Origin of the sequence: Bradyrhizobium sp. LA6.1 (assembly GCF_040547805.1) — a bacterium.
Classification (GTDB): domain Bacteria; phylum Pseudomonadota; class Alphaproteobacteria; order Rhizobiales; family Xanthobacteraceae; genus Bradyrhizobium; species Bradyrhizobium barranii.
In genome coordinates this window covers 111347-168776 of the sequence record NZ_JBEPQK010000020.1, presented here as the reverse complement: position 1 = coordinate 168776, position 57430 = coordinate 111347, and the positions used below count along the sequence as shown (strand labels likewise).

50 protein-coding genes (2 of these 50 cut by a window edge) are annotated in these 57430 nt (G+C 65.0%); 21 read left to right on the top strand and 29 right to left on the bottom strand.

All coding sequences use genetic code 11. The features are described 5' to 3' along the window. On the top strand, window positions 1-42 hold the 3' portion of the coding sequence (locus tag ABIB99_RS36240) for an MBOAT family O-acyltransferase (RefSeq protein WP_354180312.1). It extends 1395 nt beyond the left edge of the window; the window shows 42 of its 1437 coding nt (coding positions 1396-1437); its start codon lies off the left edge, out of view; it ends in the stop codon at window positions 40-42. Continuing rightward, window positions 42-1145 (top strand): hypothetical protein, encoded by a 1104-nt coding sequence (locus tag ABIB99_RS36235; RefSeq protein WP_354180310.1) that lies wholly within the window; start codon window positions 42-44, stop codon window positions 1143-1145. Before ABIB99_RS36240 ends, ABIB99_RS36235 begins: the two co-directional genes overlap by 1 nt. A gap of 218 nt (window positions 1146-1363) precedes the next feature. Here ABIB99_RS36235 and ABIB99_RS36230 read toward each other — a convergent pair whose 3' ends face one another. The 3 genes from ABIB99_RS36230 to ABIB99_RS36220 all read right to left on the bottom strand — a co-directional run bounded on the left by ABIB99_RS36230 (window position 1364) and on the right by ABIB99_RS36220 (window position 5429). Further along, window positions 1364-2551 carry a pyridoxal-phosphate-dependent aminotransferase family protein gene (locus tag ABIB99_RS36230; protein ID WP_063980480.1) on the bottom strand — a complete coding sequence of 396 codons (1188 nt, stop codon included), beginning with the start codon at window positions 2549-2551 and terminating at the stop codon, window positions 1364-1366. A 164-nt stretch (window positions 2552-2715) separates the two neighbouring features. Further along, window positions 2716-3441 (bottom strand): thermonuclease family protein, encoded by a 726-nt coding sequence (locus tag ABIB99_RS36225; RefSeq protein WP_071908582.1) that lies wholly within the window; start codon window positions 3439-3441, stop codon window positions 2716-2718. 260 nt (window positions 3442-3701) lie between these two features. Then, window positions 3702-5429: a hypothetical protein gene (locus ABIB99_RS36220; protein ID WP_354180307.1), complete on the bottom strand. Its 1728-nt coding sequence runs from the start codon at window positions 5427-5429 to the stop codon at window positions 3702-3704. A gap of 421 nt (window positions 5430-5850) precedes the next feature. On the opposite strand from ABIB99_RS36220, the gene ABIB99_RS36215 reads away from it, so the two are divergent. Then, window positions 5851-6702 carry a caspase family protein gene (locus ABIB99_RS36215; RefSeq protein WP_071916992.1) on the top strand — a complete coding sequence of 284 codons (852 nt, stop codon included), beginning with the start codon at window positions 5851-5853 and terminating at the stop codon, window positions 6700-6702. A gap of 259 nt (window positions 6703-6961) precedes the next feature. Here the strand turns inward: ABIB99_RS36215 and ABIB99_RS36210 are convergent, their stop codons facing one another. From ABIB99_RS36210 to ABIB99_RS36195, 4 genes are all read right to left on the bottom strand, one after another. Continuing rightward, window positions 6962-7849 carry an efflux RND transporter periplasmic adaptor subunit gene (locus ABIB99_RS36210; RefSeq protein ID WP_028149312.1) on the bottom strand — a complete coding sequence of 296 codons (888 nt, stop codon included), beginning with the start codon at window positions 7847-7849 and terminating at the stop codon, window positions 6962-6964. A 275-nt stretch (window positions 7850-8124) separates the two neighbouring features. Further along, window positions 8125-9240 (bottom strand): lactonase family protein, encoded by a 1116-nt coding sequence (locus ABIB99_RS36205; protein ID WP_354180304.1) that lies wholly within the window; start codon window positions 9238-9240, stop codon window positions 8125-8127. Between the two features lie 123 nt (window positions 9241-9363). Further along, on the bottom strand, window positions 9364-9501 hold the full coding sequence (locus tag ABIB99_RS36200; protein WP_175627410.1) for a hypothetical protein: 138 nt from the start codon (window positions 9499-9501) through the stop codon (window positions 9364-9366). Between the two features lie 83 nt (window positions 9502-9584). After that, a complete protein-coding gene (locus tag ABIB99_RS36195) occupies window positions 9585-9845 on the bottom strand; it encodes a hypothetical protein (RefSeq protein WP_354180302.1) in 261 nt (86 codons plus the stop codon). A 62-nt stretch (window positions 9846-9907) separates the two neighbouring features. Between ABIB99_RS36195 and ABIB99_RS36190 the strand changes: the two genes are divergently transcribed. Then, window positions 9908-10030 carry a hypothetical protein gene (locus ABIB99_RS36190; protein ID WP_354180300.1) on the top strand — a complete coding sequence of 41 codons (123 nt, stop codon included), beginning with the start codon at window positions 9908-9910 and terminating at the stop codon, window positions 10028-10030. 30 nt (window positions 10031-10060) lie between these two features. Here ABIB99_RS36190 and ABIB99_RS36185 read toward each other — a convergent pair whose 3' ends face one another. Further along, window positions 10061-10357 (bottom strand): transcriptional regulator, encoded by a 297-nt coding sequence (locus tag ABIB99_RS36185; protein ID WP_354180298.1) that lies wholly within the window; start codon window positions 10355-10357, stop codon window positions 10061-10063. Between the two features lie 472 nt (window positions 10358-10829). Between ABIB99_RS36185 and rpsU the strand changes: the two genes are divergently transcribed. After that, window positions 10830-11111 (top strand): 30S ribosomal protein S21, encoded by a 282-nt coding sequence (gene rpsU, locus ABIB99_RS36180; RefSeq protein ID WP_063980487.1) that lies wholly within the window; start codon window positions 10830-10832, stop codon window positions 11109-11111. On the opposite strand, the gene ABIB99_RS36175 is transcribed toward rpsU, so the two are convergent. The 3 genes from ABIB99_RS36175 to ABIB99_RS36165 all read right to left on the bottom strand — a co-directional run bounded on the left by ABIB99_RS36175 (window position 11101) and on the right by ABIB99_RS36165 (window position 12052). Further along, window positions 11101-11379: a DUF1488 family protein gene (locus ABIB99_RS36175; protein WP_028149308.1), complete on the bottom strand. Its 279-nt coding sequence runs from the start codon at window positions 11377-11379 to the stop codon at window positions 11101-11103. The genes rpsU and ABIB99_RS36175 overlap by 11 nt on opposite strands. A gap of 117 nt (window positions 11380-11496) precedes the next feature. Beyond that, window positions 11497-11793, bottom strand: a complete 297-nt coding sequence (locus ABIB99_RS36170; RefSeq protein WP_028149307.1) for a hypothetical protein — start codon at window positions 11791-11793, stop codon at window positions 11497-11499. Further along, a complete protein-coding gene (locus ABIB99_RS36165; RefSeq protein WP_166346517.1) occupies window positions 11786-12052 on the bottom strand; it encodes a hypothetical protein in 267 nt (88 codons plus the stop codon). Before ABIB99_RS36165 ends, ABIB99_RS36170 begins: the two co-directional genes overlap by 8 nt. Before the next feature lie 370 nt (window positions 12053-12422). Here ABIB99_RS36165 and ABIB99_RS36160 point away from each other — a divergent pair, with 370 nt between their 5' ends. Continuing rightward, entirely contained in the window at window positions 12423-12746 is a 324-nt protein-coding gene (locus ABIB99_RS36160) for a hypothetical protein (protein ID WP_049807642.1), read from the top strand. 35 nt (window positions 12747-12781) lie between these two features. On the opposite strand, the gene ABIB99_RS36155 is transcribed toward ABIB99_RS36160, so the two are convergent. Together ABIB99_RS36155 and ABIB99_RS36150 are read right to left on the bottom strand one after the other, a co-directional pair. Beyond that, the gene (locus ABIB99_RS36155) at window positions 12782-15445 is read right to left on the bottom strand and encodes a bifunctional diguanylate cyclase/phosphodiesterase (protein WP_354180294.1); all 2664 of its coding nucleotides are present in this window, start codon (window positions 15443-15445) and stop codon (window positions 12782-12784) included. Window positions 15446-15603: 158 nt separating this feature from the next. Beyond that, complete coding sequence (locus ABIB99_RS36150) at window positions 15604-16299, bottom strand: hypothetical protein (RefSeq protein ID WP_354180292.1); 696 nt, start codon at window positions 16297-16299, stop codon at window positions 15604-15606. 187 nt (window positions 16300-16486) lie between these two features. On the opposite strand from ABIB99_RS36150, the gene ABIB99_RS36145 reads away from it, so the two are divergent. Together ABIB99_RS36145 and ABIB99_RS36140 are read left to right on the top strand one after the other, a co-directional pair. Next, complete coding sequence (locus ABIB99_RS36145; protein ID WP_354180290.1) at window positions 16487-17509, top strand: LysM peptidoglycan-binding domain-containing protein; 1023 nt, start codon at window positions 16487-16489, stop codon at window positions 17507-17509. A 142-nt stretch (window positions 17510-17651) separates the two neighbouring features. Next, complete coding sequence (locus tag ABIB99_RS36140; protein ID WP_354180338.1) at window positions 17652-18917, top strand: Spy/CpxP family protein refolding chaperone; 1266 nt, start codon at window positions 17652-17654, stop codon at window positions 18915-18917. Here ABIB99_RS36140 and ABIB99_RS36135 read toward each other — a convergent pair whose 3' ends face one another. The 3 genes from ABIB99_RS36135 to ABIB99_RS36125 all read right to left on the bottom strand — a co-directional run bounded on the left by ABIB99_RS36135 (window position 18918) and on the right by ABIB99_RS36125 (window position 24732). Further along, entirely contained in the window at window positions 18918-19784 is an 867-nt protein-coding gene (locus tag ABIB99_RS36135; protein WP_063986003.1) for a hypothetical protein, read from the bottom strand. It abuts the gene before it with no gap. Between the two features lie 210 nt (window positions 19785-19994). After that, the gene (locus ABIB99_RS36130) at window positions 19995-22442 is read right to left on the bottom strand and encodes an adenylate/guanylate cyclase domain-containing protein (protein ID WP_354180288.1); all 2448 of its coding nucleotides are present in this window, start codon (window positions 22440-22442) and stop codon (window positions 19995-19997) included. 247 nt (window positions 22443-22689) lie between these two features. Beyond that, window positions 22690-24732 (bottom strand): AsmA family protein, encoded by a 2043-nt coding sequence (locus ABIB99_RS36125; protein WP_354180286.1) that lies wholly within the window; start codon window positions 24730-24732, stop codon window positions 22690-22692. A gap of 247 nt (window positions 24733-24979) precedes the next feature. Here ABIB99_RS36125 and ABIB99_RS36120 point away from each other — a divergent pair, with 247 nt between their 5' ends. Beyond that, window positions 24980-25654: a Crp/Fnr family transcriptional regulator gene (locus tag ABIB99_RS36120; RefSeq protein ID WP_028149299.1), complete on the top strand. Its 675-nt coding sequence runs from the start codon at window positions 24980-24982 to the stop codon at window positions 25652-25654. Window positions 25655-25795: 141 nt separating this feature from the next. Here the strand turns inward: ABIB99_RS36120 and ABIB99_RS36115 are convergent, their stop codons facing one another. From ABIB99_RS36115 to ABIB99_RS36100, 4 genes are all read right to left on the bottom strand, one after another. Further along, complete coding sequence (locus ABIB99_RS36115; protein WP_063980494.1) at window positions 25796-28930, bottom strand: efflux RND transporter permease subunit; 3135 nt, start codon at window positions 28928-28930, stop codon at window positions 25796-25798. After that, window positions 28930-29859, bottom strand: a complete 930-nt coding sequence (locus ABIB99_RS36110; RefSeq protein ID WP_071908567.1) for an efflux RND transporter periplasmic adaptor subunit — start codon at window positions 29857-29859, stop codon at window positions 28930-28932. Before ABIB99_RS36110 ends, ABIB99_RS36115 begins: the two co-directional genes overlap by 1 nt. Before the next feature lie 177 nt (window positions 29860-30036). Continuing rightward, the gene (locus ABIB99_RS36105) at window positions 30037-30708 is read right to left on the bottom strand and encodes an OmpA family protein (protein WP_063980496.1); all 672 of its coding nucleotides are present in this window, start codon (window positions 30706-30708) and stop codon (window positions 30037-30039) included. Window positions 30709-30854: 146 nt separating this feature from the next. Continuing rightward, complete coding sequence (locus ABIB99_RS36100) at window positions 30855-32378, bottom strand: caspase family protein (protein ID WP_354113739.1); 1524 nt, start codon at window positions 32376-32378, stop codon at window positions 30855-30857. 367 nt (window positions 32379-32745) lie between these two features. On the opposite strand from ABIB99_RS36100, the gene ABIB99_RS36095 reads away from it, so the two are divergent. Next, window positions 32746-33552: an N-acyl homoserine lactonase family protein gene (locus ABIB99_RS36095; protein ID WP_063980498.1), complete on the top strand. Its 807-nt coding sequence runs from the start codon at window positions 32746-32748 to the stop codon at window positions 33550-33552. A 19-nt stretch (window positions 33553-33571) separates the two neighbouring features. Here ABIB99_RS36095 and ABIB99_RS36090 read toward each other — a convergent pair whose 3' ends face one another. Both ABIB99_RS36090 and ABIB99_RS36085 read right to left on the bottom strand, forming a co-directional pair. Continuing rightward, window positions 33572-34336 (bottom strand): class I SAM-dependent methyltransferase, encoded by a 765-nt coding sequence (locus ABIB99_RS36090; RefSeq protein ID WP_354180281.1) that lies wholly within the window; start codon window positions 34334-34336, stop codon window positions 33572-33574. Window positions 34337-34381: 45 nt separating this feature from the next. Continuing rightward, a complete protein-coding gene (locus ABIB99_RS36085; protein ID WP_354180279.1) occupies window positions 34382-34924 on the bottom strand; it encodes a MarR family winged helix-turn-helix transcriptional regulator in 543 nt (180 codons plus the stop codon). Window positions 34925-35034: 110 nt separating this feature from the next. Between ABIB99_RS36085 and ABIB99_RS36080 the strand changes: the two genes are divergently transcribed. The 5 genes from ABIB99_RS36080 (at window position 35035) to fahA (ending at window position 40694) form a co-directional block, all read left to right on the top strand. Beyond that, a complete protein-coding gene (locus ABIB99_RS36080) occupies window positions 35035-36642 on the top strand; it encodes an FAD-dependent oxidoreductase (RefSeq protein ID WP_354131685.1) in 1608 nt (535 codons plus the stop codon). Between the two features lie 8 nt (window positions 36643-36650). Continuing rightward, window positions 36651-36875 (top strand): DUF2783 domain-containing protein, encoded by a 225-nt coding sequence (locus tag ABIB99_RS36075; protein WP_014490505.1) that lies wholly within the window; start codon window positions 36651-36653, stop codon window positions 36873-36875. A gap of 23 nt (window positions 36876-36898) precedes the next feature. Then, on the top strand, window positions 36899-37855 hold the full coding sequence (locus tag ABIB99_RS36070) for an MBL fold metallo-hydrolase (protein WP_085403648.1): 957 nt from the start codon (window positions 36899-36901) through the stop codon (window positions 37853-37855). 2 nt (window positions 37856-37857) lie between these two features. Then, window positions 37858-39204, top strand: a complete 1347-nt coding sequence (gene hmgA, locus ABIB99_RS36065) for a homogentisate 1,2-dioxygenase (RefSeq protein ID WP_354180276.1) — start codon at window positions 37858-37860, stop codon at window positions 39202-39204. A gap of 215 nt (window positions 39205-39419) precedes the next feature. Then, window positions 39420-40694, top strand: coding sequence for a fumarylacetoacetase (gene fahA / locus ABIB99_RS36060; protein ID WP_354180274.1), 1275 nt, complete (start codon window positions 39420-39422; stop codon window positions 40692-40694). Window positions 40695-40808: 114 nt separating this feature from the next. Here fahA and ABIB99_RS36055 read toward each other — a convergent pair whose 3' ends face one another. After that, a complete protein-coding gene (locus ABIB99_RS36055) occupies window positions 40809-41120 on the bottom strand; it encodes a DUF1272 domain-containing protein (RefSeq protein ID WP_208084016.1) in 312 nt (103 codons plus the stop codon). A gap of 73 nt (window positions 41121-41193) precedes the next feature. Further along, window positions 41194-41673 (bottom strand): Lrp/AsnC family transcriptional regulator, encoded by a 480-nt coding sequence (locus ABIB99_RS36050; RefSeq protein ID WP_038959069.1) that lies wholly within the window; start codon window positions 41671-41673, stop codon window positions 41194-41196. Window positions 41674-41792: 119 nt separating this feature from the next. On the opposite strand from ABIB99_RS36050, the gene hppD reads away from it, so the two are divergent. After that, window positions 41793-42911 carry a 4-hydroxyphenylpyruvate dioxygenase gene (gene hppD / locus ABIB99_RS36045; protein WP_208084017.1) on the top strand — a complete coding sequence of 373 codons (1119 nt, stop codon included), beginning with the start codon at window positions 41793-41795 and terminating at the stop codon, window positions 42909-42911. 125 nt (window positions 42912-43036) lie between these two features. On the opposite strand, the gene ABIB99_RS36040 is transcribed toward hppD, so the two are convergent. The 4 genes from ABIB99_RS36040 to ABIB99_RS36025 form a co-directional block, all read right to left on the bottom strand. After that, window positions 43037-44143: a CaiB/BaiF CoA transferase family protein gene (locus ABIB99_RS36040; protein WP_208084018.1), complete on the bottom strand. Its 1107-nt coding sequence runs from the start codon at window positions 44141-44143 to the stop codon at window positions 43037-43039. 231 nt (window positions 44144-44374) lie between these two features. Further along, window positions 44375-45175, bottom strand: coding sequence for an FAD binding domain-containing protein (locus ABIB99_RS36035; RefSeq protein WP_208084019.1), 801 nt, complete (start codon window positions 45173-45175; stop codon window positions 44375-44377). Between the two features lie 13 nt (window positions 45176-45188). Beyond that, window positions 45189-47531, bottom strand: coding sequence for a xanthine dehydrogenase family protein molybdopterin-binding subunit (locus ABIB99_RS36030; RefSeq protein ID WP_208084020.1), 2343 nt, complete (start codon window positions 47529-47531; stop codon window positions 45189-45191). An 85-nt stretch (window positions 47532-47616) separates the two neighbouring features. Next, on the bottom strand, window positions 47617-48102 hold the full coding sequence (locus ABIB99_RS36025; protein WP_063980504.1) for a (2Fe-2S)-binding protein: 486 nt from the start codon (window positions 48100-48102) through the stop codon (window positions 47617-47619). 341 nt (window positions 48103-48443) lie between these two features. Here ABIB99_RS36025 and ABIB99_RS36020 point away from each other — a divergent pair, with 341 nt between their 5' ends. The 5 genes from ABIB99_RS36020 (at window position 48444) to ABIB99_RS36000 (ending at window position 57264) form a co-directional block, all read left to right on the top strand. Next, the gene (locus ABIB99_RS36020) at window positions 48444-50483 is read left to right on the top strand and encodes a methyl-accepting chemotaxis protein (RefSeq protein ID WP_354180269.1); all 2040 of its coding nucleotides are present in this window, start codon (window positions 48444-48446) and stop codon (window positions 50481-50483) included. A gap of 234 nt (window positions 50484-50717) precedes the next feature. Beyond that, window positions 50718-52751, top strand: coding sequence for a methyl-accepting chemotaxis protein (locus tag ABIB99_RS36015; RefSeq protein ID WP_063980506.1), 2034 nt, complete (start codon window positions 50718-50720; stop codon window positions 52749-52751). A 501-nt stretch (window positions 52752-53252) separates the two neighbouring features. Continuing rightward, the gene (locus tag ABIB99_RS36010) at window positions 53253-54740 is read left to right on the top strand and encodes an MFS transporter (RefSeq protein WP_166105291.1); all 1488 of its coding nucleotides are present in this window, start codon (window positions 53253-53255) and stop codon (window positions 54738-54740) included. A gap of 3 nt (window positions 54741-54743) precedes the next feature. Then, window positions 54744-55565, top strand: a complete 822-nt coding sequence (gene otsB / locus ABIB99_RS36005) for a trehalose-phosphatase (protein ID WP_354180266.1) — start codon at window positions 54744-54746, stop codon at window positions 55563-55565. Window positions 55566-55800: 235 nt separating this feature from the next. After that, window positions 55801-57264, top strand: coding sequence for a trehalose-6-phosphate synthase (locus tag ABIB99_RS36000; RefSeq protein ID WP_354180264.1), 1464 nt, complete (start codon window positions 55801-55803; stop codon window positions 57262-57264). Window positions 57265-57301: 37 nt separating this feature from the next. Here the strand turns inward: ABIB99_RS36000 and ABIB99_RS35995 are convergent, their stop codons facing one another. Continuing rightward, window positions 57302-57430, bottom strand: partial view of a hypothetical protein gene (locus ABIB99_RS35995; RefSeq protein WP_063980509.1) — the final stretch only. The gene runs 213 nt beyond the window's last position; the window shows 129 of its 342 coding nt (coding positions 214-342); the start codon falls outside the window, past its right edge; the stop codon is at window positions 57302-57304.

The following is a 57430-nucleotide window of genomic DNA, read 5'->3' as shown; positions in this document are numbered from 1 at the left end:
GGCATCCAGAGCCACAGCGAATTCATCTATTTCCGGTTCTGATGCGAGGCAATTTCACACATCTGAGACGTCTTCTGCTCGCCAGCATCGCCTGCGTGCTGGGCGCGGCGGTGCTCACCTATCTCGTCGATCCCCTGCAACTGTTCCGCCCCTCGCGTCTCACCGCCTTCTATTCCGACGACACGCGCGTGCAGAATGCCGGGCTGATCCGCAGCCAGTCGTTCGACACCGCCTTCATGGGCACCTCGCTCGCGATCCATTTCCGCCAGAGCGACATCGATCGCGCGCTCGGCGTCCACTCGCTCAAGCTGGCGATGACCGGGTCCAATTCGCGCCAGCAGGGCTTTGTGCTGGAGCGGGCGATCGAGTGTGGCGCCCGGCGCGTGATCTGGGCGATGGACGATTTCATCTTTGTCGATGCGGCGGATATCGAGGCCGATCCGTTTCTGTCCGTCGATCTCTATCGCCAGACAACGAAGGGCATCGCGTCCTATCTGTTCAGCGCCGCGATGGCGAAGGAATCCCTGTTCGCGCTGCTGCGGTCGATCCCGCCGCTGCAACAGAAGCTGACGCGGGCGGCGCCGTTTCTCCCCGTCAAGTTCGCGCTCTCCGACGTCGACGACATCTACGCGCTGCCGCGCGATTTCGACATTGCGCGTGACTACAATGCGAACAAGACGCTTGCCTCGTTCGCCTACATCACGAGCCCCGTGCGCAGCCGCTTCCTCGGCGAAGGCTACGGCTACGACGCCATGCTCCGGCATTTCGAGCGCGACGCCGTCGGGTTGATCGCGCGTCATCCGGACGTGACCTTCGACATCTACTTGCCGCCCTATTCGATCCTGCAATTCGTCGCGATGCGCGATGCCTCGCCTGCGACGCTGAAGATCGTCACCGACCTCACCGCGCGCATCGCCGAGCGGCTGACGCAGCTTCCAAATGTGCGTCTGTACGATTTCCGCGCGATCAGGGACGTGACGCACGATCTCGATAACTACAGCGACGTCATCCACCATTCGCCGGCGGTGGATGCGAAGGTGCTGAACTGGCTGGCGCGTGGAGAGTACCGCGTCGATCCCGAGGCGCCGCTCGCGTCGCTGGATGCGCTGAAGGTTCAAGTCGAAGCGTATCGAGTCGCGCGCTGAACTTCCCCTCTCCCCCTGTGGGAGAGGGTGGCTCGCCGCGTAGCGGCGAGACGGGTGAGGGGTATCTATCCGCGCGTACAACTCTCGCAGTGAAGTTTGCGGAGAGAAACCCCTCATCCGGCGCCATAGCCGAAGCTTCGCTTCGGCGTTCCTAAGAACGGCGGCCGAAGGCCGCCTACGCCACCTTCTCCCACAAGGGGAGAAGGAAGAAAGCGCGTCTACACCGCCACCTGCTCGCCGAGATACGCGACCGCGGCTTCCAGCCCGCCCTTGCCGTGCGGGATCTTCAGCGCATTCAGCCCGATCTCGACCACCCCCAACGTGCCGAGCAGCATCGGCGCATTGACGTGGCCCATATGGGCGATACGGAAGGCTTGTCCCGAGAGATCGCCGATGCCGGTGCCCAGCACGACGCCGCACTTGTCCTTGCAATAGCGCTGCAGCAGCGCGGGGTCATGGCCATTGCTCATGGTCACCGTAGTCACGGTGTTGGAGCGCTCGCTCGCCTCCGCGACGTTGAAGCCGAGCACCTGGCCTTCCGACCAGGCGGAGACGGCGCGGCGCGCGGCTTCGCCGAGCAGGCTGTGGCGGCGGAACGCGTTTTCCAGCCCTTCCTCGTGCAGCAGGTCGATCGCCTTGCGCAGCGCGAACAACAGATGCACCGGCGCGGTGCCGGCATATTTGCGATAATTCTCGCTGCCCTCGCGCTCGCTCCAGCTCCAATAGGGCGTCGACATGTTGGCCTTCTTCTGCACCTCGAGTGCGCGCGCGTTCGCTGCGACGAAGCCGAGGCCGGGCGGCGTCATCAGGCCCTTCTGCGAGCCGGACATCGCGACGTCGATGCCCCATTTGTCCATCTCGAACGGCATGCAGCCGAGCGAGGCGACAGTGTCCACCATATACAGCGCGGGATGGCCGCTCGCCTTGATCGCCTTGCCGATCGCCTCGATGTCGTTCTGCACGCCCGAGGCCGTGTCGACCTGGACGACGACGACGGCCTTGATGGTGTGCTCCTTGTCGCGGCGCAGGCGCTCTTCGACCTCGTGCGGCCGCACCGCGCGGCGCCAGTCGCCCTTGAGCACCTCGACCTCGGCGCCCATCAGGGCGGCGGCGTTGCCCCAGCCGATCGCGAAGCGCCCGCTCTCCAGCACCAGCACCTTGTCGCCGCGCGACAGCACGTTGCTCAGCGCGGCTTCCCAGGCGCCATGGCCGTTGGCGATGTAGATGTAGGACTTGCCCTTGGTCGCGAACAGCTTCGAGATGTCCGCGAGAAGCGTATCGGTCAGCTCGTGCATCTCTTTGGAGTAGATGTCGATCGCCGGACGATGCATCGCCTGCAGCACCTCGTCGGGCATCGTGGTGGGCCCGGGGATGGCCAGAAATTCCCGGCCCGCGCGAACGGTCATTGCTGTTGGTCCTTGTTGCTTGAGAACAGGCTGGTGGGTCGCTGACTCACGTTCTACGCGCCGTGGAAGCCCAAGAAAAGCACGCAAAACGCAGGTCTGGGGTGGTTTTTGTTTCGAGCATGGTCTTGTCGGAAAACCGCCTCACACTTTTCCGGACCATGCACTCATCTCTTGGTCTCGCGGCAGCCGGCGGCTTCGGCCTCTTCCACCGAGCAGAACCAGCGGGTGCCCTTGCTGATCTTCATCTTGATCTGGGTGTACCAGCGGCTGGTCGGCTGGTGATAGATGCACTCGCCGGCGGTGTTGACGTTGCCCTTGATGGTGCAGTCCGGCGAGGGCGCGACCGGCCCGGAGGCCGAGGCGAGCAGCACCGCATGCGCGCCCTCGGGCGGCTTGGTCGCGCCCAGGATGGTGGTCTTCTTGTTGCGGACGCGCCAGTCCCACGGCGCGATGAAGGCGCCCTGCCACATGCCGGCCTTTGCCTCGCGCGCGGCGGCCTCGTCGGGTTCGTAGTCGTGAGAGACGCGGGTGTAGGCGAGTGCCCAGCCGCTGCGCACCAGCCATTTCTGGATGTCCTCGCCGCCGACCTCGCAGCGCGCCACGGTGCGGCCGCGCCGGTCGATCGCGCGGGCGTGGCAGACCCAGTTCTTGCCCTCGGTGTATTTGGCGAGCTCGTCGCGCGCCGCGATGCCGCAGGTCCAGCGCTCGGTTTTTGTATTGAGGCAGAGCTGGTCGACCGCGGGCGCGTCGATGCCGCCGAGCCGGACCCGCGTGTTCCCGATCAGGACGGAATCGCCGGAGCGGACCTTTGCGGTGCCGGTGATGTCGGCGGCCTGGGCCAGCGAGGGGATGGCGAGCAAAGACAGCGCAATCAGGAATTTTCGCAACATGCCGGTCCGCGTGTGAGGAAAATCTCGATAGACGTCGCAATTGTGGTCGGCTTTTGGCCGCCCGGCCAGCGCCTGCCCAACGATTGAGCTTTCAACTTCCCGTCATTGTGGCGGGGGCGCGATCGAGCGAAGTGAGATTGCGTGACGGGGGGGTGATCTCTCCACTCGGGCACTGTTCGTCGCGGAGAGACCGTCACCCCACCCCGCTCGCGCTGCGCGCGATCGACCCTCCCCCTCCAGGGGAGGGTAAGAGCGAACCCTCACCCCCGCGCCATCGCCCGCTTCGCCACGGCCAGCCCCATCAGCACGAAGGCCGACGTCACCTCGGGACCACCGACCAGAATCCGCGTCGGCGTCTTCATCTTGTTCCATTCATAGGCGCGGAACGGGCCGCGGCGACCGCCTTCGCCGAGGCTCGCAACGATCACGTTCAGCGCCGGCGCGAAGGCGCGCGGGTCGGCGCCGAGATGGCCGAGTGCGATCAGTGCCAGCGCCGCGTCGAACACGTTCATCTCCGCGGCCATCAGCTCGCCCTTGACGTAGGAGAGCACGCGATGGCGGATGAAATCGAAATCGCCGTCGGGGTCGATCACGGCCTGCGCCGCCAGCGGCAGCGCCAGGAAGGCCGCATAGCAGCGGCCGAAATAGGCGCTGTAGAGCTCGGGCAGATAATAGATGTGCGAGCGCGGATTGGCGAAGGCACCGCTGGCGGCGAGCCGCTTCTGGAAGCCGATGATGCGATGCACGGTCGCCAGCCGCGCCGGCGTCTCCAAAATCTTCCAGCGCGCGAGGTTGCGGAAGCTGACCTCGAGAATGTCGAGATTGAGCGTCGGATCGAGATCGTTGCCATAGGGCCGCTCGCCTTTGAGGTTGTCGATCCAGGTCGCGACGCCGCCCTCGTAGTCGATGTTGTCGTTGAGCGGCACGGTCACGCGCGGTTCGTTGACGCCGGCGAGCACCTGATAGCCCGAATAGAAGTCAAGCAGCGGCTGGTCGATGATCGGATCGGTGCAGCCGGCTTGCGTCGCTGCCGAGATCGAGCACGCCGTGGTGTCGCAATCCGGCACGTAGACGCCGAAGCCGAGGTCCTGCTTGATCTGGGCGAAGAAGCGGGAGAAGCGCGGATGCGGCGCCGGCGCGAGCGCGGTGATGACGTTGAAGCGTGTGCCGTCGATACCCTCGACCTCTTCGCGGCTGATGTTGACGCAGAAATCGACCATGTCGGCGATCGCACGCTCGGATGCAATCTTGTCGGCCGACGAGGCGAGCCCGGTCTCGACATAGCTCAGCAGCGCCTCGATGAAGAACGCGTCGTAATAGGCCGAGCGGTGTCGGATCTGCACCGGCTCCCACATCGGCTCGGCAATGCCGCTCCAGGGCGGATTGACGACGGCCGCTGCCTGTGAGCGCGCGATGAAGACGCGGGCGAGGTTGAACAGCAGCGAGGAGTTCTTGTAGCCGCGCGCGTTCAGCCCCGTCAGCGCCATGGTCAGCTCGCGCCCACGGACATCGGGGTCGCCGATCAGGTTGAAGGCGGCATAGGTCGGCAGGAAGCCGTTCTTGCGGTACGAGCCGAGCAGATGCTGCGCGCAGTCGCGGATCACGCCGTCGATCTGCGCTTGTTGCGGCGCTAGGCCTGTGAATATCGCCGGCGGCGGCTTTGGATGGTCGAGCGCGATGCTGTCGACGAGATCGGCGACGGGCTGGCCGACCGCCGCCCAGTCGGGCTCGGCATCGTCGCGCGCCCGCACCAGCGCCGTGCGAAGCCGGGTCAGCTTCGCCTCGTCGCGCAACTCGGGCAGCCCGGCGCGGCGGAGCAGGATCCGCAATGCGGGATTGCCGAGCGCGGTCTTGTAGAACTTGGCCAGATGCGGATCGCCGCTGGCTGGGCCCGACAATACGGGATCGCAGACGTCGTAAAGCGAGGGGCCGTCTTTTCGCGCCGTCAGCGCCCGGCAGGCGGCGCCGGCAAAATAATGAAAGCTCATGAAATACCTGGTCGCGGGGCTTTGGCCGGGGGCCGGCCGGCGCGCTCCCATCTGCGCGCCACCCCCTCCAAGTCTTTGAAAAAGCTACCCGGATTCGCGGGAAATTCAAATGTGATGGCGGTCACGGAAAAATCCGGCACGGGAGCTGCTTGACTAAGGCCGTTACAAGGGGCTCGCGACGAAAAAACGTGCAAATTCTGCTCGGAGGATTAACCAATATCTTCAGTCACTTAGCTCAAATTTTGGGCGATCTATTGCCGGGGAGGAGATATCCGGTTAAGGCTTTGTTTGGTGCGGCGCCGCAAATTGCGCGCAGTTCGGGGGCACATCCCCGGCCAATCCCTCAAACCTGAAGCCACCATCGCGCTACTCAAACATTGTGCGCGCGCTTGGCTGGTCTTTGGCACAGGAACGAACCGAGATGAATGTAAGGCAGCTCGAGCTTTCCAGACGCACGATTGCGGTGGCCGCAGCCCTCATCGGCACGGTGTCGCTCGTGATCGGCGCCCATGCTGCCCTCAACATGCGCGCGATCGATGCCGCCAAGGCCGTGTCGACCGACGAGGTCACTGGCTCGATCGGCCAGTCGTCCCGCCTCGCCCTCGTCATCGGCAATGGACATTATCCCGACGCCAGCGCGCCGCTGACGCAGTCGATCAACGACGCCCGCGCGCTGTCCTCGTCGCTCCGCAAGAACGGCTTTGACGTCGATATGGTGGAAGACGCGACCAAGGACGACATGGTCCGCGCCGTCAACCGCCTGAAGTCCCGGATCAAGCGCGACACCGTCGTCATGCTGTTCTTCGGCGGCTACGGCGTGCAGGCCGGCCGCGAGAGCTACATGCTGCCGGTCGATGCCGTGATCTGGAAGGAAAGCGACGTCCGCCGCCAGGGTGTCTCCATCGACGGCGTGCTCGACATGATGAAGGAGCAGGGCGCGAAGGCCAAGCTCGTCGTCGTCGACGCCTCCCGCCGTAACCCCTACGAGCGCCGCTTCCGCTCCTACAGCCATGGTCTTGCACCGATCAGCGCGACGGACAACGCGTTGATCCTTTCCTCGGCTTCGCCCGGCAAGGTCGTCGACGACGGCAAGGGCGAGTACAGCGTGCTGGTCGGCGAGTTCCTCACCAACCTCAATGCGCAGGGCAGCGCCGAAAGCGTCTTCAACAAGACCCGCGTCGCCATCTCCCGCGCCTCCGAAGGCGACCAGGTCCCGACCATCTCCTCCTCGCTGCTCGAGGACGTCCATTTCGGCGAAGCCGCCGGCGGCTAGCCGTAAATTGTAGGATGGGCAAAGGCGCAAAGCGCCGTGCCCACCATCTTTCCGAGATTTCGACAGAAGACGTGGGCACGCTTCCGCCTTCGCTCGCCGAGCTACGGCGGACAAGTCGCTTTGCCCGCCCTACGGTATGCGTGTGTAACGGACCTCTGCCCCCACATCGTCATTGCGAGCGCAGCGAAGCAATCCAGGGTCTCTCCGCAGAAAGATTCTGGATTGCTCGCTTCGCTCGCAATGACGGTTGAGGCGAGACTTACTTCGCGGCTTCCGTGGCCATCACCGGACGCACCGGATCGCCTTCGCGCAGGATCGCGCCGGCGCGGGCGACGACGATATCGCCTTCGTTGAGGCCATCGCGAACCTCGATATTTCCGCCCGACATCAGCCCGATCTCGACCCGCTTGGTCTCGACGCGGTTGCGGCGGATCACCTGCACCACGGTGCCGGCGGTGGAATACTGCACCGAGGTCAGCGGCACCGCGACGTTGCAGCTCTGCCCGGTCTTGATCAGCGCGCGCCCGCTCGCGTTCAGCAGCAGCCGCTTCTGCGAGGAGATGCCGATATAGACCATTCCCTGCTGGATGTTCGGCTCGACGGTCGGTCCGATGCGGCGCACCTTGCCGTCGAGATCGCCCGCGCCGGCAATGCGCACCGTCGCCTGCTGGCCGACCGCGAGCTTCCGAATATCGGTGGTCGCGACCAGGCCGACCAGATCATATTCGCTGCGCGCCACGATCGTGAACAGCGCCTCGCCCTTGGCCGAGGCGAGGTTGCCGATCTGCGCGGTCGACGTCGCGATCACGCCCGCCACGGGGGCGGTGACCTGAAGCGTGCCGCCTTCGGGCAGCGCCAGCCGTGCCAGCACCTGGCCGGCCGTGGTGGTGTCGCCGGCTTCCGCCAGCACGTCCGTGACCTTCAGGCCGGGACGTTCCGGCCGCACGGAGGTCTCCTCGCGCGCGATGATCGTGCCGGTGGCCTCGACGATGTCGGAGAAGCAGGATTTTGCGACCTTCAGCACCGTGACCGCGGGCCCCTTGGGCGCGTCGTCATCGGCGGCGCGCGCGGGCTGGGCGGACAGCAGAACCAGTCCGGCGAGAGCAACGAGTTTTTTAGGAAAGGAACGCGCAGGCAATGGACGCATCGGTCATTCCGGTTGGCCGCAAGAAGGCTTCAATCGATAGCAGAAGCGGCAGCAGCGGGCCATGGGCTGACCGGATGAGAAATGCCGCAGCGCAGGCGGCGCGATGCCGCCCGTTGATTTAGTCGCTGCATAAGCGAAGAGGTTCGCCGGTGGTTGCCGCCCGACAAACTCGTCATGCCCGGGCTTGTCCCGGGCATCCACGTTCTTCGCACCGCGGGCAAGGCGTGGATGGCCGGGTCAAGCCCGGCCATGACGCTGTGGAGGCACTGGATCCCTCACGGCAAACTCAAAAACTCCACCCAGTTCGGCTTCTTGCCGGTGGGATAGGATTTCAGCTTGGCGAGCGCGCCGCTGCTCTGGTCGATCGCATAGACCGTCATGCTGTCGGAGAGCTCACCGACCGCGGCGAGGTAACGCCCCGACGGATCGATATGGAAGCCGCGCGGCTGCTTCTCCGTCGGCACGCTGCCGATCGTGGTCAGCTTGCCGCTTGTTGCGTCGACCTTGTAGCCGGCGAGCGTGTTGGTGGTGCGCTCGGAGGCGTAGAGGAAGCGGCCGTCCGGGGTGATGTGGATGTCGGCGGCCCAGGGCTTGCCAGTAAAGCCTTCCGGCAGCGCGGTGGTGCGCTGGATCTCGTCCCATGCGCCGCTCTTGGCCTCATAGCTGAACGCCGCGACGTCGCCGTTCAGTTCATGGATGAGATAGACGAACTTGCCGTTGGGATGGAAGACGAAGTGCCGCGGTCCCGATTTCTCCGGCACCTTGGTCACCGGCGGATCGCTCGGCGTCAGTGTGCCCGCGACTGCATCGAACGCGAAGGTCAGCACCTGATCCGAACCGAGATTGGTCGCGAACACGAAGCGGTTGTCGGGCGAGGGCAGGAAGGCGTGCGCATTCAGCCCGGTCGGAATCACCTGCTTCGGCTCGCCGGCGACGCCGTTCGGGCTGAGCGGATTCAGCGCGACCTTGTTGCCGCCATAGGAGGCGCTGAACAGGAATTTGCCAGTGCTGTCGACGGCGATGTTCGCCATGCTGTCGGCAAGCGGACCATTGCCGAGAGGGCTGAGCTGGCCCGTCTTGGGATCGATCGCAAAGCTCACCGCGAGGAATGGTTGCGAGCGCACGCCGGCAATCAGCACGCGGTGGTCGGGTGTGATCGCGAGCGGTGTCGACGAGCCGGGCTTGTCGACGCCGGTGAAGGCGGCGGTCTGCACCGGTGTCATCTCGCCGCTCTCGGCCAGCTTGAACACGCTGATGTCGTTGCTGTCGGCGTTGCCGACATAGGCGAAGGTCTCGGCCATGCCGGGGCGGACTCCAGAAACGAGGGTGAGGAAGGCGAGGGTGGTGGCGATCGCAGCGCGTGGCGCGATGCGGCGTGTCGGTCTCGGCATGGGGCTCCTCCTTACAGCGTTGCGGCCTTGTCGTTTTGTCCGGAGGATAGCGGGAGCCGTGCCGCCGTACCAAGTTCCGGTTGAAGATCGATCGATGCCGAAATTGTATCGGTCGCGCGGTGGCTACCGCACTGCGGCCGTCTGGCTGCGGGAGGGCAGATGCGGGCCGGACGCAGTGTTGGGTGCCCCGAGCAGGCCCCACACGGCCACCGCCAGCAGCGCGCAGGTCAAAATGGTCCAGGCGACCAATCGTTTCCGCATCAAGCCAAGTCCATCCGTTGTTTGAAACCCCGGGGCCCGCACATGATCGTGCACTGCAAACGGCGACGATCCTATGAACTCGTTCACAGGCACAACATCGTATCGGCATTGCGAACCAATGCCGCGGGAGTGCATTGACCCATATGCCGCGTGAAAATGACCTCGAAGGCAAGCCCGACATGGGTGGCAAGCATGGCGGCCAGAAAGGCCAGCCCAAGCCGCCGCCGCGCCCGCGCGAGGGTCCGCGCGATGAGGACGTCGTGGCAAAGCGCCACACCGGCCAAACCGATCGCACGCTGCCGCCGACCAAACAAAAATAGCGCTGTATTTCGCGCCGGGAACATCAGCCTCGCCTTGCCGTTATGCTGATCCCGCAAGCGGACGAGGTCGAACCGGAGGCTGGCACGTGTTTTGGATCTATTGGAACACCGCTTGGTCGCTCATCATCAGCGGCATCATGTTCACCACCATCATCACCCATCCCGACGCCGAGTTCGCCGAGATCCGGGCGGCAAAGCAGGCGAAGTGAGCCCGCGCGCCTGAGGCCCGATCTCCGGGGCTATGAACCGTTCGCGGGTAGCGATGGCTGCTCCGTCGCCGGCGTCGAAGACGGCTTTCGCGCCGCTCTGCTCGCGCGCTTCCTGACCGTGGGCGCCGGCAAGGTCGCCTGAAGGGCTGCGTCGGCCGCTTGCTTGGCCTCGCGTGCCTCTCGAAGCCGCGCCATGTTCTTGCGAATCTCGATCGACTGCCTTTCGACGTCTGCCATTGCAAGTGCTCCCTCTTCGGCGGCGAGGCGCCTGCGATTGGAGCGCGCGATGCTTTCGGGTGACAGCTCGGCGGATTTCCTGGCGCTCATGCTTCACTCCGTTGTGCAACCGGCAAAACCCGCTCAATCCGGGGATCGAACGGGCTGGCGCGCGACAATCGCGCGAACGCCTTCAACTCGGTCGATGTCTTTGGAAAAGGTGCCCGCGGGCGCATTCAACAAGGCACAGCGGTTGATCGAACGCCCTCGATATATGTCTCGTTCGATTTTCTGCAAGGATGGCAAGGCCGATTTGGCTCAGCCAGGCAGCTCCGGCGCCTCGATCGAGAGGCTTCACACGATCCGGTCGAGGTGCAGCCAAGGCTTTATCGATTGACAGGGCTGCACTGGAGTGGTCACGTGCCAGCGCGAAGTTGCATCGCTGTGACAAGCGCATCGACTTGTCCGAAGCTGGCGACGAATGTCGCAGCGCTATCCTCAAAATTCGCAATGAAGCTCCTGCGCAATTGGCTGCCATGCAGGGCGTGTCGCATTTGCAGCCCCAAGCGAGGAGGAGGATCGATTGCAGGTACTCGTCAGAGACAACAATATCGAGCAGGCACTCCGTGTTCTCAAGAAGAAGATGCAACGCGAGGGCGTCTTCCGCGAAATGAAACAGCGGCGTTCCTACGAAAAGCCCTCGGAGAGAAAGACTCGCGAGAAATCCGAGGCCGTTCGACGCGCCCGCAAGCTCGCGCGAAAGCAGGCAATCCGCGAAGGATTGCTGCCCGCGCCGCCGAAGAAGAAGCCTTTTGAGCGCAAGCCGCCCCTGCCGGATGTCAAGGCCCGGGTCCCTATAGCCTGAAGTCGATGCCTCGCAGCACGATGCCGGGCGGCGTGCCTTCGAACTCCGTCGCCCGATATTTGCTCGCCGCGCGTGCTTCGATGCGATCCCGCAGGCGAGTGAACTGGGCCTCACGTTGCTCGGGCCTGACCTGTGGGCTGGGCTCGAGGTAGTCCATCGCCGAGGTCGAGATTGCGCAAGGAATCTCCCTGGCGCCGTCATGCATCGAGAACCGGACGATCATCCGATCGTATTCGTGGCCGATAAAGCGGCCGCTGGTCAATGTCATGGCTTACTCCGTCACCTGATTGCTTCTTGGCATGATTGTCCCTCAAATCATCGCCGCCCGATTCCCGGTTGGCCGGAGCATGGCGCGCGTCGAGACTGCAGGCGGTCGTCGTTTGCCTCAGTCATCACCCGACAGCCGGACGAAATCGTCCAGCAGCGCCGCCACCAGCGCGCGGTGGCGTGTGTCCTCGGCGGGCAGGCTCGCAGCATAGAGGTTGAGCAGATGGCGCGCCTTCACCGCCGCTTCCGGCCAGGACGTGGCGGGCACCGTCATCATGCGGTTCTCCAGATCGGCCTCGCGCTCGCGCAGCTCCCTGACATTGGCCTCGACCTCCGCCAGCGCGCGGCGCAGGTCGGTCGCCTTCTGCGCAGCCATGCCGCGGTGCTTGTCGAGATCGACGGTGCGGTCAGTCATTCGCCACGCTCGCGTCTGCGGCCTGCGCGTTCGCAAGATCAACCGAGCCGATCGACAGCATCTCCATGGCGCCGCGGGGGCCTTCGGCGGGCACGGTGATCATCGTGGCAACGCGGCGATAGGCCGCGAAGGTCAGGCCCTCGATCGCCTCCTCGTCAGTGACGACCTCATAGGCGCCGGCTGGCAACATGCGCTCGACGCCGCGGATGCGGAACGGATGCCTGAAGGTGACGGTTTCACGCCGCGAGCGGATGGTCATGCACGCCTGCCTTTCGCAAGTGAAGCCCCAACCGGTGCCGGCCGTCACGACCATGCGCGCTCGCCGCGGCAATAGCCAGTACTATCGTCGCCGGGCCGGCAAGCGACGATGTCACAGCAGCCATTGTTTCCGCAGCATTTTAACCCTCGCTATTGGCTCGGTGCGGGCGTAGGGTCGTTGCCATCACCGCACGTCTCAACGGCTTCGACCGGTGACTGAGGGGCACGTGTGCTCCCGCCGAAGGCTTCGCAGGAGCGTTCGATGGCGTGCGTTCGCATCGCGGATCGGATCGTGCCGCCGGTGATGGTTCCGCGGTTTCTTCTACTTCTCGTCGGCGCGGCCGCCATCTTCAATGGCTAGGGCAACAATTGTGCCGTATCTGGTCAGCGGGACCAACGAATACGGCAGCTCCAATCTCGGTCGCGGCAAGGCGACGTTCGCGCTGCGCCTCGCTCGAAAACTGCTGCGCGAAGGCTACATGGACGTCAGGGTCTGCACCCCTCGTGGACGGCTGCTGCAATCGGATGAGCTCGACGAGCTCGAACCAACGGAGAGCGACATGGCAAAGGGCCAGCAACGCGGTAATCGCGAAACCAAGAAGCCGAAGAAGGAAAAATCCAAGGTGATCGCGGCGGCGCCGAGCCGCAAGGAAGCCGCCTGGCAACCGGATTTCGGACCGGCGAAGAAGAAGTAGCGAGGCGTCGGCGAGGGATGGGGTGACTGGCCGCGCTAAGCCGCCACCGCCTGCGCCGACAACAGCTGCCTCAGCTTCGCCGCCGGCACGGCGGGGCTGAACAGCCAGCCCTGCATCTGGCTGCATCCGAGCTGCCGCAGCACCTCGCGCTGGGCTTCGGTCTCGACGCCTTCGGCCGTTGTCGCCATGTGGCGGGCGGCCGCCATGTGCACCACCGCCTGCACGATCGGAGAGGAATCCTCGGACTGGCCGATGTCGCTGATGAAGCTGCGGTCGATCTTGATCTTGTCGAACGGGAAGCGGTGCAGATAGCTCAGCGACGAATAGCCGGTGCCGAAATCGTCGAGCGCGATGCGCACGCCGAGCTCGCGCAGCTGCTGGAGAATCGTCAGCGCCTCCTCGTCGTCGCGAATGAGCACGGTCTCAGTGACCTCGAGCTCGAGCCGTCCGGGCGCAAGTCCTGACTCCGCGAGCGCGGCGGCAACCTTGAGCGCCAGCGTCCTGGCGCGGAACTGCACCGGCGAGACGTTGACCGCGATGTGGATGTCGCCGGGCCAGCTCGCGGCCTCGGTGCAGGCCTGCTTCAGCACCCATTCGCCGATCTCGCCGATCAGTCCGGTCTCTTCCGCGACCGGAATGAAGTCGGCGGGCGAGATCATGCCGCGCTCGGGATGGCGCCAGCGCAGCAGCGCTTCGCAGCCGTTGACCACATTGGCCGCGAGATCGACCAGCGGCTGGTAATGCACCTCGAACTCGCCGCGGGCGAGGGCCTGGCGCAGGTCGAGCTCGAGCTGGCGGCGCAGCCGCGCCTTGGCGTCGTATTCGGGCACGAAGAGGCGGAAGGTGCGGCGGCCCTCGGACTTCGCGGCATACATCGCGAGATCGGCGCGCTTGAGCAGATCGTCGAGATTGTCGCCGTGATCGGGCGCGATCGCGATGCCGATGCTGGCATCGGTCGGGATCTCCTGGCCCTTGCAGTCCACGGGCGTACGCAGCGCTTTCAGGATATTTTCCGCCAGCGCCGTCAGCTCGGCCCGGTCGCTGGTGCCGGCCTTGACGATGGCGAATTCGTCACCGCCCAGGCGCGCAACGAGGTCGTTGCCGCTGACGCAGGCGCGCAGGCGGTTGGCGACCTGGCGGAGCAGCTCGTCGCCGACCTCGTGGCCGAGCGAATCGTTGACGCCCTTGAATTCGTCGACGTCGATGTAGAGGATCGCGAACGGCTGGCCCTGGGCAAGCTCCGCGATGCGGCGCTCCAGATGGCCGCGCATCAGCACGCGGTTGGGCAAGTCGGTCAGCGCGTCGTAATGCGCCATATGCGCGATGCGCTCGTCGGCGCGGATGCGTTCGGTGACGTCGTCGTGGGTCGCGAGCCAGCCGCCGGCGGCACCGGGCTGGTTCTTGATCTCGATCAGGCGGCCGTCCGCGGTCTCGACGACGGCGCTCTGGGTTCGCCCGGTATTGCTCAGAATGTCGTCGCAATAGGACGCGACGTCACCGTGGAACGAGCCGGTGTCATGGCGATGCTGGATCACGTCGCGGAAATAGGCGCCGGGCTTCACCACGTCGGCCGACAGTCCGTACATCTCGATGTAGCGCCGGTTGCAGACGATCAGCCGCTCGTCCTGGTCGAACATCAACAGGCCTTGCGTCATGGTGTTCATCGCGGTGTCGAGTTGCTGCTTCTCCGCGGCGAGCCTGCGAGTCATCTGGCGGAAGATCAGGAACAGCGTGAGCACGAGCAGGCCGATCGACAGCACGGCGACGGCGACGAAGAATTTTGTCTGCGTCCGCCAGGTCGCCAGCGTCGCGTCCAGCGATTTGGTCGCGACTACGACCAGCGGCTCGCCGGTCAGGAGGCGCGCGGCGACGATGCGGTCCTTGCCGTCGATCGGGCTGGCGAGCTGCGTCGTGACGAAGGTGCGCTCGAACACCGCCATCTGCTCGTGCGTGCCGTTGCGAAAATTCTGTCCGATCATCGCGTCGACATGCGGAACGCGCGCGAGCAGCTGGCCATTCTGGTGGTGCATCGCGATCGAGGATTCCTCGCCGAGCCCGGCCGAGGCGAAGAAGGATTCGAGCTGCTCCGGCGAAATAGCCCGCGACACCATGCCGAGGAATTCGCCGTGGGGACCGGAGACACGTCGCGCGAATACGATCGCAGCTCCGTTGCCGAGCCGGCCGGGCACGACTTCGATCTCTTCCTGCGAGGCCGGATCGTTCCTGAGGCGATTGAAGTAGCCGCGGTCGGCGACCGAAATTTCGGCGACCGGCCAGCGCCGCGACGAGTTGATCAGCACGCCGTTGGAATCGAACACGTTGGCGCCGGCAACGTCGGACCAGCCGCTGGCTTTGGCGCGCAGCACCTCGTGCATGGCCAGCGTGGCCATCTCGCTGCGGAAGAGATCGGCGGATGCGATGCCGTGACTTTCAAGCTCGGCGATGACGCTCTTCTGGAGCACCGCAAAGTCGGTGAATTCGCGGTCGAAATGCCGGGCGAGCATGCGCACGGAGTTTTCCAGGCTGTCGCGGCCGCTCTCGATTGCATTTTGCCGGAAACGATCGACGGTGAGCGCGGTGCCGATGGCCATCGCGACCATCAGCACGAAGCCGCCGGCGATCAGCCACGTCAGCGGCGCGCCCTGCCAACGGCGGAGCAACGCGCGCATGCGCGTGGTCCATCGGATTGATGTGCCCATCCAGCCCTCCCGTGGGATGCAAGATGCAGCAAAACCGACAAGAGCCCGTTACCAGTAAGGGTTAGGGAAACGTGAATCGGAACGGCATCAGAGGGTTGGTTTCCCTCGATCGGCCAGAGTTCCGTAGGCTGGATTTACGCTGACGCGATTCCGGGGGATCACCGGCGGATTTCCCACCTCAAGGCTTCCGCATTCTTCTTGGCGAACGTCTCGGGCACGTCGAACTTTCCGGTCTCGAGATCATAGCGGCAATGCCAACCGCCCAGTCCCTTCATGGCGACGTTCCTGGGATGATTGTCATATTCGCCCGACAGCGAGATCACGAGGTAGCGGTTGTTGGGCCAGTCCATGCCGAGCGAGCGATAGGCCTCTTCCGTACCCTCCATGAGATTGGCCGAGATGTGGAAGTCGAGCTTGGCGAACCTCTTCGTCTCCGGCCGGCCGTAGAAATAGGCCCAGGCGAGATCGCTGAGCGGCTTCTTTGTCGCGCTCGCGAAGGCGCCCTTCTCGACATGGTAGAGATAGAGGTCCTGCTCGCCCGAGCCGGTCTTCTGCATCCGCACCAGCCATTGCGAGTCGCCGGTGAAGCGGAAGCCGGCCCCGTAGCCCTGCTCGGGCTTCAGCTCCGTCATCTGCTCGCCGCGGCGAGCCCAGACCTGCCATTTAACGTCCCAATCCCCGCCGTCCTTCATGTACTGCTCGATCCTGGTGGCGCCATCGGGCGAGGTGAAGGCGAGGCCGGCATTGTTGGTGAGGATGTAGTCCGGCGGCGGGCCGGATGCGGCGAGCGCCGGAGAGGCGGCCAGTGTCAGGACAAGCGCCAGCCATGGTGCAGGACGGCAAAATGCGGTCACGGAAAAAAATCCTCAAGAAATGACCGCGATGCGGCCTCGGTGATTTGACGCCGTCGGTGCCTCGCCGGTTCACGCCGGGCGTGCCGGAACGAAAGGCGCATCATCCCAATGATCGTCTTGCTGCCGCAGCCAAATCGGCGCAATTTGCCGGTCTCGGTTGATTTGCGATCCAAGGGTTCATTGTCTGATGATCACCGCTTCCAAGGCCTTCATTGCGTTCTGCCTGCTCGCGGTGGGCGGCACCGTGCTGGTGATCGGTCCCACCGAGTTGCGCCGCCTGCTGCCGGGCGGCGCGCAGACCGAGACAGCCGTCGCCGCCAAGCCGGAGGCAAAGCCCGAAGCCAAAGCGGAGACCAAGCCAGAGCCGAAGCTGGACGAGCCAAAGCTCGCCGCCGCGCCGCCTGCGCCATCGGCGCCCCAGGCCTCCGCGCCGAAGGTCGATGCGCTGGCCGAGACGCAGAAGCAGGCCACGGCGCTGGCCGATCTCGTGCCGGCCAAGCCGCCGGCGGCCACGGCCGATGCCGGGCCGCGGTTCGACGTCGCGCGCGTCGACGATCACGGCGAGGCGGCGGTGATCGCGGGTCGCGCCGCGCCGGGTGCACAGGTCGAGCTGCTGCGCGACGGCAAGCCGCTCGATACGGTTGTCGCCGATGCCTCGGGCCAGTTCGTGATGACCCCGCCGCAGCTTCCCGCCGGCTCCTATGAGCTGACCCTGCGGGCGAAAGCGCCTGACGGTACCGTGACGCAGTCGGGCCGCAGCATGCCGGTGACCATCGCCGAAGCCGCGCCGCCGCCCGCGCGCCCGGCACCGGCCGCGAAGCAGGAGCTGAAGCAGGCCGAGAAGTCCGACGACAAGTCTGATGTCGTGGCATCCCTGCCGTCGGCATCGGCGCGCCAGGCATCGGCGCATGACAGGCCCACGGTTCAGCCGAGATTTATCGGTGCACCGAAACCCAGGGTGATGGCGCGAGCGCCCGCGGCCACGACCGTTGCATCGGCGTCGCCGGCGGACGCCATCAGCGGCGCACCGGCCGAAGCGGGCGGCAACCGGGTGATCTCCCGCGGCGACAGCCTGTGGGCGCTCAGCAGGCTCGCTTACGGTGACGGCGCCCGCTACGCGGTGATCTACAACGCCAACCGGGGCAAGATCCACAACCCCAACCTGATCTATCCCGGCCAGACTTTTGTGGTGCCGCGGAAGGCGGATTGAGGTCGCATCGGCAACGCCGGTGCGCGTTGCGACGCTTTGGCCTCCGTCTCTCCGGAACATTCGGTTCCCCAGCGCGTCATTGTGATGCGACCCACTGCGCGCTTGGCGCTGGGAGGAGGCCGAGGTGGTCAGGTCCGCTTTCATGTCCGGACGCATGGGACTGGCGCTGGCGGGCGCTGCTCTCATGATTGCGGCAGTGCTGCTGCCGAATAAAGCCGAGGCACAGTTCGGATTGCGCGGCGGCCCGCTCGGTGTCGCGCGCTTTGCCGTCGGCCACGTGATCGGCATGACACGCCTGCGCCATGCGCGCATGGCGGTACGGGGCGGCCGATACCGCTCCGCCGCGCTGAGGTCGCAGGATCCTCGCGGCGCCGAACGCGGTCAGCCGGCCAACCCCTACATCCTGCGTGCGGCGCTCACGGCGCAAGCTGCGCTGTCGGGCTGGCACGGTGGCCGCCGCCCGCAGGGCTGGTGGCGCCACCCCGATGGCAGCTATGGCTGGGCCGGCCCCGTGTTCTGGCCGTTCGCGCATGACGACCTCACCACCGCAATCATCCTGGGCGATACGACCAGTCTCTCGCTCTATGGCTATGGCGACATCTACGCCGCGATCTTCGCGCCCTATGCGGCCACGGAGTTCGCCGCCTACACAGCGCCGCAAGGCAGGCGCGCGCGAAAGGTCCCTTCGGTCGAGGCCGTTTGCGATGCCAGCGACACCGGCGGCCTGCCGGTCGACCGCATCGCCGCGCTGGTGCGGCCGAACGAATTGCAGCGCACGGCGCTCGATGAGCTCGCAACCGCCTGGCTGGCTGCGCGCGACACCATCCGCGCCGCCTGCCCGACGCAGGCCCCTGCGAACGCACCGGATCGCATCGGCCTGATGCAGACGCGCCTCGCGGCCATGATCAAGGCGACGGACGCAATCGCGCCGCCGCTGGCGAAATTCGTCGATCTCCTCGACGCCGGCCAGAAGGCAAAGCTCGACGCGCTGGCCAATGAGCGCCGTGCCGCGCTTGCGGCCGGCCAGCGCAAGGACGCGCAGCCTGCCGCCTGCGAGGCCGGCTACGATCCCCGCTATGATGTGCAGGCGCAGCGGCAATACGAGCAGCTCGTGCAGCAGCAATGGCCCGCCGGCGAGATCGCGTCCACGCTGAGGCTCGACGACACCGCTCGCGCCCGGCTTGAGGTGCTCCAGGACACTACGCTGCGCACCATGGAGACGCTCAGCGCCTGCCCGACCCATGCGGCCGCAACGCCGCAGGCCCGCCTCACGGCCGTGAAGGCGCGGCTGGAGACGATGCTGCAGGCAGTGAAGGGCGTCGGCGACGCGCTCGACGATTTCGAGGCAGACTTGAGCGACGAGCAGAAGGTCGGCTTCGAGGCGATCGGGCCGAAGCGCGGGGCGTGATCAGCCGCACGCCCAGTCGAACTTCATGTCCTTGAAGTCGAGCTGCGCGTTGCCGCCGCCGAAATTGTAGCCGCCGAAATATTCCTCGAACTCGATGTAGAACGGGCTCATCTCCGGCACCGCCTGGCACGGCCGCATGGTGCCGCCGAGATGGTTGTGCGCGTGATCCTTGCCCCAGTCATGCAGGCGGAAATTGTCGCGGCTCGGCACGCCGCCGACATAGTAATAGTAGGGCTGATAACCAGTCGGCGGGTTTTGTCGGGTGTGCTCGTCCTGCGGGCCCTTGCCGGCATTGGGATCGGTCGCGCGTGGCACAAGCGCGATCGCGCGGGTCTCGCTGAGATCGGCGCGCAGCTGCGCGGCAAACATCTTTTTTGCGTAAGGCGCGGCGGCCTCGAAGAAGGCACTGGCGCCGCCGACGTCGAGCCAGCGCGGCCGATCGGCTGTCGCAAGCGGAAGCGGTGCCGGCGGCGCCGCGAATGCGCCCTCATATTCGGCCTTGGTCAGCAGCAACGCTGCATATTCGTAGTCGAGAATATCGGTCATGCGCGAAAGCCGCGGATGCGCTGGTCGCGCCGCCACGGCCTCGCGAATCTCGGGATCATCGGGCGCACCGCCGTCATTGTGGTCGGGCGCGGTGGCGAAGAACGAGACCGCAACGATGTCCTCGCCATGCACGCGATAGTCTTCCGGCAGCTTCAAGGTGAAGCCGTGCATCAGCGGAAAGCCGGTGACGAGATCGAGCGGCCATTGCTCGCTGCTGATGCCCGGCGGCAGGCCATAGACCCAACCGTGATCGCGCGCACGATCAGCGGGACGGTCCAGCATCTGCAAATCATACGCGCGCGAAGGCAAGGCAAACGCCACGATCGTCTCCATCCGAAATCGAGCCTCGACCCCGAGGCGATCGTTAGTCGCAGGGAGGAGGGATGTGGTTCGTGGGAGGGTGTGGGAGATGATACCATTCCGCCGGTGTTTTGCCCGACGTGTCAAACCACTCCCGCACCCGCGTAAGTCATTGATCTTGCGGACCCCGTCTACTGTGCATGGGGTTGTTTTCGACTTTTTTGTTGTTGGCTACCCTCTCCGCCGCGCTGCGGACGCATCCACCACGTTCTCCACCTGCTCGCGCCAGGACAAAATCTCCATCGCCAGCACCGGGTGATTGAACCCCTTGAGCACGAGGTCGTCGAGCGCGCGGGCTTCGACCCAGGGCTCGACGATGCCGTAGACGCGGCGGCTGACCACGATCTGGTTGGCCTTGGCTTCGTCGCAGAGACGCGAGGCGAGGTTGGTGACGCTGCCGATCGCGGCGTATTCCAGCCGCTGCTCGAAGCCGACCTGGCCGAGCGTGGCATAGCCGAGCGCGATGCCGATGCCGAAGCCGAGCGTGTGCCCGCGGTTGCGCCACTTCTCGGTCAGCGGGCCGATCGTGTCGCGCATCTCCACTGCCATCTGGACCGCGCGCCGCGTGTGGTCCTCGAACTGGATCGGCGCGTTGAACAGGATCATCACGCCGTCGCCGGCATATTTGTCGAGCGTGCCCTCGTATTTGAAGATCAGCTTGCCGAGCGCCGCGTGATATTCGCGCAGCACGTTCATCGCCTCTTCCGGCTCGGTCGCCTCGGTGAAGGCGGTGAAGCCGCGCAAATCGCAGAACAGCACGGTGACCTCGCGGCGATGGCTGTCGAGCAGCGAGTCATGACCATCCGACGACGCGATGAGCTGGGCGACCTGCGGCGCGAGGAAACGTTCGAGCCGCTTGATGCGGCTGATCTCGCCGAGCTGCTTCTCGACGCGCTCTTCCAGGGAGCGGTTCCAGTTGCGAAGCTGCTCGGTCTGCTCCTGGAGCTTTGCCGCCTGCTGCTGCACCGTGTTATGCGCCGCGGCGAGCTCGCGGCCCTTGTGATCGACCTCGGTAAACAGCCGCGCGTTGCGCATCGCCAGCACGGCCTGGTTGGCAAAGGTGCGCATCAGGCCGGTGAGGCTTCCGCCGAACTCGCCGCCGGCCCGGCGCAGCACCACGAGCGAGCCGAGCGTGCCCTGCTGGTCCACCAGCGGCACCACCAGCACCGAGTGGAAGCCGGCGTCGATCGCGACGTCGCGCAGCGGCTGCTCGGAGGCCCGGTCGAGATCGGCAATCGCGATCGGCTCGCCGCTGTCGGCGGCATCGCTCAGGATGTTCGCGCCTTGCTGGATCGTGACATGCGCGCCGTCGGCCGATTTGTCGATGCCGTTGGATTCGATCAGGTTGAAGCTGCGCGTCTCGGCATCGAAGCCGTAGATCAGCACCGCATCGGCATGGGTGATCTCGATCGCGCGCGCCGCGATGGTCGGCAGCACGGCGTTGAGGTCGAGCGAGGAGGCGACCGCACGGCCGACCTCTTCCAGCGCCTTGAGCTCGTTGATCGACTGCGCGAGATCGCGGGTGCGCTCCTCGACCTTGGTCTCCAGGTCCGAATAGGTTTCCTGGAGCTGACCGGCCATGCGGTTGAACTGGCCGGCGAGGTCTTCCAGCTCGTCGGAGGTGTGGACGTCGATGCGGTGGCTGAAATCGCCTTCGCCGAGCTTGTGGGCGCCGTCGCGCAGCGCCGTGATCGGGATGATCATGCGGCGGGCGAGCAGCGTGCCGGCGAGGATCGCGACCATCAGGCCCATGCCGATCAACAGCGCGATGCGCACGAGCTGGTCGCGGATCGGCATCAACGCCTGCGTCGTCGGCTGCTCGAACATCACGTTCCAGCCGAGCTTCGGCACGGTGCTGGCGGCGCTCATCACCGCATGGCCGTTGAAGTCGGTGCCCGAGGTGTCGGGCTCGCGGCCGGGCGCAATCGCCGCCGCCACCTGCGGCAGCTTCGACAGGTCCTTGCCGACATCGGGCCCTTTCGACGACGTCGCCAGCACGCGGCCGCGCGGATCGACCACATAGGCGAACGCGGCCTTGCCGACCTGGGCGTCGGACAGGAAGTCGGAGAGGAAGCTGAGGTCGATTTCGGCCACGGTGACGCCGGCATTGAAGCCGGAATGCGCCACCGAGATCGACATCATCGGCGTCCGGTCGGAGAACCAGGCCGGCGCGTAGCTGACGCCGCGGGCAACCGTGTCGGTGAAGCGCATGTCGCGGGAGAGGTCGGCATTGCCGCCGGTCGTGGTCGACTGGCGCGAGACGCGCAGCACCTCGCGTCCCTCGCCGTTGAGCTGGAACAGCTGATTGACGACCGAGACCTGGTGCAGGAGCGATGCGTAGTCGGCGCGGCGCTTCTCGAGCGTGTCCTGGCTTGCCCGCGTCACCCAGCTGATCTGGCGCTCGAGCTCGGAGATCGACTGCTCGATCCGCCGGGCGGCTCCTTGCGCCTTGTCGTCGAGCCCGTCGGTCAGCTGGGTCTTGGTGGCGCGATAGGAGATCCAGGTCTCCATCGCGCCGTTGACGGCGAGGACAAACACGACGAGGCCGACGAGGGAGACGACGTATTTGGCGAACAGGCCCTCGCGCAGAAACCGTGTCTTGTCTTTCGCTCCCGCCATCCAGATCCTCTCGCGCCGTCATCGACGCCGACGCTACGGGCCGTACCGGTCCAGGCGCCCTTCTACCACAATTCGGGCCAGGAGACGGTCCTGCGACCGGTCGACCGGCCAGCGTGGTTACCCGCTGTCGACGCCGGGCTAGGCCGAAAGGGTCGTGAATTGTCGCGGCCTCATCCCTTCGGATGAAGCGGCGGACGGGGAGGCCGATGTAGGGATTGGCGTGGAGTCCAGTGCGTTGGTCGGCCAATCATCGATTAAAGAGCTGTCGCAGCACGTCGTTCATCTGCTGGCTGTCCTGCTGCACCACCGCCGGGTCGTCCTGGGTCGGGGGCGCAGGAGAGGCCTGCGGAGCGGGGGTGGACGGTGTTGCCGGCAGGCCGCGGCTGCGGCCGGTGCCGGTGCTGGTCCCCGCGCCGCTGGAGAGCCCCTGCTGGATCAAATTGCCGATCGCCTCGCCCAGCGGGCCGCCGAGCGGGTTGTTCTGTCCCGGCTGCTGGGTTTGCGGATTGGCATTGCCGGCCGCGTTGCCGCCGCCCGGCGCTGCGGCGCCGCCCAATCCGAGGCTGCCCAGGAGATTGCCGAGCCCGGCGCCATCAGGGCCGAACAGGCCCTTGCCCATCTCGCGCAGCTTGGCATAGGCGGCATCCGGATTGTCCAGCATGCCGGCCATGTCAGGGTAGATCCGCGGCTGCGACCAGCTGCCCTGGATCATCACGGGGATGCCGAAGCCGACCGGCTCCGATGTGCGGCCCTGGCCTTCGGTGGTCATCACGAGCTTCGGCTCGACACGAAAACCCATCATCTTGGTGTCGAGGGCGATGGTGCCGGCGCCTGTTACGCGCACCAGCGGTCCGATCAGATTGAGATCGGTCGTCACCGCCTGACCCTTGTCGATGCGGAAGGACGCCGAGAGCTGCGACAGATCCGTGCTCTGGGCCTCACTGTCCTGCCAGCCGGACAGCGTGCCCGATGTCAGCGAGCGGATCATCTGCGCGATATTGATGCCGCGGATGGCGCCGTCCTGGAAATTGACGAAGGCCGTGCCCTGCATGTTTGCCATCAGCGCGCGCTGGCTGGCGCCGGCGCTGCGCAGCGCGAGCTTGGCCTGCAGCTTGCCGTCGATCCGGTCGAACTCGGCAAGGCCCTGGAGCAGCGGCAATGCGCGCACGCCGACGAGATCGGAATGCATGGCAAAGCTCGGCGCACCGCTTGTGGCATCCAGGATCACCTCGCCCGAGACCTGGCCGTCATAGGCGCCGAGATTGGCGGTGCCGGCCTTCAGCACGCCGCCGGCGAGCTTCGCATCGAGCGCCAGCGGCGCGAGGCGCGCATCGCCGATCACGGCCTCGTTCGCGGAGATCCTGATTTGTGCGTCGACATAATTGAGCCCGGACACGTCGATCGGTGCATTGCTCCAGGGCTGTCCCGACGTGCCCTCCGGCGATTTCGCCACCGGAATCGCGAGCCGCTGGAAGTCGAGATCGACCTTGACCAGGGGCTTGCTCGCAATATCGACCGAGGCCCAGCCGTTGAAGGCGCCGTCGCCGAGCCTGCCGTTCACGCCGTTGATCATCACGACATCGCCGCTCAGCCGCATCTCGGCATGACCGGTGAGCTGGGATTTCAGCACATCGGGCATGTCGATGGCGAAATCCACCGGAATGGTCGGCCGGTCGGCCGGCGGCGCCGGCGTCGACGCCTTGATGTCGAACTTGGTTGGGTGATCGCCGACCCGCGCGGTGCCGGCGATGTCGACCTTGCGGTCGCGGCCAACGACGGCGTCGGCGTTGATGGCGCTGATGCGGCCCTCGACACGATCGCGCACGCGCGCGAATGCGACTTCACCGTCGATGACCTTGACGCGGTCGATGGTCGCGCCAACGGTGTCAAGCGCCAGTGGTTTCGACGCGGTGCCGGCATTCGGCAGTCGCTCGCGCAGAAGTGGCTGGTGGAGCACGGGATGGGTGACGATGAGTTCGCTGATCTTCGGGTGGCCCGACCATACGCTCGAGAGCGACATGTCGGCCTGCACGCTGTCGACCGTCAGGCGCGTGATGCCGCTGCGGTCCTTCGGGTCCTGAAGCGTGAGATCGTTGAGCGTGACATTCAGCGTCGGCCACAGGCTGATCTTCGTGGTGCCGTCGATGGACAGGCGATAGCCGGTCGCGCTCTCGACCCGCGAGGCAATCGTCGTGGTCAGGAATCCCGAGGGAATCCCGACCACGAGGAGAAGCCCGATCACGATGATGACGGCGGCTATCGCCGCGCCGGCGAATTTCACTGCTCTCATGTCGACTTTCCAACGGCGGACAATCGGCGTCGAATCCCGCAGATGACCGTCCTATGCATCCGTCCTTTGCGCCTGAGTTTATCCCCGGACGGGAAGCGGCTCCAAGCACGTAAAAATAGTCAGGGGGTGCTGCAAAGTTATGTGACTTATGACACACTTCCCCGGCGCGGTATTACGCGATCCTGATTTGATGGTTCCAAGCGATTTGCCAGGGAAACTGGCTAAGGAAATTCACAAGGACATTGAAATGAGCAAGCAGGCCGAATTTGCGGTCATCCTGAAGATGAACGCGATGTTCGCCGATCTCGGCGCAGACGAGCTCCAGCGGCTGTCGAATCTCTGCCACACCCAGCATCTGGGGAACGGCGAGGTGCTGTTCCAGAAGGGCGATGCGGGGGACGCGCTGTTCGGCGTGCGCCGGGGCCAGGTCCGTATCGAGACCGGCGTCTCCGACGGCAGCCGTCTGACCCTGAACTTCATGGGGCCGGGCGACCTGTTCGGGGAAGTCGCGGTGCTGGACGGCCAGAGCCGCACTGCGGATGCGACCGCAGGCGAAGCCAGTGAACTGTTCGTGCTGCGGCGCGAAGATTTTCTCAGCTTCCTCGAACGCGAGCCGAAGGTCGCGATCAAGATCATCGCGCTGCTGTGCCAGCGCATCCGCTGGCAGAGCGAGCGCATGGAAGAATCCATGCTGCAACCGCTGCCGGTTCGCCTGGCGCGGCGGCTCTGCGCGCTCGCCGCCGATTTCGGCTCGGAGGTCCACATCTCGCAGGAGCAGCTCGGCATCTTCGTCGGCGCGGCCCGCGAGAGCGTCAACCGCCAGCTTCAGGCCTGGCGCAAGGAGGCGATCCTGGATCTCCAGCGCGGCCGCATCCTGCTGCGGAACATGACCAAGCTGACGGCGATCGCGCGGAACGAGTAGGGGATCGGCTAAACCGCTTCGTCGTTCGGACGGCGCGACCGGTGCGCTTGAACGCTTCGTAGCGGAGACGATCTCCTGCGACGTCGGGTTCGCTGACGCCGCTCGCTGAACCAGCTTGAGCTGTCGACGTCCGTATCACGGCTACTCCGCCGCGGGGTGTACCATGCCCTTTTTATCCGGCGCCGTGCCGTGATGATCGGCGGTGTCGGCATCCTCGCTGTGCACGATCAGGCGCTTTGCGAATCGCCAGATCAGGGCGCCGAGATCGTCCATCACCATGAACATCGCGGGCACGAACACCAGCGACAGGATGGTCGAGAAGATCAGGCCGCCGATCACCGCGAGCGCCATCGGCGAGCGGAACTCGCCGCCGGCGCCGACCGCGAGCGCGCTCGGCGTCATGCCCGCGGCCATCGCGATCGTGGTCATCACGATCGGGCGCGCGCGCTTCATGCCGGCGTCGATCATCGCTTCCTCGCGCGGCTTGCCGGCGCGGATCGCCTCGATGGCGAATTCCACCAGCATGATCGCGTTCTTGGTGACGATACCCATCAGCATCAGGATGCCGATCCAGACCGGCGTGGTGAGCTGCTTACCGGTGATGAGCAGTGCGGCGATGGCGCCGCCGATCGAGAGCGGCAGCGAGAACAGGATGGTGATCGGCTGCAGGAAGGTGCCGAACAGCAGCACCAGCACGGCGTAGACCATCATCAGGCCCGCGGTGATTGCAGTGGCGAAGCCGTCGGACAGCTCGTTCAGGCTTTCGGCGTCGCCGGAGGGCGAGACCTTCACGCCCTTCGGCCGGCTCTTCATCACCGGCAGGTCGTAGATCTTCTTGGTCGCGTCGCCGAGCGCGGCGGAGCCGACGAGGTCGGCGGCGACGGTTGCCTGCCGCTCACGATCGTAGCGGTTGATGCTGGTCGGACCCTGGTCGAGCTTGACGTCGGCGATGACCGAGAGCGGCACGCCGCCCTTCTCGCCGCGCTCGCCGAGCGGCACGCGCAGCTGTTCGAGCGTCCTCAGATTACCGCGCGCGGCGTCCTCGAGCTGAACGCGGATCGGCACCAGGCGGTCGCCGACGTCGAACTTGGCGAGCGCGGGCCCGACATCGCCGATGGTGGCGACGCGGATGGTCTGCGACAGGCTTTCCGTGGAGACGCCGAGGCGCGCGGCGAGATCTGCGCGCGGCTCGATGCGCAGCTCGGGCCGCTCGAGCGTGGTTTCCGAGATCACGTTGGAGATCGTCGGAATCCGCTTCATCTGCGTCGCGAGCTCGCTGGCGACGTTGTTGACGATGTTGGCGTCGACGCCGGTCACGACCAGCGAGATGGCGCGCAGGCCGTTCTCGTCGAGGAACCAGAAGCGGATGTCGGGAACGTTCTCCAGCTCCTGGCTGATCGAGAATTCGAGCTCGCGCTGGGTGATGTCGCGGCTGTCCTTGGGCGTGTAGTTGATGATCAGAGAGGCGCGCCGGACTTCCTGGGTGCCCGGCGGGACGCGCCCGCCATCGACGAAGATGCTCTTCACCTCCGGCCGCTTGCGCAGGCGTGCGACGATGTCCTCGGTGACCTTCTCGGTGTAGGCAAGCTGGGTGCCCGGCGGCAGCTCGAGCGCCAGCAGCGAGCGCGCGCTGTCCTGCGCCGGCAGGAAGCCCTGCGGCAGCAGCGTGATGCTCCAGATTGAGGCGGCGAACACCCCGAAGCCGATCAGCACGGTGATGAAATGGTGCTTCACCGACCAGGCCACGATCCTGTGATAGGCCCGCAGCACGCGGCCGGGCGGCGGCTCTTCGTGCGCATGGTGCTTGAGGAAGTAGGCGGCCAGCACCGGCGTGACGAAGCGCGCCGCGAGCAGCGAGAAGAACACTTGCACCGAGACGGTGATGCCGAACTGCTTGAAGAACTGTCCGGCGATGCCCGACATGAAGCTCGCTGGCGCGAAGATCGCAATGATCGTCAGCGAGATCGCGATCACCGCGAGGCCGATTTCGTCGGCGGCCTCGAGCGCGGCACGGTAGGGCGATTTGCCCATGTTCATGTGCCGGACGATGTTCTCGATCTCGACGATGGCGTCGTCGACGAGAATACCTGTCGACAGCGTGATGGCGAGGAAGCTGACGAGGTTCAGCGAGAAGCCGAGAAGGTCCATCGCCCAGAACGCCGGGAAGATCGACAGCGGGAGCGAGATCGCGGCAATGATGGTGGCGCGCAAGTCCCGCAGGAACAGGAGCACGATGATGACGGCAAGGATGGCGCCTTCGAACAGGGTCGAGATCGCCGCGTGGTAATTGCCGTTGGTATATTCGACCGAGGTGTCGATCACCTTCAGGTCGACGTCGGGATAGGCGGCCTTCAGCGCGTCGATGCGCTTCTGCACGGCCTCGGCCACTTTCACATCGCTGGCGCCCTTGGATCGCTTGATGCCGAGCGCGACCACCGGCTCGCCGTTGAAGCGGGCGAAGGTGCGGCGGTCGGCGATGGTGTCGGTGACGGTGCCGAGATCGTCGAGCCGGACCTCACCGCCGCCGAACAGCGGGATCATGGTGCCGGCGAGATCGCCCAGTGTCTTCGCGCCCGCAAGCGTGCGGATCGCCTGGTCGTTCTTGCCGATCTCGGCGCGGCCGCCGGCGACGTCGACATTGGTGCCGCGCAGGCTTTGGCTGACATTGACCGCGGTCAGCCCCATCGCCTGCATCCGGTCCGGATCGAGCGAGACCAGGATCTCGCGCTCGACACCGCCGATGCGCTCGACCTGGGCGACGCCGCGCACGCCCTGCAGCGCGCGCTTGACCACGTCGTCAACGAAATAGGAGAGCTGCTCCGGCGTCTTGCCGGGCGAGATCGCGGCATAGGTGACGATCGGCAGGCCGATGACGTCGACGCGCTGGATCAGCGGCTCGGTGACGTTCTGCGGCAGGTTCGATCGTACCCGCGTCACCGCGTCCTTGACGTCGTTGAGCGCGCGGTCGGTGTTGGTTTCCAGCGCGAACTGGATGGTGGTCACTGACACGCCGTCGGTGATCGAGGAGGTGATGTGCCTGACACCCTCGACGCCGGAGACGGCGTCTTCAACCGTCTTGGTGACCTGGGATTCGAGTTCTGCGGGTGCGGCGCCGAACTGCGACACCACGACCGAGATCACGGGAATGTCGGCCGAAGGCAGCCGCGTCACGGCGAGCTTGGTGAAGGACACCCAGCCGAGGACCAGGAGGATGATCGAGAAGACGACCGACGGCAGCGGATTGCGGATCGACCAAGCCGAGATATTGAGAGCCATCAGCGTACCCGCGTGCGATCGAGTTCATCGGCGAACATGGTCTTGATCTGGTCGCCGTCATGGAGCGAAGACCCGGCGTCGGCCACGACGATTTCGCCGACCTCGAGGCCTTCCAGGATTTCCGTCGCGCTGTCGGACGACAGCCCGACCCGTACCTTGCGCGTCTCGACAATATTGTTTTTGACGACCTGAATGGTGAGATGGTCGATCGCGGTCTTGGGGATCGAGACGCCGCAGCTTCGCTTGGCGTCGATCGAGGCGCGGGCAAACACGCCGACCTTGAGCGATGGATTGTTGGTGACGCTGATGCGGACGCGGCCGAGCTGCGTGGTGCGGTCGATTTCGGGCGCGACCAGCCGGACCCGGCCGATCAAGTCGGGCGCGTCATCGCGGCTGATGCGCACGGTCGCGCCGGGATTGAGCTTGGGCATGTGCACCGCCGGGACCTGGGCGTCGAGCTCGATCTCGTTGTTGACGGCGATGCGGAACATCGGGCCGGCCTGCGGCGAGGCGGGCGCGCCGACGATGGTGCGCACTTCGGTGACGAGGCCTGGCGCGGGCGCCTTCAGCGAGATCGGGCCTTGCGGGCCGGGTCTTTGCGGCTGGCCGGGGATCTGCGGCGGCGCCGTCAGGCGCGCCAGCTCCTGATTGTCGGTGACCATGGCGCCTTCGGTGACAAAGAGGTCGGTGACCCTGGAGCCTTCCTGGTCGGCGACGACCACGGCCTCGCGGCGCGGCACGAAGAAGCCGGTCACCCGCACGAGGTCGGAGAAGCAGGCGTTGGTCGACTTCGTCACGATGACGAGCGCCTCGCTCGGCGTTTCCTTCGCCTCGGGGCGATGCCGATGCTCGAACAGATAATAGCCGACGCCGAGCGCAACGACGAACACCACGGTTCCGGCAGGCTTGAGATATTCGGAGGCGTTCATCGCCGGATTGTCCTGGCCTGGCTCACGGCCATCCGCACGAGGCCTGCTGAGAGCGTTTCCCTGAAATAAAGCGGCGTCCCACAAGGCTGCGGGACGCGCTTTTGAAGCAAGACTTTACACCACATCACGACTTGGCACTTCAAAGGATTTGGCACTTCAAAGGATTACGTCGTGCTCTCACTTCGATGCGGTGGTCTTGTTTTCCATGTTGACGACCTGGACGCGACGATTGACCTCCGCCATCGGCTGGGCCGGGTCCTTCAGCTTGCTCTTGCCGTAGCCGACGGTGACGAGATCGGTCGCGGAGATGCTGTACTTGTCGACGAGGTAGCGCTTGATCGAATCCGCGCGGCGCTCCGACAGGTCCTGATTATAGCCCTCGCCGCCGGCGGCGTCGGTGTGGCCGGCCACCACGAAGGTCGAGCCCTTCAGGTCGGGGCTGGTCAGCGCGCGACCGAGCGCCTGTACCGAGGCGAGCGACTTGGCGCTGATATTGGCCGAGTTGTAGTCGAACGTGATTTCAAGATCGATGTTCGGCTTGTCCTTGGCCACTGAGGCGATTTCTTCGCGCTCGGTCGACGAAAGTGAGCGCGTCGAGCGGCCGCGCACGGACTGGATCAGCTTGGTTTCCGTCGCACTGGGTGCGGGATCGGCCTGCGGGGCGATCGAGAGGCCGCGGGTCAACGGCTTCTTCGGCGGCGGCGCCAGTGCGCGGACGATCTCGTCCTCGGTGACGTTCTTGCTGTTGCCGTCGTCGCCCGCGAATGCGAGCGGGGTCGTCAGCGACAGAGCGACGCCGACCGTGATGATGGACAGCATCGCGCTAAATCCCTTTGCAGCCAATCTCATTGCCAGTCCCTCCTGCGCAGCTGACCGCGCGGTTCCAAAATTCCTGCAATGGCCCCCCCGGGAAAGGCCGCCTGCGGCATCCGTCCGTTAGTCTTCCCTGAGCCGCCGAGGGTTCGAGGCGTCTGCCGCCTCAACTCAAAAAAATACTAGCGTACTCCGTAGCTTGCGAACTCCTGAACAATGTTCGGGTCCATCGCCTTGGCATTGGCGATGTCGAGCGCGCCTTCCTGCGCCGAGCCGTTGCGCTGCTTGGCAATCCCGCGGCCAAAGAGCGAGGAGGTCAGGCGCGGGTTGATCTTCAGGGCTGCGTCGAAATCGGCGATGGCGTTCTTGACCGCTCCCGATTTCAGATTGACGAGCCCCCGGCTGTCCAGCGCATCGACGAAATTCGGCCGCAGCCGCAGCGCCTCGTTGCAATCCTTCAGCGCGCCCTGGAGGTCGCCGACCACGGTGCGGGTCCAGCAGCGGTTGTTCAGCGCCTCGACGTCCTTCGCGTTGATCCGAAGCGTCTCGTCGAAATCCTTGATGGCCAAATTGTAGGCGCCCTTGCTGGCATAGACCTGACCGCGCCGGTACAGCGCATTCACGTCATCAGGATTGGCGGCGATCTTGGCCGTCAGGCCCTTGATGGTCGGATCCTCCGCCAGCGCGGCCGCGCTCGGCCCGCTATCCATGCTCGGTGCGGGGGTGGTCTCGGCTGGTTTCACCGGCGGTGGCGCCGGCGGCAAGGCGGCCTCGACCTGCGGTTTCGGTGAGGGCGCCGGCGCCGGTGCAGGAGCAGGTGCTGGAGCAGGTGCCGCTGCCGTGTCCGCCGGCTTCGGCGGCGGAGGCGGTGCGGGCGGAGCCGGCGGCGGATTGTTGGCGACGACCGGCGGCGGCGATGGCGGCGGTGCCGTCATCGACGGGCGCGATCCGCCGGCGCCTGGAATGAACGAAAAATCCTCGGCGAGGGAAGAGGAGATCCACGGCACCTGTTCGCCGCGCGAGGCGCGGGTGACGCCCATCTTGGTGCGGTTCAGCGTCTCCTCGGCCATCAGGTCGGGGACGCGGATCTCCTTCAGGAGCTCCTGGACGAACAGGCTGTGATCGCCGCCCGCGTCCGAGACCACCGAGGCCAGTGCCGCCGAGTACATCACCAGCGTGCCGTTCGGCGCGATGACCGGCGTCAGGCCGGCCGAGAAGCTGCGGAACCGGCGCTCGAAGGGATTGCGCCTGGAGGCGTCGACCAGCGCGATCTTGACGCCCGCGCCACGGGTATTGAGCTCGCCGAGCACGGTCTCCAGGCTGAAACCGTCGCGGCGGACGTCGGATTCGGTCCAGATCTGCGCGTCGATCGGCAGCATGTAGCTCTGGCGCGCCGACTGGATGCCGAAACCGCTGAAGAAGATCAGCGCCACCGAGCCCGGCTTGATCTTGCCATAGAGCTTGTCGAACGCGCGGCGCATGCCGTCGCCGGTCAGGTTCTCGCCGATTTCAACGGAAAAGCCGTCGCGCTTGAGCTCGTCGGCGACGTCGCGCGCGTCGTTGAGCGGTTCCTTCAGCGGGGCGTCCGCGTCTGGATATTTGGCGTTGCCAATGACCAACGCATAACGGTCGCCGGCGGCCAGGGATGGCGCAACCGGGACGAGCGAAACGAGCAAGGGCAGAAGAAAAAGGAAGCGAATTTTCATAATCAGCGCGGTCCAGCCAAAAAGGCGCCGTTACCAGCTTGCGCCGCGGCGACCTTAACTTACGCAATGTGCATTATCAAACCGCGGAAGGGGGGCGTCAACCGCTTGGAGATTCGGCATTATCGCGACAATTGACCGCGATGCATGGGCGCGCCGGGAGGGGAATAAACGGACTGTCACGGTTGTGCTCGGCGCCATCTGGTTCGACTCTGCGGCAGGATGCTGGAGCGGCCGCGACAAAGAAGATGTGAGGGGTCTCACATAGCAGGCTGGACGCTGTCGCAGCCCTCCGGTGTTTGACCTTTGCTGCGGACAATGGCTTGGTGCGCTCGATCGTCCCCGAAGGTCCAACTCAGAAAAGAAAACCATGGGAAACGCCTACGAAATCTACGCCCTGCGTTATGCGACGATGTCGCCACGCACCCCCAACATGAACTTCCTTCAGCCCGACCCGCATGACAGCGCGGCGCAGGATCTCGACTATTTCGTCTGGCTGATCCGAGGGCAGGGCCGCGAGATCCTGGTGGACACCGGTTTCAACGCCGAGGAGGCGAGCGCGCGGGCGCGCAAGCTGACGCTCAATCCGGTCGATGCGCTGGAGCGCTTTGGCGTCGCGGCGTCGAGCGTTCGCGACATTATCGTGACGCATCTGCATTACGACCACGCCGGCAATCTCGATCGCTTCTCGAACGCGCGCTTCCATCTCCAGGAGCGCGAGATGGCTTACGCGACGGGACGCTGCATGTGCAACGGACTGCTGCGACATCCGTTCTCGGTCGAGCACGTCACGCAGATGGTGCGCCATGTCTATGGCGAGCGCGTCAATTTCTATTCCGGCGACGGCGAGATCGCGCCCGGCGTCACCGTGCACCGTGTCGGCGGCCATTCCGACGGCTTGCAGGTGGTCAAGGTCGAGACCGCGCGCGGGCCGGTGGTGCTGGCGTCCGATGCCGCGCATTACTACGCCAATCTGCAGCGCAAGAGCCCGTTCCCCATCGTCTACAATATCGGTGACATGGCGCAGGGCTGGGAGACGATCGAACGCCTCGCCGGACATCCTGACAGGTTCATTCCCGGCCATGATCCGATCGTGACGGAGATCTATCCGCGTGCCAGCGACAAGGTCGATGCCTGGGCGCTGCATTTGCCGCCGTCGCGGTCGTTTGCGAAATGACGGAATCCGGGGCGTGGCGTCAGCGAGTGCCGGCAGGATCCGCACAAGCAACGATATCGCGGGGAGATTTTCGAGCCGCTGCCTCCGGCGGAGAGAATACCGCCAGGTATCCTCCGTCCCCTGCGAGCTTATATGTGGCGACCTCGCGATAGCCGACGGCGGTCAATTCGCAGCGCAAGAGCTCAATTGGCGTGCCATGCTTCGACGTCGGAAGCTCAAGATCGACAATTCCGACCCGCGCATCCTGCTTTAGAGCGGCCGCGAGATTGTAGAGGAAGGCATAGGGTTGGGCTATCTCGTGATACATGTGCACGAGGATTGCAGCATCCAGCGAGGAAGCGGGAAGACGCGGGTCGTGTGGTTCGCCGAGGGCGAATTGCACATTCGTCAACTTCAGACGTTCTGTTCGCCTGGCGAGCTCGATGAGGTAATCCCGCGTGACGTCCTGGGCAACGACAGAGCCGGCGGGGCCGACGAGGTGCGAGAGCCTGACCGTGTGGTAGCCGCTGCCTGCTCCAATGTCGCCCACTGTCATATCTGGTTTCAGTTCAAGAGCACGCGCGATTTGACCGGCCTCATTGAGGGCGTCTCGGCGCTCTTCGGCGGCGCGGCGCGGGCTGACGATCCGTGCAACAGGGCGCTGTGGTGAGGGGAACTCGTTTGCAGCGACTCCGGGGGAAGCCAGATAACCTATGTCAGCGGCGTATGCGCGAGTTGCGGCAAACGCCGCAAGTAGCGCCGTTATATAAGCCAGTGCCGTCACGGACCTGCCAAGCTTTCTCAATCGACCTCCCAAAAGCCGACGTCTGCACCTCTATGAGTACGCGCCCTAATACGCCTCTTTCGCGTCCGCCTCTTCGCTGGTCTGGATCAGGTCGAGGCTCTGTTCGATCTTGGCGAGCAGGGCCGAGAGCTGCTTGCGCTCCTGCGCGGAGAGGCAGGCGAGGATCTCGTCTTCCCGCCGCAGCAATTGCGGGAACAGCTCTTCGTACAGCGCGCGACCCTTCTTCGTCAGTTGCAGGCGGAATTCGCGGCGGTCGGCTTCGTTCTCGACCCGCTCGATCAGCCCCTGGTGCAGCAGCGCGGTCACGGCGCGGCTGATGGTGGATTTGTGCGTGCGGGTGCATTGCGAGATGTACTGCGCGCTACAGGCATCGTTACGGAAGCCGAGCGTGGCGATCACGCGCCAGGCCGGAATGTCGAGGCCGTGACGCTCCTGATATTCGACCGCAAGCGCGGAACTCACTTCCGCTGCAAGCCGGTTGAGGCGGAACGGCACGAATTTGAACAAATCGAGCCGCGCATTCGGCCGCAATGAAGCCTCGTCGGCCTCACGTGCCTTCAGCGCCGCATCGCTGGATGTCCTCGCCAAGGCTTGCGCTCCGAATTCCAGTTGACGGCCGGCCGGCTCCGGTCCAAAATAGTTGCACGTGAGACTATCTAGCAGATCAGTCCTCTCTTGACCAGAGCCGAGGTTAGCGAATGGCGCAGGCCAATACGCAGCAGGCCAAAGCCCAGTTCGGCTATCGCCGCCACCCCGACCAGGACCGTCCCGGCCAGAGTGCGGCCGAGCATCCCGTGGTGGTCGTCGGCGCGGGGCCGGTGGGGCTGTCGCTCGCGATCGACCTTGCCCAGCGCGGCCAGCGCGTCGTCCTTCTGGATGATGCCGACCGGATCGGCGAAGGCTCGCGCGCGATCTGCTTCTCGAAACGCTCGCTGGAATATTGGGACCGGCTCGGCGTCGGCGACCGCATGGTCGAGAAGGGCGTGGTGTGGAGCGTCGGCCGCATCTTCCATGGCGAGTCGCAGCTTTACCAGTTCAACCTGTTGCCCGAGGACGGTCACAAGCGGCCGGCCTTCATCAATCTCCAGCAATATTACGCCGAGGCCTATCTGGTCGATCGCATCAGCGATCTCTCTGAGATCGATCTGCGCTGGCGCAACAAGGTGACGGCGCTTGAACAGCGCAACGATTCCGTCGCGCTGACGATCGAGACCCCGGAGGGCGCCTATCGCCTGCACGCGCAATATGTCGTCGCCTGCGACGGCGCGCGCTCGTCGCTGCGGCAGATGGTCGGCGCCGAGTTCGCGGGACAGGTGTTCGAGGATCAGTTTTTGATCGCCGACGTCAAGATGACCGCGGAGTTCCCGACCGAGCGCTGGTTCTGGTTCGATCCGCCGTTTCATGCCGGGCGCTCTGCGCTGCTGCACCGGCAGCCCGACGATGTCTGGCGCATCGACCTCCAGCTCAATCGCTATGCCGATCCCGTCGTCGAGAAGAAGCCGGAGAACGTGCGGCCGCGGATCGCGCGCATGCTCGGTCACGACAAGTTCGAGTTCGAGTGGATCTCGCTCTACAAATTCCAGTGCCGGAGGATGGATCGCTTCCTCCACGGCCGGGTGATTTTTGCGGGCGATTCCGCGCATCAGGTCTCGCCCTTCGGTGCGCGCGGTGCCAATTCCGGGCTAGAGGACGCGGAGAATCTGTCCTGGAAGCTCGACCGCGTGCTGCGTGGCACCTCGCCCGCGGGCCTGCTCGAGAGCTACCATGTCGAGCGGAGTCTCGCGGCCGACGAGAACATCCGCGAATCGACCCGCTCGACCGATTTCATGGCGCCGAACTCGCATCAGGAAGCGCGGCTGCGCAAGGCGGTGCTGTCGCTGGCCAAGGAGACCGAGTTCGGCAAGCGCATGGTCAATGGCGGGCGGCTCTCGGTGCCGTGCAGCTACGACTCGCCGCTGTCATCGCCCGATGCGGAGGCGTGGCGCGGCGGACCGTTGCCCGGCGCTTCCATGCTCGACGCGCCCGTTGGCGAGCAGGCCTATCTGACGGACGCATTTCGCCGGGGTGGAACTGACTTCACCTTGCTGTCGTTCAGCAATGGCGCGGCGCCCGATGGCGTCAAGGATATCCGCATCGGTGGCGAGGGCGGGCTTGCCGATCCCTCGGGCCTTGTCGCAAAGCGCTATGACGCCGCGCCTGATACAGCCTATCTGCTCAGGCCCGACGGCTACGTTGCGGCCCGCTTCCGCCATCCGACGCGTGCGGCGATCGCGGCCGCGTTGTCGCGGGCCCAAGGCTTGAATTGAGGATTCGCATGCCGCTTTCAACCAGCTCCAACTTCGCGCGGCCCGACGATGCCTTTCGCGCCATCGTCGAGGCGCACCGCGGCTTCACCGACGAGCAGAGCGCCGATTTCGACGCGGCACTGGTCCTGATCCTCGCCAACCATATCGGCGACATCGACGTGTTGCGGGAAGCGATCGTGCTCGCGAAGCGGCGCATGACCGACGGCCAGCAGCAACAACAGCAACAACAATAACCCAAAGGCCTGAGGACGAATTGATGGCGAAGAACTTCGCATCCACCGGCGATCTCTCCGAAAAGAAGATCACCTTCTCCGAGATCGGCACCGATCTCTATGCCTTCACCGCGGAGGGCGATCCGAACACCGCGATCATCGTCGGTGACGACGGCTGCCTGGTGTTCGACGCGCAGTCGACGCCGGCGATGGCCAACAAGGTGATCGAGCGCGTCCGCACCGTCACCGACAAGCCGATCAAATATGTCGTGCTGTCGCACTACCACGCCGTGCGCGTGCTGGGCGCCTCCGCCTACAAGGCGCAGGGCATCGTGGCCTCGCAGGAAACCTATCGTCTGATCGAGGAGCGCGGCCAGCAGGATTGGGATTCCGAATATGGCCGCTTCCCGCGGCTGTTCCAGGATGCCGCGAGCATTCCCGGCCTGACCTGGCCGACGCTGACCTTCGAAGGCGAGATGTCGATCTATCTGGGCAAGCGCGAGGTGCGGCTGATGCAGTTAGGGGCCGGCCACACCTCCGGCGACATCGTCGCGTGGGTGCCGGATGCCGAAGTGATGTTCTCCGGCGACCTCATCGAATATCACTCGGCCTGCTATTGCGGTGACGCGCATTTGCGCGAATGGCCGCTGACGCTGAACGAGATCCGCAACTTCAATCCCAAGGCGATCGCGCCGGGCCGCGGCGATGCGCTGAAGGGCACGGCCACGGTGCGCGAAGCGATCGCGATGACGCGCGACTTCGTCACCTCGCTCTATGGCGCGGCCGAGGTCTCCGTCGCCAAAGGGCGCACGCTGAAGGAATCGATGGCGGCGACGCGCGAAGTGATGGACCCGAAGTTCCACAGCTTCGCCATCTACGAGCACTGCCTGCCGTTCAACGTGTCGCGCGCCTATGACGAGGCGTCGGGGATCGACGACCCCGTGATCTGGACCGACAAGCGCGACCAGGAAATGTGGGCCGCCCTGCAAGGAGGAGGATAGTCATGAACGTCAACACCTCGCCTGATCAGATCATCCGCAGTTCGGCGCAGGTCACGCCGGGCTACATGTCCGGCTTCGGCAACAGCTTCGAGACCGAGGCGCTGCCGGGCGCGCTGCCGATCGGGCGCAACTCGCCGCAACGCTGTGCCTACGGGCTCTACGCCGAGCAGCTTTCCGGCTCGCCATTCACCGCGCCGCGCGGCACCAATGAGCGCTCCTGGCTCTATCGCATCCGCCCCTCGGTGAAGCATTCCGGCCGGTTCGAGAAGGCCGATGCCGGCCTGTGGCGCTCGGCGCCCTGCCACGAAAACGATCTGCCGATCGCGCAGCTGCGCTGGGACCCGGCACCGATCCCGAAGGAGGACATGACCTTCCTTCAGGGCGTGCAGACCATGACGACCGCCGGCGACGTCAACACGCAGGCCGGCATGGCGGCGCATGTCTACCTCATCACCAAATCGATGGTGGACCAGCACTTCTACGATGCCGACGGCGAGCTCATGTTCGTGCTCCAGCAGGGCAATCTGCGCGTCGTCACCGAGTTTGGCCGTATCGACGCCGAGCCCGGCGAGATCGTGGTGATCCCGCGCGGCGTCAAATTCCGCGTCGAGATTCCGAACGGTCCCGCGCGCGGTTATCTCTGCGAAAATTACGGCGGCGCCTTTACGCTGCCGGAGCGCGGGCCGATCGGCGCCAATTGCCTCGCCAACGCGCGCGACTTCCTCACCCCGGTCGCGCATTACGAGGACAAGGACACGCCGACCGAGCTTTACGTGAAATGGGGCGGATCGCTGTTCAAGACCACGTTGCCGCATTCGCCGATCGACGTCGTGGCCTGGCACGGCAATTACGCGCCCTACAAATATGATCTGCGCACCTTCTCTCCGGTAGGCGCGATCGGCTTCGATCATCCCGATCCCTCGATCTTCACGGTGCTGACCTCGCCGTCGGAGACCGCGGGCACCGCGAACATCGACTTCGTGATCTTCCCCGAGCGCTGGATGGTGGCCGACAACACCTTCCGCCCGCCCTGGTATCACATGAACATCATGAGCGAGTTCATGGGCCTGATCTACGGCGTCTACGACGCCAAGCCGCAGGGTTTTGTCCCGGGCGGCATCTCGCTCCACAATTGCATGCTGCCGCACGGTCCCGACCGCGATGCCTTCGAGCACGCCAGCAACGGCGAGCTGAAACCGGTCAAGCTGACCGGCACCATGGCCTTCATGTTCGAGACCCGCTACCCGCAGCGCGTGACAGCGCATGCCGCGAAGTCGTCGACGCTGCAGGACAACTACGCGGATTGCTGGACGGGCCTGGAGAAGCGGTTCGATCCGAACAAACCGTGACGGTCTTCCCCTCTCCCCTTGTGGGAGAGGGTGGCATAGGCGGCCTCTGGCCGCCGTCTCTTAAGAACGCGGCTTTGGCGTAGCGGCGAGACGGGTGAGGGGGCTGTCTCCGCGAGCGAACCTCTCTCATTTGGACTCGCGGATAGAACCCCTCATCCGGCGCTTCGCGCCACCTTCTCCCACAAGGGGAGAAGGAAAAAAGGACCGAGCGAAAAGTGACAAAGCACCCCAACGACCCCAGCCTCCGCTCCTTCATCGACGTCGATCCTGCCTCCGACTTCCCGATCCAGAACCTGCCCTATGGCGTGTTCTCGACCGCGGCGAATCCCACGCCGCGCGTTGGTGTCGCGATCGGCACTTATGTGCTCGATCTCTGGGAGCTGGAGCAGGACTCGCGGCTCGACGTCGGCCCGCTCGGCGTGTTCTCCGGCCCCTCGCTCAATCCGTTCATGGCGCTCGGACCAAAAGTCTGGACGAAGACACGCGCGCGGATCAGCGAGCTGCTGCGTCACGATCATCCGGAGCTGCGCGACAACGAGGAGCTGCGCAAGCAGGCCCTGGTGCCGATGCGCGATGCGAAATTGCATCTGCCGTTCGCGGTTTCCGGCTACACCGATTTCTATTCGTCGAAGGAGCACGCCACCAATGTCGGCGTGATGTTTCGCGGCAAGGACAACGCGCTGCAGCCGAACTGGCTGCACATGCCGATCGCCTATAACGGCCGCGCCTCGACCGTCGTGGTCTCGGGAACGAAGGTGAAGCGGCCGCGCGGGCAGCTGAAGCCGCCGAATGTCGAGGTGCCGAGCTTCGGGCCGTGCAAACGGCTCGATTTCGAGCTGGAGATGGGCGTCGTGGTCGGCCAGCCGTCCGCCATGGGCGGCATGCTTGGGGAGCAACAGGCCGAGGAGATGATCTTCGGTTTCGTGCTGCTCAACGACTGGAGCGCGCGCGACATTCAGCAATGGGAATATGTGCCGCTCGGGCCGTTCCTGGCAAAGGCGTTCGCGACCTCGATCAGCCCGTGGGTGGTGACGCGCGAGGCGCTGGAGCCGTTCCGCCTCAAGGGGCCGGAGCAGGAGCCGGTGCCGCTGGATTATCTCAAGCAGGCGAAGCCGCAGAACTATGATCTCCAGCTCGACGTCTCCTTGCGCGCGGCCGGCGCCAATGCGCCCGCCGGCATCAGCCGCACCAATTTCAAGTACATGTACTGGTCCTCGGTGCAGCAGCTCATGCACCACGCCTCCAGCGGCTGCGCGATGAATGTTGGCGATCTCCTCGGCAGCGGCACCATCTCCGGCCCGGAGAAGAACCAGCGCGGCAGCCTATTGGAGATCAGCTGGAACGGCACCGAGCCGGTGGAATTGCCCGGCGGCATCAAGCGGTCGTTTTTGGAAGACGGCGACAGCCTCGTCATGCGCGGCTGGTGCCAGGGCAGTGGCTACCGGGTCGGGTTCGGGGAGGTCGAGGGGACGATTTTGGCGGCGGAGTAGCCGCGCGTTCCGGTGTCGTAGGGTGGGCAAAGCGAAGCGTGCCCACCATGCCGATCACAGTTGCGGCGACATGGTGGGCACGGCGCTAAGGCGCCTTTGCCCACCCTACGAGACCTACCGCCTCTCCGGCGGCACATCCCGCACCCGCGCGCAATGCGCCGCGACATCCTCCGGGCTGTACTTCAAATGCACCCGCTTGTCGGACGGCACGTGTTTGGTGACGCACACGCCCGGCCGCCATTCCTGCGTCGGCCTGATCGGGCGCGGCGCAAAGCCGCCGCCGCAATTCGGGCAGACGTTGGAGAGTTTCGTCTCCACGCAATCCGCACAGAACGTGCATTCATAGGAGCAGATCCGCGCGTCCGTTGCATCAGGCGGCAGGTCGCGGTCGCAATATTCGCAGTTCGGTCGAAGCTGGAGGGCCATGGCAGAATCTCCGCAGATTGGCTTGATCATCGCAGACGGCGCGTGAAGCGCGAATGCCGTAGTTCCCTCGATTTCAGCCAGCCTTCAAATCCTTCAGCGGCAGCCGCGAGCTTTCCTTGAGCCTGTCGAGCACGATCGAGGAGCGCACATGCGCCACGCTCTGGTGCGGCATCAGCACGTCGTTGACGAGATTGGAGAGACCCTTGAGATCGCGCAGCACGGCTTTGAGCACGTAATCGGCGTCGCCCGTCAGCGAATAAGCTTCCTGGATCTCGTCGATGCGGTTGACCAAGGCGCGGAAGCGTTTCGAATTGTCCGGCGAGTGGGTCGCGAGCCCCACCTGGATAAAGGCGATCACACCGAAGCCCAGCGCTTCGCTGGAGAGATCGGCGTGATAGCCCGAGATCACCTTCTCCTCCTCCAGCCGCATCCGCCGCCGCGAGCATTGCGAGGCCGAGAGACCCGCGAGATCGGCGAGCTCCTGGTTGGTGAGGCGGCCGTCGTCCTGGAGCGCGCCCAGGATCTTGAGGTCGAAGGCGTCTACGGAGATCATGCGTCATTTATCCATTTCATGCACGGATCGTGCATATGATAGCCAAAACGCGTCTCGTTTGCACGCTCATTGCACGCCCGGTGAAGGATAGTTCATGGCAGCAGCAATTGGAGAGCACAATGGGTCCGTTTCCGCACGATGCACCGCCGGCCACCGTCACCGCCGACAATCCGATGGGCACCGACGGGTTCGAGTTCGTCGAATATGCGCATCCCAATCCGGAAGAGCTGCACGCGTTGTTCAAGCTGATGGGTTATGCGCCCGTCGCCCGCCACAAGAGCAAGAAGATCACGGTCTACCGCCAGGGCGACATCAACTATCTCGTCAACGAGGAGCCCGGCACCCACGGCTTCGACTTCGTCGCCGCGCACGGCCCCTGCGCGCCGTCGATGGCGTTTCGCGTGGTCGATGCGAAGGCGGCCTATGACCGTGCGATCGCGCTCGGCGCCGAACCTGCCGATGTGTCGTCGGTGCAGAAGACGCTTGATGTGCCCGCGATCAAGGGCATCGGCGGCAGCCTGCTCTATTTCGTCGATTGCTACGGCGCCAAGGGCTCGGCTTACGATGCCGAGTTCGAGTGGTTGGGGGCACGCGATCCCAAGCCGGTCGGTGCCGGCCTGTTCTATCTCGATCACCTCACCCACAACGTCCATCGCGGCCGCATGGATGTGTGGACGGGCTTCTACCAAAAGCTGTTCAACTTCCGCCAGATCCGCTTCTTCGACATCGAGGGTCGCGCCTCCGGCCTGTTCTCGCGCGCGCTGACGAGCCCGGACGGCAAGATCCGGATTCCGATCAACGAGGACGCCGGCGAGTCCGGCCAGATCGAGGAATATCTGAATATCTATCGCGGCGAAGGCATCCAGCACATCGCCTGCGGCTGCCGCGATATCCACGCCGCCATCGAAGGCCTGCGCGAAGCCGGCCTGCCCTTCATGCCGTCGCCGCCCGACACCTATTTCGAGAAGATCGACGCGCGCCTGCCGAAGCACGGCGAGGATGTCGCGCGGCTCCAGACCAACGGCATCCTGATCGACGGTGAGGGCGTGGTCGATGGCGGTCAGACCAAGGTGCTGCTGCAGATCTTCTCCGCCAACGCGATCGGCCCGATCTTCTTCGAGTTCATCCAGCGCAAGGGTGACGATGGTTTCGGCGAGGGCAATTTCAAGGCCCTGTTCGAATCGATCGAGGAGGACCAGATCCGGCGCGGCGTGTTGAAGGTGGATAACGCGGCGTAGGTCAGGCTGCCGTGGGGTGGGCAAAGCGTAAGCGTGCCTACCACTTCTATCAGAATTGCGGAGCGGTGGTGGGCGCGGCGCTTCGCGCCTTTGCCCACCCTACGCGATCTTTGCCGAGGCTAGATCTACCTCTTCCACGCAGCCATCACCGCACCAATCTCCGCGCCCTCCGGCTCCCGCACCGCCGACGGCGTGCGTGAGAACCGCGGCGCGGGCGCGGGCTGCTTCACGCCGTGGCGCTCGAGGAAGACGTTGCGGGCGACCATGTGCGGATGCTCGGTCGCTTCCGACATGGTGAGCACCGGCGCGAAGCAGATGTCGGTGCCTTCCATCATCTTGCACCAGTCCTCGCGCGTCTTGCTCTTGAACACGGCCTTCAGCTTTTCTTTCAGCGCGGGCCAGGCCTTGGGGTTCATCTGCGCGTCGAAGTCGGCATCGGTCAGGCCCGCGTGCTCGCGCAGCAGCGCGTAGAACTGCGGTTCGATCGAGCCGATCGAGACGAAGTGCCCGCAGGCACATTCATAGACGCCGTAGAAATGTGCGCCGCCGTCGAGGAAGTTCTGGTTGCGCCCCTCGCTCCAGCGGCCGATCGTCTTCATGTCGAAGAAGAACGACATCAGCGATGCCGCGCCGTCGCACATCGCGGCGTCCACGACTTGGCCCTTGCCGGACCTTTGCGCTTCGAGGAGGGCGGCGAGCACGCCGACGACGAGATAGAGTGCACCGCCGCCGAAATCGCCGACCAGGTTGAGCGGCGGCACCGGGGCTTCCTTGGTGCCGATCGCGGCCAGCGCGCCGGTGATCGAGATGTAATTGATGTCATGGCCGGCGGCGTTGGCCAGCGGGCCTTCCTGGCCCCAGCCGGTCATGCGGCCGTAGACGAGTTTTGGATTGCGCGCGAGCACGACGTCGGGGCCGAGCCCAAGCCGCTCCATCACGCCGGGACGAAAGCCCTCGACCAGCGCGTCGGCGCTGGCAAGCAGGTCGAGCACCTCCGCGATCGCCGCCTTGTCCTTGAGGTCGAGCTCGATCACCTTGCGGCCGCGGCCCGCGACCGACTTCATACTCTTCTTCGCACCGACGCGATCGAGCGTGACGACATCGGCGCCCATGTCGGCGAGCATCATGCAGGCGAATGGGCCGGGTCCGATGCCGGCGAATTCGACGACACGGAAGCCCGAGAGCGGGCCGGAGGTGCGGACGGAGGAGGTGGGCGCTGGTTTATCGAGCACGCTGTTGTTTCCTCGGGTCACCGGCGAATGCCGGTGGTCCGGCAATCGCCTTAGACGTTCCTCTTTGGGGACGAGTTAATTGGCTGATTAACTTTTCTCGCCTTCATGTCCGCGTGGCAAGCGGTTTTCATGCATGGGCGCATAATAAAAGCGGCGCGCATTGCTGCGCGCCGCGGAAGATTTGTGTTGAGGCGCTAAGGCGCGACGCGCTGTCGCGCTTTATCGACTCGATCAGCCCGCGGCGGCCACCGCGCGCTGCGCCATCACCTTGACGAGGTTGGCGCGGTATTCCGCCGTGCCGTGGATATCGGCCAGCAATCCGCTCGCCGGAATGCTGACGTTGTCGAGCGCCGACGGCGACCAGTTCGCCTTCAGCGCGGCTTCGATCGCGGGCACCCGCATCACGCCGCTCTGCGAGGCGCCGGTGGCGGCAACACGGATCTCGCCCGACTTCGTCTGCGCGACGAACACGGCGGTCAGCGCGAAGCGTGAGGCCGGATGCCGCATCTTTTCGTAGCCCGCCTTCGCCGGCACCGGGAACGACACCGCAGTGATGACCTCGCCGTCTTCCAGCGCCGTCGTGAACAGGCCCTGGAAGAAGTCCTCGGCCGAGATCGACCGCTTGTTGGTCTTTACGGTGGCACCGAGCGCCAGCAGTGCGGCCGGATAGTCCGCAGCGGGATCGTTGTTGGCGATCGAGCCGCCGATCGTGCCGCGATAACGCACGGCGGGATCGCCGAGCACCGAGGTGAGATAGGCGATCGCGGGGATCGCCTTCTTCACATCGGCATTCTGCATGATGTCGAAATAGGTCGTGCCGGCCTTGATGGTCAGCACGTCGCCCGAGAGCTCGACACCGATTAGCTCCTTGATCTTGCCGAGGTCGATCACGTCGGACGGGCTGGCGAGCCGCTGCTTCATGACCGGCAGCAACGTCTGGCCGCCGGCGAGGAATTTCGCCTCACTGCTCTTGCCGAACAGGGCGACGGCCTCGTCGACCGAGGAGGGGCGATGATAAGTGGTCTGGTACATCTTGTTGCTCCTCTCAGGCCGCGTGGATCGTGCGCCACACCCGGTCCGGGGTTGCGGGCATTTCCAGATTGTTCTTGCCGATCGCATCCGTGATCGCGTTGATCACGGCCGCAGAGGCGCCGATCGCGCCGGCCTCACCGCAGCCCTTGATGCCCAGGGGATTGCCCGGGCACAGCGTCGTGGTGTGGGAGAGGTTGAACGAGGGCAGGTCGTCGGCGCGCGGCATGGAGTAATCCATGAACGATGCCGTGACCGGCTGGCCGTTGGCATCGTAGATGGCGTGCTCGAGCAGCGCCTGCCCGATGCCCTGGGCGAGGCCGCCATGGACCTGTCCCTCGACGATCATCGGGTTGATCAGCCGGCCGAAATCGTCGGCCGCGACGAAGTTGACGAAAGAGGTCTTTCCGGTGCCGGGATCGACCTCAAGCTCGCAGATATAGGCGCCGGCCGGGAAGGTGAAGTTGGTCGGATCGTAGAAGGCGCTTTCCTTCAGGCCCGGCTCCATCCCGTCAGGCAGATTGTGCGCGGTGTAGGCCGCGAGCGCGACCATCGGGAAGGCGATCGCCTTGTCGGTACCGGCCACCTTGAACTCGCCGTTCTCGATGACGATGTCGCCCTCGGACGCTTCGAGCGCATGCGCTGCGATCTTCTTGGCCTTGGACTCCATCTTCTCCATGGCCTTCAGGATCGCGGTGAGACCGACGGCCGCGGAGCGCGAGCCGTAGGTGCCCATGCCGAACTGCACCTTGTCGGTGTCGCCATGGACGATCGAGACCTGGCTGATGGGAACGCCCAGGCGCTCCGCGACGAGCTGGCAGAACGTGGTCTCGTGACCCTGGCCGTGGCTGTGCGAGCCCGTCAGGATCTCGATGGTGCCGACCGGGTTGACCCGCACTTCGGCGGATTCCCATAAGCCGACGCCGGCGCCGAGGCTGCCGACCGCCTTCGAGGGCGCGATGCCGCAGGCCTCGATGTAGCAGGACACGCCGATGCCGCGCAGCTTGCCGTCCGCCTTCGCCTTGGCCTTGCGGGCTGCGAAGCCGGCATAGTCGATCGCCTTCATCGCGGCGTCGAGCGAGGCGTTAAAGTCGCCGGTGTCGTAGGCCATGATCACGGGCGTCTGGTGCGGGAACTGGGTGATGAAGTTGCTCCGGCGCAGTGCGGCCGGATCGACCTTGAGCTGCCGCGCCGCCGTCTCCATCAACCGTTCGATCAAATAGCTCGCCTCGGGACGGCCCGCGCCGCGATAGGCGTCGACCGGCGTCGTGTTGGTGTAGACTCCGACCACCTCGGCATGGATCGCCGGGATGTTGTACTGGCCCGACAGCAGCGTCGCGTAGAGATAGGTCGGGACCGACGAGGAGAACAGCGACATGTAGGCGCCGAAATTGGCGTAGGTCTTCACCTTCAAGCCGGTGATCTTGTTGTTGGCGTCGAACGCCATCTCGGCATGGGTGACGTGGTCGCGGCCATGCGCATCGGTGAGGAAGGCCTCGGTGCGGTCGCCGGTCCATTTTACCGGGCGGCCGACCTTCTTCGAGGCCCACAGCGCCACCATCTCCTCGGGATAGATGAAGATTTTTGAGCCGAAGCCGCCGCCGACGTCGGGGGCGATCACGCGCAGCTTGTGCTCGGGGGCGATGTTGTAGAACGCCGACAGCACCAGGCGGGCGACGTGCGGGTTCTGCGACGTCGTATAGAGAGTGAAGTGCTCTTCCGCCGCGTCATAGTCGGCGATCGCCGCGCGCGGCTCCATCGCGTTCGGGGCGAGGCGGTTGTTGGTGACGTCGAGCTTGACGACATTGGCCGCCTTGGCGAAGGCGGCATCCGTCGCGCCCTCGTCGCCGATCACCCAGTCATAGACCTGGTTGCCGGGGGCTTCGGGGTGAAGCTGCGGCGCGCCGGCCTTGATCGCAGCGTGGACGTCGGCGACTGCCGGCAGTTCCTCGTACTCCACGACCACGGCTTCGGCGGCGTCGCGCGCCAGGTTCTTGCTGTCGGCGATCACGACTGCGACGGCCTGACCGACGAAGCGCACGGTTTCCGGCGCCATCGCCGGCCATGCGCCCATCTTCATCGGGCTGCCGTCCTTGGAGGTGATGGCCCAGCCGCAGATCAGGTTGCCGACCTTGTCGTCGACGATCTCCTGTCCGGTGAGCACGGCGACCACGCCCGGCATGTTGAGCGCGGCGGATGAATCGATCTTCTTCACCTTGGCATGCGCATGCGGGCTTCTGATGAAATGGGCATGGGTCATGCCCTGCAATTTGATGTCGTCGACGTAACGGCCTTTGCCGGTAATGAAACGCTTGTCTTCCTTGCGCACGACGCGCGCGCCGATGCCTTCAACACCCATGTCTGGTCCTCCCGACCGGAAGTTTCTTTGACTGCGCTTTCCCTCGAAAGCGGCAGCGGTGGTTCTTTATTCGAGGCGCGCCGATTTACTCGGCCGCCTGCGAGACCTTCATGCGCCCGGCTGCGTCCAGCACGGCCTTGACGATGTTGTGGTAGCCGGTGCAGCGGCAGATATTGCCTTCGAGCTCTTGGCGCACGGTGGGCTCGTCGAGCTGGCCGCCATGGCGGTGCACGATGTCGATCGCCGACATGATCATGCCCGGCGTGCAATAGCCGCATTGCAGGCCGTGATTGTCGCGGAAGGCGGCCTGCATCGGATGCAGCTCATCGCCCTTGGCGATGCCTTCGATGGTGGTGACGCTGGCGCCGTCGGCCTGGCCCGCCAGCATGGTGCAGGATTTCACCGCCTTGCCGTCCACGTGTACGACGCAGGCGCCGCACTGGCTGGTGTCGCAGCCGACATGGGTCCCGGTGAGGTTGAGGTGATCGCGCAGGAGCTGGACCAGCAGCGTGCGGTCCTCGACGTCGACGGCAACGGCCTTGCCGTTCACCGTCAGTTTGACTGTAGACACGGAACATACCTCCCCGGATTGATTTTGATTGTTTCTAATTAGAGACCGCCGCCCCCGGACATTGCAACTAGGATTTTGGTCACGCCGGTCATGGAAAAGTCATCGATCCTGACGAGCGGGCAATGACTTGGGTGGGCGAAGCGGGTCGACCGCCGCAAAATGGCCGGCCCATGTGGGATGCCAGCCGTCATCCCATCCGGTCGGCTTTTGGCCGACAAAGCCGGAAATTGCGCAGGTGCGGCGAATTTACCGCCCTTTATCGATTCTGCCCTAGTTTTGCGCATCCGGGTCTGGAGGCGGGGCGCCTCCGGATCACGGCTGAATAGAAAATGGGGGTTGGAATGTCCGGGCGTATCGCGTCGCCGTCGAAGCGTACAATATTTCCGACCCTCCGGTTCCGCGCCAAGATCATCCTCGGCTTCGCCGCGGTGCTGGTGATCTCCGCCGGCAGCATGGCTTTCTCTTATTTCGGCTTCGAGCGGGTCTCGGCCGGGGTCGGGTCCTACCGCAGCAGCGTCACCGAGGCCGATCTCGCCCGCAACATCGACCGCGAGCTGCTCGCCTACCGCTCGGCAGTCCGTTATTTCGTCGTCACCGGCAAGGAGGACGATGCCAAGGCAGCGCTGGACGCCGAGACCGGCCTGAAGAGCGCCATCGATCAGGCGGTCAAGAGTGCCCAGAAGCCGGCGCGGCAGGAGGGCCTCAACAAGCTCGCCAAGGAATTCTCCAACTTCTCTGCGACCTTCGCAAAGGTCCTCCAGGCCAAGCGCGACAGCGCGCTGCTGGTGCAGAACCAGCTGACGCGCCAGGCCAATCTCCTGAAATACAAGCTTGACGATATCGGCAACAACGCCTCCGATTCCGAGGCGCAGTCGATCGAGTTCGGCACCAAGCAGATCAACGCCCAGTTCCAGACCGCGAGCGCGGCGGCGACCAATTTCGTGCTGACGTCCGACCAGGCGATCGCGACCAGCGCGCTGGCGCGGCTGAAATTCGTCGAGAATTCGCTAGGCGCGGTCTATTCCATGGACGACAAGATCGTCGCCGGCCTGAAGGACGCCAAGACCATCCTCGTGGCCTATCGCGAAGCGCTGGAGAAGCTGATCGCCAACGCCAAGATGGTGGATGAGCTCGTCACCGAGATGAGCGGTTCTGCCGGTGCGATCCTGCAAGGCGCCACCGCGATGAAAGCGGACCTCGTCGCCGAGCAGCAGCGGCTGGATTCGGAGTCGGAAGCGACCATCGGACGGACCGAGCAACTGGTGCTGATGCTGGCCGTCGGCGGCACGCTGCTCGGCGCGATCCTCGCCTTCCTGCTCGGCACCGGCATCTCGCGTCCGATGATCGCGATGTGCAAGGCGATGCGCGAGCTTGCGTCGGGCAATTTCGACGTCGTGCTGCCGGGCCTCGGCCGCAAGGACGAGATCGGCGAGATGGCCGGCGCGGTCGAGGAATTCAAGGTTCAGGCCGTGGCCAAGGCCGAGCGCGACGCCGCCGCCAGCGAAGCCCAGAACAAGGAACTGGCCACCGCACGCCGTTCCGAGCTGATTCGCTTCGCCGATGATTTTGAAAGCGCGGTCGGTGCCATCGTGTCGAACGTGTCGGCTTCCGCCGTGCAGCTCGAATCGGCGGCTTCCACGCTGACCCGAACCGCCGAAACCACGCAGACCCTGTCGAGCCAGGTCGCCGGTGTCTCCGAGCAGGCCTCCAGCAACATGCAGTCGGTCGCAACTGCCACCGAAGAGCTTTCGGCCTCCGTCGAGGAGATCGGCCGCCAGGTCCGCGATTCCAGCCGCATCGCGGAAGCTGCGGTGGTCCAGGCCAAGGAAACCGACGGCCGCATCGGCAAGCTGTCGCACGCCGCCCAGCAGATCGGCGAGGTGGTCAAACTGATTACCGCGATCGCCGAGCAGACCAACCTTCTGGCGCTCAACGCCACCATCGAGGCGGCGCGTGCGGGCGAGGCCGGCCGCGGCTTTGCCGTGGTCGCCAGCGAAGTGAAGTCGCTGGCCAGCCAGACCGCGAAGGCCACCGACGAGATTTCCTCGCATATCGCGGGCATGCAGGGTGCGACGGCCGAGTCGGTCGCCGCGATCAAGGAGATCGGCGCCACCATCGGCAAGATTTCGTCGATCTCGACCTCGATCGCGAGCGCCGTGGAAGAGCAGGGCGCCGCGACGCAGGAGATTGCCCGCAGCGTCCAGACCGTTGCGCAGGGCACCCAGACCGCAGCCACCGACATCGGCCAGGTCAACCGTGGCGCCGCCGAAACCGGCTCGGCCTCGGAGGAGGTCCTGAATTCGGCCAAAACCCTGTCCAGCGAAAGCACCCGCCTGCGCGCCGAGCTCGACCGGTTCATGGGGAATATCCGGGCGGCGTAAGGCTCGGCCGCGTCCGAAGCCGCTGCCGTCGCGTCACTCTCGGCTGTCGTCCCGCGAAGGCGCGTGAGCGCGGGGACGACAGCCGAGTGCGCATCTCCCCGCGTCACCTAACCGCAAGTTGCGACGCCATAAATTTACCGCCGCTTATCCTTTGCACTCTACCGTGCTCACGAGTCAGGAAGCGGGCTGCTTCCGGGCTGCGCCTGGTTTTCCGCGAATGGAATGGGGTGGGGAATGCCCGTCAAGTCGACGCCGAACACATCGAAGCTCTTCACCCTGCGTTTTCGTGCAAAAATCATCCTCGGCTTCGTGGCGGTGCTGGCCATCCTCGCCGTCAGCATGGCTTTCGCCTATTTCGGCTTCGAGCGGATCCAGGCCGCCGTCGCCTCGTACCGGGCCAGCGTGTCGGAAGCGGACCTCGCGCGGACCGTGGACCGCGAGCTGATCGCCTATCAGGGACTGGCGCGGGCCTATACGCTGACGGGCGCGACCGATGACGAGACCGCGGCCAAGGCCGCCGAAGAGAATCTGAAGGGCGCGATCGCCAAGTCGGTGGCGGCCACGACCGGCGCGGCGCGCCGCGAGCAGGTCGGCAAGCTCGAGGCCGAATTCCAGCGCTTCACCAAGGTGTTCGGTGAGATCATCACGCTGACCCGCGAGAACAACAAGATCGCCGCCGACGAGCTCAACAGCGTCGGCAACAAAATCCGCTTCAAGTTCGACGATCTCGCCGATACGGCCGCGCTGGCGGGCCTGAACTCGGTTCAGACCACGGCCAAGGACGTCACTTCGCAATATCTCGCGGTCTCGACCTCGGTCAGCGCCTTCGTCGCCAAGCCGGAGCCGAAGACCGCCGACGGCGTGATCGCCCGCATCAAGTTTTTGGAGACCCTGCTGGTCTCGATCTATGCCAATGACCAGAAGATCACGGACCGCGTCACCGAGATCGGCAACCTGCTGAAGCAGTACCGCACCTCTTTCTCGAAGCTGACCGAGAACGTGAAGATCATCGTCAAGTTGAACGGCGAGATGACCAAGACGGCGGCGGGCATTCTCAAGCTCTCGGCTGAGTTGCGGTCCGATCTGACCTCGGATCAGCAGCGCATCGAAGCGAGCGCCAACTCCACCATCACCGAGACCGAACGGCTGATGCTGATGATGGCGCTCGGCGGCCTCGCCATTGGCGCCGTGCTGGCCCTGATGCTCGGCAACGGCATCTCGCGTCCGATGATCGCGATGTGCAAGGCGATGCGCGAGCTTGCGTCCGGCAATTTCGACGTCGTGCTGCCGGGTCTGGGACGCAAGGACGAGATCGGCGAGATGGCCGGTGCGGTCGAGGAATTCAAGGTTCAGGCTGTTGCGAAAGCCGAGCGCGATGCCGCCGCCAGCGAAGCCCAGAACCGGGAGCAGGCCGCAAGCCGCCGCTCCGAGCTGATTCGCTTTGCCGACGATTTCGAGAGCGCGGTCGGCGCCATCGTCTCCAACGTCTCGGCCTCGGCCGTGCAGCTCGAATCGGCGGCCTCCACGCTGACCCGCACCGCCGAGACCACGCAGAGCCTGTCGAGCCAGGTCGCCGGCGTGTCCGAGCAGGCCTCCAGCAACATGCAGTCGGTCGCAACCGCCACCGAAGAGCTCTCGGCCTCGGTCGAGGAGATCGGCCGCCAGGTGCGCGACTCCAGCCGTATTGCGGAAGCTGCCGTGGTGCAGGCGAAGGAAACCGACGGCCGCATCGGAAAGCTCTCCCATGCCGCGCAGCAGATCGGCGAAGTCGTCAAGCTGATCACGGCGATTGCCGAGCAGACCAATCTTCTTGCGCTGAACGCCACCATCGAGGCGGCGCGCGCGGGCGAGGCCGGCCGCGGCTTCGCCGTGGTCGCCAGCGAAGTGAAGTCGCTGGCCAGCCAGACCGCGAAGGCGACCGACGAAATCTCCTCCCACATTACGGGGATGCAGGGCGCGACGGCCGAGTCGGTCGCCGCGATCAAGGAGATCGGCGCCACCATCGGCCAGATCTCGTCGATCTCGACGTCGATTGCGAGCGCCGTCGAGCAGCAGGGCGCCGCGACGCAGGAAATCGCGCGCAGCGTCCAGACCGTTGCGCAGGGCACCCAGACCGCAGCCACCGACATCGGCCAGGTCAATCGCGGCGCCGCCGAAACCGGTTCAGCCTCGGAAGAGGTGCTGAACTCGGCCAAAACGCTGTCATCCGAAAGCACGCGCCTGCGCGCCGAGCTCGACCGCTTTATGGGCAATATCAGGGCCGCGTAAGGCTCGCCGCGTGTCAGGCGCTTGGCGCTTGAAGACCTCGCTATCGCCTCATACTCCGCTGTCGTCCCGGACAAGGCGCCCTTAGGCGCGCGCCGATCCGGGATCCATACTCCCAGCGGATAGTTGAGACGGACGGTGGTAACTCCAAGTCTTCGCCAAACCACTCCCTGTGGTTATGGTCCCGGATCTGCGCTTCGCTTGTCCGGGACGACGGGGGGTAAAGAGCGCGAGTCTCACTCCCTCCCGAACGTCCGCTTCAACTCCACCTTCGCGCGCTCCAGGTTTTGCGCGAATGTGTCGTCTTTCTGACGTGAGCCATGCGTCAACTCCCAGCGGCTCCATCGGAAACGGACGATCCCAAGCGCTGTTCCCGCGGGAACCCGCCTTTGCCGCAGGCGTTGTCGCAGGTGGCAGGCGGAATGCCGCACCTCCATGATCGGAACGCCCCTGTCCACACCATGTGAACCGGGGCCGCTTCCATTGGTTAGACCCAGCAACGCGATGGAATTGCAGCAAAGCCCAGCGCTGAATTATGGACCTGCAGTCTCTGCGGCGGTCGCGGCTGACCGCATCATCGAGACCAGCATTCCCGCGCGGCTCGATGCGCTGCCGTGGAGCGGCTTTCATACCCGCGTCGTGCTGGCGCTCGGGATCACCTGGATCCTCGACGGGCTCGAGGTGACGCTGGCCGGCGCGCTCTCCGGCGCGTTGAAGCAGAGTCCGTCGCTGCAATTCTCCAATCTCGATCTCGGTATCGCCAATTCCGCGTATCTTGCCGGTGCGGTGCTCGGCGCGCTCGGCTTCGGCTGGCTCACCGACCGCATCGGCCGCAAGAAGCTGTTCTTCATCACACTGGCGCTTTATCTCTCCGCGACCGCCGCGACCGCCTTGTCGTGGAATGTCGCGAGTTACGCGCTGTTTCGTTTTCTCACCGGCGCCGGCATCGGCGGCGAATACACTGCGATCAACTCGACGATCCAGGAACTGGTGCCGGCGCGCTATCGCGGCTGGACCGACCTCGTCATCAACGGCAGTTTCTGGATCGGCGCGGCGATGGGCGCGGTGGCGGCCATCGTGCTGCTCGATCCCGCATTGATCGGTCCCGATCTCGGCTGGCGCCTCGCCTATCTCATCGGCGCGACCCTTGGCCTCGTCGTGCTGTTGATGCGGATGTGGATTCCGGAGAGCCCGCGCTGGCTGATGATCCACGGCCGGCCCGACCAGGCCCACGCCATCGTGGACGAGATCGAGCGCTCTGTGATCGGGCATGACCGGCATGCGAGCGATGGCCGCTTCACGAAAATACGCCTGAAGATGCGCGACCACACTCCGATCAGGGAGGTCGTGCACACGCTGTTCTTCGTCTATCGTCAGCGCTCCCTGGTCGGCCTCGTGCTGATGAGCGCGCAGGCGTTCTTCTACAACGCGATCTTCTTCACCTTCGCGCTGGTGCTGACCGACTTCTACGGCATCAGCGCCGAGCATGTCGGCTGGTATCTCCTGCCGTTCGCCGCCGGCAACTTCCTCGGGCCGCTGCTGCTCGGCCGCCTGTTCGACACGCTCGGCCGCCGCGTCATGATCACGTTTACCTACGGCGTATCGGGCGTGCTGCTGGCGCTCTCGGGCTATCTGTTCTCGATCGGCGCGCTGAGCGCGCAGGGGCAGACCATTGCCTGGATGGTGATCTTCTTCTTTGCCTCGCCCGCCGCGAGCGCCGCCTACCTGACCGTCAGCGAGACGTTCCCTCTGGAAGTGCGCGCGCTGGCGATTGCGGTGTTCTACGCAATCGGCACCGGCATCGGCGGCGTGATCGGGCCCGCGCTGTTCGGCGCGCTGATCGACACGGGATCACGCACCAGCGTGTTCGCGGGCTATTTGCTGGGGGCCTTCCTGATGATCGTGGCTGCGATCGTGGCGTGGCGCTACGCCGTCGCCGCGGAACGCAAATCGCTCGAACAAATCGCGCGGCCGCTTGCCTTTATGGAGTAGACTATGAAATCGGAGCTCGCGGAATTGGATCAGAAGCGCCCCATGGTCGACGAAGAAGCGCCCGACGCGGTGCCGATGCCGCATGCGCTCGTGCCGCATCTCGGCGAGACCGCGATCCTGCTCGACATCGACGGCACGCTGCTCGACCTGATGCCGACGCCGCGCGAGGTGTGGGTGCCGCCGGGCCTGTCGGAAACGCTGAACCTGTTGACCGAGCGCACGTCCGGCGCGCTGGCGATGGTCAGCGGCCGTTCGCTCAACGACATCGACCTGATCTTCGCACCCGACGTGTTTCGCGCGGTCGCCGGTCACGGCGCGGAAATGCGCCTGTCGGTGGGCAATGAGGCCGACGACGTGCATGCGCCGCCGATGGACAAGGAGCTGAAGCGTCGCCTGGCTGCGATTGCAAAGCTCAGCCCCGGCATTCTACTCGAGGACAAGGGCTATTCGCTGGCGCTGCATTATCGTCTCGCGCCGCATGCGGAGAAGGCGATCTTCGAAGCCGTCTCGCTGATCCGCGCCGATCTGCCCAATGCGCCGATCGAGGTGCTGCCCGGCAAGTTCGTTTGCGAGATCAAGCATTCCGGCTTCACCAAGGCCACCGGCGTGCGCGAATTGATGAAGCATGAGCCCTTCAAAGGGCGCCGTCCGATCTTCATTGGCGACGACGTTACCGATGAGACCGTGTTCGCGATCATGCCCGACATGAACGGGCTGTCCTTCTCGGTCGGTCGCCGCGCCATCGGCGTCAACGGCCATTTCGATGAGCCGAAGGATGTGCGCGCGTTCCTCGCGCGTCTGCTCGACGACACAAGGTTGGAATAAGGCACCGACACCTCGGGGCCACATTGTCGCTCGCGTGGTTCGCTTGCGCGCGCAATTCATGCTGGGCAACACAGTCACGAAAACTGACTTTGTTGAGCGAAACCGCCGGGTTCCCAGCAGAAAAACTGGTTCCAACGCATGTGCCTGATTTTGGTTTCATTTCGTACAAATGATGGACAGGAACCATATTGATGAACAGCAGTTAAACGGGTTGGAATGAAGGAGGGGACGACCTGTGAATTTAGTCGTCGTTTCAAATCGAGTTGCGCGCGGTAAACCCAACGAGCCGATGACGGGCGGCTTGGCTGCGGCATTGCTTCCCGTGGTGGAACATTCGGGTGCTATCTGGGTGGGTTCGTCGGGCCGTGTGCGCGACGGCCATCAGAAGGAACCGTTCGCCGAGATCGAAGCGCTTGGGTCGGGTGCGATAGCGACGCTGGATCTGCCGGCGGCGCATTACGGCGGCTATTACGAAGGTTTTGCCAATTCGGCGCTGTGGCCGGCGCTGCATTCGCGCAGCGATCTGATCCGCGTCTCGCGCGACGACTATGTCAGCTATCGCGAGGTCAACGCCTTCATGGCGCGCGCCTTGATGCGCTTCCGGAAAGCGAAAACGGCGTTCTGGGTGCAGGATTATCATTTCCTCGCGCTCGGCGCGGAGCTGCGCGATCTCGGCGTCGATGATCCGATCGGCTTCTTCCTGCACACGCCGTGGCCGGTCGTCGCGGTGATGCAGGGCGTGCCCAATCATCGCGAACTGATCACGGCGATGCTGGCCTACGACCTGCTCGGCTTCCAGACCAATGAGGATTGCCAGAATTTCCTCGGCTATGTCGCGGGCGAGCTCGGCCTCGTCGTCGAAGACGGCGTTGCGATCTCGCAGCATGGCCGTACGCGTTGCGAGGTCTTTCCGATCGGCATCGATGCGGAGAAGTTCGCGGCTTATGCGGCGAAGTCGGCCTCGCATCCCGACGTGTCGCGGCTGCGCCGCAGTCTCAACGGCGAGAGGCTCGCCATCGGCGTCGACCGGCTCGACTATTCCAAGGGTCTCGTCAATCGCATCAGCGCGTTCGACCGGCTCTGGACCGAGCATCCGCAGTTCGCGCGCAGCATCTCGCTGCTCCAGATCGCCAACCCCTCGCGTGGTGCGATCGAGGCCTATGGCAATCTCCAGAACGAGGTCGCGCGTCTCGTCAGCGACGTCAACGGCCGCCACGGCGAGGTCGACTGGACGCCGATCCGCTACCTGAACAAGGGTTTCAGCCAGGCCGTGCTTGCGGGTCTCTACCGCACCGCGCAGATCGGCGTGGTGACGCCGCTGCATGACGGCATGAACCTCGTCGCCAAGGAATATGTCGCCGCGCAGAACCCGGCCGATCCCGGCGTGCTGGTGCTGTCGAAGTTCGCCGGCGCCGCCAACGAGCTCGAAACGGCGCTGCTGGTCAATCCGCACGATATCGACGGCATGGCCCGCGCGATCGCGGTCGCGGCCGCGATGTCGCTCACCGAGCGCAAGATGCGCTGGGACGCGATGATGAAGACGCTGCGCGGCCACACCATCCAGCAGTGGTCCGCCGACTTCGTTGCCGAGCTGGAGAAGTGCCGGACCGAGAAGGCCGTCGTCGCGCCGCTCGAGACCCAGCCGCCGCAGGCGCTACGCTGGCTGAAGTCGGCGATATCAGGTGTAAGGTTGATTTAAGCTCTCTTGCTCTCCCCGTTCTCGCGGGGAGAGGTGCTCAATAACAATACGACACCCCGTCCAAAATCGCGCATTGCCGCTTGTTCGGCGCGTTGGGATCGTCCAGCGGCACCATGCCCTTGCCCTGGCCGACGAACACGCCGGGTCCGACATGCACCGAGCTCTT

Bases quoted from the DNA above. Each gene is read 5' to 3' on its own strand.
- ABIB99_RS36235 (WP_354180310.1), top strand. From the start codon at position 42: ATGCGAGGCAATTTCACACATCTGAGACGTCTTCTGCTCGCCAGCATC.
- ABIB99_RS36230 (WP_063980480.1), bottom strand. From the start codon at position 2,551: ATGACCGTTCGCGCGGGCCGGGAATTTCTGGCCATCCCCGGGCCCACC.
- ABIB99_RS36225 (WP_071908582.1), bottom strand. From the start codon at position 3,441: ATGTTGCGAAAATTCCTGATTGCGCTGTCTTTGCTCGCCATCCCCTCG.
- ABIB99_RS36220 (WP_354180307.1), bottom strand. From the start codon at position 5,429: ATGAGCTTTCATTATTTTGCCGGCGCCGCCTGCCGGGCGCTGACGGCG.
- ABIB99_RS36215 (WP_071916992.1), top strand. From the start codon at position 5,851: ATGAATGTAAGGCAGCTCGAGCTTTCCAGACGCACGATTGCGGTGGCC.
- ABIB99_RS36210 (WP_028149312.1), bottom strand. From the start codon at position 7,849: ATGCGTCCATTGCCTGCGCGTTCCTTTCCTAAAAAACTCGTTGCTCTC.
- ABIB99_RS36205 (WP_354180304.1), bottom strand. From the start codon at position 9,240: ATGCCGAGACCGACACGCCGCATCGCGCCACGCGCTGCGATCGCCACC.
- ABIB99_RS36200 (WP_175627410.1), bottom strand. From the start codon at position 9,501: ATGCGGAAACGATTGGTCGCCTGGACCATTTTGACCTGCGCGCTGCTG.
- ABIB99_RS36195 (WP_354180302.1), bottom strand. From the start codon at position 9,845: ATGTTCCCGGCGCGAAATACAGCGCTATTTTTGTTTGGTCGGCGGCAG.
- ABIB99_RS36185 (WP_354180298.1), bottom strand. From the start codon at position 10,357: ATGAGCGCCAGGAAATCCGCCGAGCTGTCACCCGAAAGCATCGCGCGC.
- ABIB99_RS36175 (WP_028149308.1), bottom strand. From the start codon at position 11,379: ATGACATTGACCAGCGGCCGCTTTATCGGCCACGAATACGATCGGATG.
- ABIB99_RS36170 (WP_028149307.1), bottom strand. From the start codon at position 11,793: ATGACTGACCGCACCGTCGATCTCGACAAGCACCGCGGCATGGCTGCG.
- ABIB99_RS36165 (WP_166346517.1), bottom strand. From the start codon at position 12,052: ATGACCATCCGCTCGCGGCGTGAAACCGTCACCTTCAGGCATCCGTTC.
- ABIB99_RS36155 (WP_354180294.1), bottom strand. From the start codon at position 15,445: ATGGGCACATCAATCCGATGGACCACGCGCATGCGCGCGTTGCTCCGC.
- ABIB99_RS36145 (WP_354180290.1), top strand. From the start codon at position 16,487: ATGATCACCGCTTCCAAGGCCTTCATTGCGTTCTGCCTGCTCGCGGTG.
- ABIB99_RS36140 (WP_354180338.1), top strand. From the start codon at position 17,652: ATGTCCGGACGCATGGGACTGGCGCTGGCGGGCGCTGCTCTCATGATT.
- ABIB99_RS36130 (WP_354180288.1), bottom strand. From the start codon at position 22,442: ATGGCGGGAGCGAAAGACAAGACACGGTTTCTGCGCGAGGGCCTGTTC.
- ABIB99_RS36125 (WP_354180286.1), bottom strand. From the start codon at position 24,732: ATGAGAGCAGTGAAATTCGCCGGCGCGGCGATAGCCGCCGTCATCATC.
- ABIB99_RS36120 (WP_028149299.1), top strand. From the start codon at position 24,980: ATGAGCAAGCAGGCCGAATTTGCGGTCATCCTGAAGATGAACGCGATG.
- ABIB99_RS36115 (WP_063980494.1), bottom strand. From the start codon at position 28,930: ATGGCTCTCAATATCTCGGCTTGGTCGATCCGCAATCCGCTGCCGTCG.
- ABIB99_RS36110 (WP_071908567.1), bottom strand. From the start codon at position 29,859: ATGAACGCCTCCGAATATCTCAAGCCTGCCGGAACCGTGGTGTTCGTC.
- ABIB99_RS36105 (WP_063980496.1), bottom strand. From the start codon at position 30,708: ATGAGATTGGCTGCAAAGGGATTTAGCGCGATGCTGTCCATCATCACG.
- ABIB99_RS36100 (WP_354113739.1), bottom strand. From the start codon at position 32,378: ATGAAAATTCGCTTCCTTTTTCTTCTGCCCTTGCTCGTTTCGCTCGTC.
- ABIB99_RS36095 (WP_063980498.1), top strand. From the start codon at position 32,746: ATGGGAAACGCCTACGAAATCTACGCCCTGCGTTATGCGACGATGTCG.
- ABIB99_RS36080 (WP_354131685.1), top strand. From the start codon at position 35,035: ATGGCGCAGGCCAATACGCAGCAGGCCAAAGCCCAGTTCGGCTATCGC.
- ABIB99_RS36075 (WP_014490505.1), top strand. From the start codon at position 36,651: ATGCCGCTTTCAACCAGCTCCAACTTCGCGCGGCCCGACGATGCCTTT.
- ABIB99_RS36070 (WP_085403648.1), top strand. From the start codon at position 36,899: ATGGCGAAGAACTTCGCATCCACCGGCGATCTCTCCGAAAAGAAGATC.
- hmgA (WP_354180276.1), top strand. From the start codon at position 37,858: ATGAACGTCAACACCTCGCCTGATCAGATCATCCGCAGTTCGGCGCAG.
- ABIB99_RS36055 (WP_208084016.1), bottom strand. From the start codon at position 41,120: ATGGCCCTCCAGCTTCGACCGAACTGCGAATATTGCGACCGCGACCTG.
- ABIB99_RS36050 (WP_038959069.1), bottom strand. From the start codon at position 41,673: ATGATCTCCGTAGACGCCTTCGACCTCAAGATCCTGGGCGCGCTCCAG.
- hppD (WP_208084017.1), top strand. From the start codon at position 41,793: ATGGGTCCGTTTCCGCACGATGCACCGCCGGCCACCGTCACCGCCGAC.
- ABIB99_RS36035 (WP_208084019.1), bottom strand. From the start codon at position 45,175: ATGTACCAGACCACTTATCATCGCCCCTCCTCGGTCGACGAGGCCGTC.
- ABIB99_RS36030 (WP_208084020.1), bottom strand. From the start codon at position 47,531: ATGGGTGTTGAAGGCATCGGCGCGCGCGTCGTGCGCAAGGAAGACAAG.
- ABIB99_RS36020 (WP_354180269.1), top strand. From the start codon at position 48,444: ATGTCCGGGCGTATCGCGTCGCCGTCGAAGCGTACAATATTTCCGACC.
- ABIB99_RS36015 (WP_063980506.1), top strand. From the start codon at position 50,718: ATGCCCGTCAAGTCGACGCCGAACACATCGAAGCTCTTCACCCTGCGT.
- ABIB99_RS36010 (WP_166105291.1), top strand. From the start codon at position 53,253: ATGGAATTGCAGCAAAGCCCAGCGCTGAATTATGGACCTGCAGTCTCT.
- otsB (WP_354180266.1), top strand. From the start codon at position 54,744: ATGAAATCGGAGCTCGCGGAATTGGATCAGAAGCGCCCCATGGTCGAC.